Origin of the sequence: Cellulosimicrobium cellulans (genome assembly GCF_006539945.1) — a bacterium.
GTDB classification, from domain to species: domain Bacteria; phylum Actinomycetota; class Actinomycetes; order Actinomycetales; family Cellulomonadaceae; genus Cellulosimicrobium; species Cellulosimicrobium cellulans.
In genome coordinates this window covers 1-56,407 of sequence record NZ_BJNZ01000032.1, presented here as the reverse complement: position 1 = coordinate 56,407, position 56,407 = coordinate 1, and the positions used below count along the sequence as shown (strand labels likewise).

53 protein-coding genes are annotated in these 56,407 nt (G+C 73.7%); 34 read left to right on the top strand and 19 right to left on the bottom strand.

Annotated features, from left to right (window positions below):
- Positions 1-28 precede the first annotated feature (28 nt).
- Genes trxA through CCE02nite_RS18060 form a run of 4 tightly spaced genes read left to right on the top strand, consistent with a single transcriptional unit; the run spans position 29 to position 2,916 of the window.
- On the top strand, positions 29-352 hold the full coding sequence (trxA, locus tag CCE02nite_RS18075; RefSeq protein ID WP_141390999.1) for a thioredoxin: 324 nt from the start codon (positions 29-31) through the stop codon (positions 350-352).
- Positions 349-1,455 carry an ACR3 family arsenite efflux transporter gene (arsB, locus tag CCE02nite_RS18070; RefSeq protein ID WP_141390998.1) on the top strand — a complete coding sequence of 369 codons (1,107 nt, stop codon included), beginning with the start codon at positions 349-351 and terminating at the stop codon, positions 1,453-1,455. Before trxA ends, arsB begins: the two co-directional genes overlap by 4 nt.
- A complete protein-coding gene (locus CCE02nite_RS18065) occupies positions 1,452-2,468 on the top strand; it encodes a metalloregulator ArsR/SmtB family transcription factor (protein ID WP_141390997.1) in 1,017 nt (338 codons plus the stop codon). The genes arsB and CCE02nite_RS18065 overlap by 4 nt, the downstream gene beginning before the upstream one ends.
- A 16-nt stretch (positions 2,469-2,484) precedes the next feature.
- Positions 2,485-2,916, top strand: coding sequence for an arsenate reductase ArsC (locus CCE02nite_RS18060; protein ID WP_141390996.1), 432 nt, complete (start codon positions 2,485-2,487; stop codon positions 2,914-2,916).
- 92 nt (positions 2,917-3,008) lie between these two features.
- On the opposite strand, the gene CCE02nite_RS18055 is transcribed toward CCE02nite_RS18060, so the two are convergent.
- From CCE02nite_RS18055 to CCE02nite_RS18045, 3 genes are all read right to left on the bottom strand, one after another.
- Positions 3,009-3,269 (bottom strand): hypothetical protein, encoded by a 261-nt coding sequence (locus tag CCE02nite_RS18055; protein WP_141390995.1) that lies wholly within the window; start codon positions 3,267-3,269, stop codon positions 3,009-3,011.
- Between the two features lie 312 nt (positions 3,270-3,581).
- Complete coding sequence (locus CCE02nite_RS18050) at positions 3,582-4,142, bottom strand: hypothetical protein (protein WP_141390994.1); 561 nt, start codon at positions 4,140-4,142, stop codon at positions 3,582-3,584.
- Positions 4,143-4,382: 240 nt separating this feature from the next.
- Positions 4,383-11,987: a CLIPPER-2 domain-containing protein gene (locus CCE02nite_RS18045; protein ID WP_141390993.1), complete on the bottom strand. Its 7,605-nt coding sequence runs from the start codon at positions 11,985-11,987 to the stop codon at positions 4,383-4,385.
- Between the two features lie 354 nt (positions 11,988-12,341).
- On the opposite strand from CCE02nite_RS18045, the gene CCE02nite_RS18040 reads away from it, so the two are divergent.
- Positions 12,342-14,000: a helix-turn-helix domain-containing protein gene (locus CCE02nite_RS18040; RefSeq protein ID WP_141390992.1), complete on the top strand. Its 1,659-nt coding sequence runs from the start codon at positions 12,342-12,344 to the stop codon at positions 13,998-14,000.
- 89 nt (positions 14,001-14,089) lie between these two features.
- On the opposite strand, the gene CCE02nite_RS18035 is transcribed toward CCE02nite_RS18040, so the two are convergent.
- A complete protein-coding gene (locus CCE02nite_RS18035; RefSeq protein ID WP_141390991.1) occupies positions 14,090-14,956 on the bottom strand; it encodes an MBL fold metallo-hydrolase in 867 nt (288 codons plus the stop codon).
- Between the two features lie 69 nt (positions 14,957-15,025).
- On the opposite strand from CCE02nite_RS18035, the gene CCE02nite_RS18030 reads away from it, so the two are divergent.
- The 4 genes from CCE02nite_RS18030 to CCE02nite_RS18015 all read left to right on the top strand — a co-directional run bounded on the left by CCE02nite_RS18030 (position 15,026) and on the right by CCE02nite_RS18015 (position 19,514).
- A complete protein-coding gene (locus CCE02nite_RS18030) occupies positions 15,026-15,544 on the top strand; it encodes a VanZ family protein (protein WP_141390990.1) in 519 nt (172 codons plus the stop codon).
- Between the two features lie 136 nt (positions 15,545-15,680).
- Complete coding sequence (locus CCE02nite_RS18025) at positions 15,681-16,655, top strand: LacI family DNA-binding transcriptional regulator (RefSeq protein ID WP_141390989.1); 975 nt, start codon at positions 15,681-15,683, stop codon at positions 16,653-16,655.
- Between the two features lie 184 nt (positions 16,656-16,839).
- Positions 16,840-17,877, top strand: coding sequence for a glutaminase A (glsA, locus tag CCE02nite_RS18020; protein ID WP_141390988.1), 1,038 nt, complete (start codon positions 16,840-16,842; stop codon positions 17,875-17,877).
- Positions 17,874-19,514 (top strand): MFS transporter, encoded by a 1,641-nt coding sequence (locus CCE02nite_RS18015; RefSeq protein ID WP_255318950.1) that lies wholly within the window; start codon positions 17,874-17,876, stop codon positions 19,512-19,514. The genes glsA and CCE02nite_RS18015 overlap by 4 nt, the downstream gene beginning before the upstream one ends.
- 8 nt (positions 19,515-19,522) lie before the next feature.
- On the opposite strand, the gene CCE02nite_RS18010 is transcribed toward CCE02nite_RS18015, so the two are convergent.
- On the bottom strand, positions 19,523-20,698 hold the full coding sequence (locus CCE02nite_RS18010; RefSeq protein ID WP_141390987.1) for a YihY/virulence factor BrkB family protein: 1,176 nt from the start codon (positions 20,696-20,698) through the stop codon (positions 19,523-19,525).
- Between the two features lie 162 nt (positions 20,699-20,860).
- On the opposite strand from CCE02nite_RS18010, the gene CCE02nite_RS21110 reads away from it, so the two are divergent.
- From CCE02nite_RS21110 to CCE02nite_RS17980, 6 genes are all read left to right on the top strand, one after another.
- Entirely contained in the window at positions 20,861-22,111 is a 1,251-nt protein-coding gene (locus tag CCE02nite_RS21110; RefSeq protein WP_141390986.1) for an OmpA family protein, read from the top strand.
- 24 nt (positions 22,112-22,135) lie between these two features.
- Positions 22,136-22,741, top strand: a complete 606-nt coding sequence (locus CCE02nite_RS18000) for a DUF3060 domain-containing protein (RefSeq protein WP_141390985.1) — start codon at positions 22,136-22,138, stop codon at positions 22,739-22,741.
- A 41-nt stretch (positions 22,742-22,782) separates the two neighbouring features.
- Positions 22,783-23,058 carry a DUF4190 domain-containing protein gene (locus tag CCE02nite_RS17995; RefSeq protein WP_141390984.1) on the top strand — a complete coding sequence of 92 codons (276 nt, stop codon included), beginning with the start codon at positions 22,783-22,785 and terminating at the stop codon, positions 23,056-23,058.
- The gene (locus tag CCE02nite_RS17990) at positions 23,055-23,789 is read left to right on the top strand and encodes a response regulator transcription factor (protein WP_141390983.1); all 735 of its coding nucleotides are present in this window, start codon (positions 23,055-23,057) and stop codon (positions 23,787-23,789) included. Before CCE02nite_RS17995 ends, CCE02nite_RS17990 begins: the two co-directional genes overlap by 4 nt.
- On the top strand, positions 23,786-24,748 hold the full coding sequence (locus CCE02nite_RS17985; protein WP_255318949.1) for a sensor histidine kinase: 963 nt from the start codon (positions 23,786-23,788) through the stop codon (positions 24,746-24,748). The genes CCE02nite_RS17990 and CCE02nite_RS17985 overlap by 4 nt, the downstream gene beginning before the upstream one ends.
- A 621-nt stretch (positions 24,749-25,369) precedes the next feature.
- Positions 25,370-25,735: a hypothetical protein gene (locus CCE02nite_RS17980; RefSeq protein ID WP_141390982.1), complete on the top strand. Its 366-nt coding sequence runs from the start codon at positions 25,370-25,372 to the stop codon at positions 25,733-25,735.
- Between the two features lie 143 nt (positions 25,736-25,878).
- On the opposite strand, the gene CCE02nite_RS17975 is transcribed toward CCE02nite_RS17980, so the two are convergent.
- On the bottom strand, positions 25,879-27,375 hold the full coding sequence (locus tag CCE02nite_RS17975; protein WP_141390981.1) for an ATP-binding cassette domain-containing protein: 1,497 nt from the start codon (positions 27,373-27,375) through the stop codon (positions 25,879-25,881).
- Positions 27,376-27,566: 191 nt separating this feature from the next.
- Between CCE02nite_RS17975 and CCE02nite_RS17970 the strand changes: the two genes are divergently transcribed.
- Positions 27,567-27,995, top strand: a complete 429-nt coding sequence (locus CCE02nite_RS17970) for a hypothetical protein (RefSeq protein WP_141390980.1) — start codon at positions 27,567-27,569, stop codon at positions 27,993-27,995.
- A gap of 528 nt (positions 27,996-28,523) precedes the next feature.
- On the opposite strand, the gene CCE02nite_RS17965 is transcribed toward CCE02nite_RS17970, so the two are convergent.
- On the bottom strand, positions 28,524-29,207 hold the full coding sequence (locus CCE02nite_RS17965) for an AI-2E family transporter (RefSeq protein WP_170227374.1): 684 nt from the start codon (positions 29,205-29,207) through the stop codon (positions 28,524-28,526).
- Positions 29,208-29,408: 201 nt separating this feature from the next.
- On the opposite strand from CCE02nite_RS17965, the gene CCE02nite_RS17960 reads away from it, so the two are divergent.
- From CCE02nite_RS17960 to CCE02nite_RS17925, 8 genes are all read left to right on the top strand, one after another.
- Entirely contained in the window at positions 29,409-29,783 is a 375-nt protein-coding gene (locus CCE02nite_RS17960; RefSeq protein ID WP_141390978.1) for a carboxymuconolactone decarboxylase family protein, read from the top strand.
- 50 nt (positions 29,784-29,833) lie between these two features.
- Complete coding sequence (locus tag CCE02nite_RS17955) at positions 29,834-32,068, top strand: LuxR family transcriptional regulator (protein WP_141390977.1); 2,235 nt, start codon at positions 29,834-29,836, stop codon at positions 32,066-32,068.
- A 199-nt stretch (positions 32,069-32,267) separates the two neighbouring features.
- Entirely contained in the window at positions 32,268-34,634 is a 2,367-nt protein-coding gene (locus CCE02nite_RS17950) for a sulfatase family protein (protein ID WP_141390976.1), read from the top strand.
- Between the two features lie 123 nt (positions 34,635-34,757).
- On the top strand, positions 34,758-35,234 hold the full coding sequence (locus CCE02nite_RS17945; RefSeq protein WP_141390975.1) for a DUF6325 family protein: 477 nt from the start codon (positions 34,758-34,760) through the stop codon (positions 35,232-35,234).
- A 26-nt stretch (positions 35,235-35,260) separates the two neighbouring features.
- Complete coding sequence (locus tag CCE02nite_RS17940) at positions 35,261-35,578, top strand: SHOCT domain-containing protein (protein ID WP_141390974.1); 318 nt, start codon at positions 35,261-35,263, stop codon at positions 35,576-35,578.
- A gap of 44 nt (positions 35,579-35,622) precedes the next feature.
- Complete coding sequence (locus tag CCE02nite_RS17935) at positions 35,623-36,000, top strand: SHOCT domain-containing protein (RefSeq protein ID WP_141390973.1); 378 nt, start codon at positions 35,623-35,625, stop codon at positions 35,998-36,000.
- Positions 36,001-36,065: 65 nt separating this feature from the next.
- Positions 36,066-37,436: a glutamate decarboxylase gene (gene gad / locus CCE02nite_RS17930; protein WP_141390972.1), complete on the top strand. Its 1,371-nt coding sequence runs from the start codon at positions 36,066-36,068 to the stop codon at positions 37,434-37,436.
- A gap of 5 nt (positions 37,437-37,441) precedes the next feature.
- Complete coding sequence (locus tag CCE02nite_RS17925) at positions 37,442-38,095, top strand: YrhK family protein (RefSeq protein WP_141390971.1); 654 nt, start codon at positions 37,442-37,444, stop codon at positions 38,093-38,095.
- A 71-nt stretch (positions 38,096-38,166) separates the two neighbouring features.
- Here the strand turns inward: CCE02nite_RS17925 and CCE02nite_RS17920 are convergent, their stop codons facing one another.
- Positions 38,167-38,841, bottom strand: coding sequence for a peptidase (locus tag CCE02nite_RS17920; protein ID WP_141390970.1), 675 nt, complete (start codon positions 38,839-38,841; stop codon positions 38,167-38,169).
- A 261-nt stretch (positions 38,842-39,102) separates the two neighbouring features.
- On the opposite strand from CCE02nite_RS17920, the gene CCE02nite_RS20805 reads away from it, so the two are divergent.
- The 4 genes from CCE02nite_RS20805 (at position 39,103) to CCE02nite_RS17905 (ending at position 42,347) form a co-directional block, all read left to right on the top strand.
- Positions 39,103-39,426 (top strand): dihydrodipicolinate synthase family protein, encoded by a 324-nt coding sequence (locus CCE02nite_RS20805; protein WP_218027153.1) that lies wholly within the window; start codon positions 39,103-39,105, stop codon positions 39,424-39,426.
- Positions 39,419-40,477 carry an ROK family protein gene (locus tag CCE02nite_RS17915; RefSeq protein WP_218027152.1) on the top strand — a complete coding sequence of 353 codons (1,059 nt, stop codon included), beginning with the start codon at positions 39,419-39,421 and terminating at the stop codon, positions 40,475-40,477. Before CCE02nite_RS20805 ends, CCE02nite_RS17915 begins: the two co-directional genes overlap by 8 nt.
- Positions 40,474-41,190 carry an N-acetylmannosamine-6-phosphate 2-epimerase gene (locus CCE02nite_RS17910; protein WP_141390968.1) on the top strand — a complete coding sequence of 239 codons (717 nt, stop codon included), beginning with the start codon at positions 40,474-40,476 and terminating at the stop codon, positions 41,188-41,190. Before CCE02nite_RS17915 ends, CCE02nite_RS17910 begins: the two co-directional genes overlap by 4 nt.
- Before the next feature lie 98 nt (positions 41,191-41,288).
- Positions 41,289-42,347 carry a PDDEXK nuclease domain-containing protein gene (locus CCE02nite_RS17905; protein WP_141390967.1) on the top strand — a complete coding sequence of 353 codons (1,059 nt, stop codon included), beginning with the start codon at positions 41,289-41,291 and terminating at the stop codon, positions 42,345-42,347.
- A gap of 37 nt (positions 42,348-42,384) precedes the next feature.
- Here CCE02nite_RS17905 and CCE02nite_RS17900 read toward each other — a convergent pair whose 3' ends face one another.
- Positions 42,385-42,900, bottom strand: coding sequence for a mycothiol transferase (locus CCE02nite_RS17900; protein WP_141390966.1), 516 nt, complete (start codon positions 42,898-42,900; stop codon positions 42,385-42,387).
- A 222-nt stretch (positions 42,901-43,122) separates the two neighbouring features.
- Between CCE02nite_RS17900 and CCE02nite_RS17895 the strand changes: the two genes are divergently transcribed.
- From CCE02nite_RS17895 to CCE02nite_RS17885, 3 genes are all read left to right on the top strand, one after another.
- Positions 43,123-43,839 carry a DUF2306 domain-containing protein gene (locus CCE02nite_RS17895; protein WP_141390965.1) on the top strand — a complete coding sequence of 239 codons (717 nt, stop codon included), beginning with the start codon at positions 43,123-43,125 and terminating at the stop codon, positions 43,837-43,839.
- Between the two features lie 95 nt (positions 43,840-43,934).
- Positions 43,935-45,800 carry a cation:proton antiporter gene (locus tag CCE02nite_RS17890; protein ID WP_141390964.1) on the top strand — a complete coding sequence of 622 codons (1,866 nt, stop codon included), beginning with the start codon at positions 43,935-43,937 and terminating at the stop codon, positions 45,798-45,800.
- Between the two features lie 62 nt (positions 45,801-45,862).
- Complete coding sequence (locus tag CCE02nite_RS17885; protein WP_141390963.1) at positions 45,863-46,663, top strand: MerR family transcriptional regulator; 801 nt, start codon at positions 45,863-45,865, stop codon at positions 46,661-46,663.
- A gap of 13 nt (positions 46,664-46,676) precedes the next feature.
- Here the strand turns inward: CCE02nite_RS17885 and CCE02nite_RS17880 are convergent, their stop codons facing one another.
- From CCE02nite_RS17880 to CCE02nite_RS20795, 3 genes are read right to left on the bottom strand one after another with little or no spacing between them, the layout of a single operon-like run.
- Positions 46,677-47,408 (bottom strand): zf-HC2 domain-containing protein, encoded by a 732-nt coding sequence (locus CCE02nite_RS17880; RefSeq protein ID WP_141390962.1) that lies wholly within the window; start codon positions 47,406-47,408, stop codon positions 46,677-46,679.
- Complete coding sequence (locus tag CCE02nite_RS20800; RefSeq protein ID WP_218027151.1) at positions 47,405-47,911, bottom strand: sigma-70 family RNA polymerase sigma factor; 507 nt, start codon at positions 47,909-47,911, stop codon at positions 47,405-47,407. The genes CCE02nite_RS17880 and CCE02nite_RS20800 overlap by 4 nt, the downstream gene beginning before the upstream one ends.
- A gap of 20 nt (positions 47,912-47,931) precedes the next feature.
- Positions 47,932-48,618 (bottom strand): YceI family protein, encoded by a 687-nt coding sequence (locus tag CCE02nite_RS20795; protein WP_141390961.1) that lies wholly within the window; start codon positions 48,616-48,618, stop codon positions 47,932-47,934.
- Positions 48,619-48,790: 172 nt separating this feature from the next.
- On the opposite strand from CCE02nite_RS20795, the gene CCE02nite_RS17865 reads away from it, so the two are divergent.
- Positions 48,791-49,369 carry a COG4315 family predicted lipoprotein gene (locus CCE02nite_RS17865; protein WP_141390960.1) on the top strand — a complete coding sequence of 193 codons (579 nt, stop codon included), beginning with the start codon at positions 48,791-48,793 and terminating at the stop codon, positions 49,367-49,369.
- Positions 49,370-49,537: 168 nt separating this feature from the next.
- On the opposite strand, the gene CCE02nite_RS17860 is transcribed toward CCE02nite_RS17865, so the two are convergent.
- From CCE02nite_RS17860 to CCE02nite_RS17840, 5 genes are all read right to left on the bottom strand, one after another.
- On the bottom strand, positions 49,538-49,978 hold the full coding sequence (locus CCE02nite_RS17860) for a VOC family protein (protein ID WP_255318948.1): 441 nt from the start codon (positions 49,976-49,978) through the stop codon (positions 49,538-49,540).
- Positions 49,954-50,736, bottom strand: coding sequence for a deoxyribonuclease IV (locus CCE02nite_RS17855; RefSeq protein ID WP_141390959.1), 783 nt, complete (start codon positions 50,734-50,736; stop codon positions 49,954-49,956). Before CCE02nite_RS17855 ends, CCE02nite_RS17860 begins: the two co-directional genes overlap by 25 nt.
- Before the next feature lie 247 nt (positions 50,737-50,983).
- A complete protein-coding gene (locus CCE02nite_RS17850; protein WP_141390958.1) occupies positions 50,984-51,235 on the bottom strand; it encodes a hypothetical protein in 252 nt (83 codons plus the stop codon).
- Positions 51,236-51,486: 251 nt separating this feature from the next.
- Entirely contained in the window at positions 51,487-52,620 is a 1,134-nt protein-coding gene (locus CCE02nite_RS17845) for an RDD family protein (protein ID WP_141390957.1), read from the bottom strand.
- Between the two features lie 67 nt (positions 52,621-52,687).
- Complete coding sequence (locus CCE02nite_RS17840) at positions 52,688-53,926, bottom strand: MFS transporter (protein WP_141390956.1); 1,239 nt, start codon at positions 53,924-53,926, stop codon at positions 52,688-52,690.
- Positions 53,927-53,992: 66 nt separating this feature from the next.
- Here CCE02nite_RS17840 and CCE02nite_RS17835 point away from each other — a divergent pair, with 66 nt between their 5' ends.
- Positions 53,993-54,442: a MerR family transcriptional regulator gene (locus CCE02nite_RS17835; RefSeq protein WP_141390955.1), complete on the top strand. Its 450-nt coding sequence runs from the start codon at positions 53,993-53,995 to the stop codon at positions 54,440-54,442.
- Here the strand turns inward: CCE02nite_RS17835 and CCE02nite_RS17830 are convergent.
- Positions 54,421-54,846 (bottom strand): winged helix-turn-helix transcriptional regulator, encoded by a 426-nt coding sequence (locus CCE02nite_RS17830; protein ID WP_218027150.1) that lies wholly within the window; start codon positions 54,844-54,846, stop codon positions 54,421-54,423. The two genes, CCE02nite_RS17835 and CCE02nite_RS17830, sit on opposite strands and share 22 nt — an antisense overlap.
- A 137-nt stretch (positions 54,847-54,983) precedes the next feature.
- On the opposite strand from CCE02nite_RS17830, the gene CCE02nite_RS17825 reads away from it, so the two are divergent.
- Positions 54,984-55,856 carry an aldo/keto reductase family oxidoreductase gene (locus tag CCE02nite_RS17825; RefSeq protein WP_141390953.1) on the top strand — a complete coding sequence of 291 codons (873 nt, stop codon included), beginning with the start codon at positions 54,984-54,986 and terminating at the stop codon, positions 55,854-55,856.
- Here CCE02nite_RS17825 and CCE02nite_RS17820 read toward each other — a convergent pair.
- On the bottom strand, positions 55,853-56,407 hold a 555-nt coding region (locus tag CCE02nite_RS17820; protein ID WP_141390952.1), incomplete at its 5' end, for an integrase core domain-containing protein. The two genes, CCE02nite_RS17825 and CCE02nite_RS17820, sit on opposite strands and share 4 nt — an antisense overlap.

Below are 56,407 nucleotides of genomic sequence, written 5' to 3'. Positions count from 1 at the left end.
GGCTGCCGCTCGCACTGGAGGAGGTCCGATGAGCACCGTGACCGTCACCGACGACACCTTCGACGAGGTCGTCCTGGCCGCCGAGGTCCCCGTCCTGGTGGACATCTGGGCCACCTGGTGCGGCCCGTGCCGCCAGGTCGCGCCGATCCTCGACGAGCTCGCCGAGCAGTACGCGGGCAAGATCACGGTTGCGAAGCTCGACGCCGACGCCAACCCGAGGACCGTCGCTGCGGCCGGGGTCGTGTCGATCCCGACGCTGAACTTCTACTCCGGCGGGCGGCTGGTGAAGTCGGTCGTGGGCGCTCGCCCGAAGCAGGCGCTGGTCGCCGAGATCGAGGAGGTTCTGGCGTGAGCGACCCCACCACGGCCACGCGTGGGCGCCTGTCGACCCTGGACCGGTGGCTGCCGGTGTGGATCGGGCTGGCGATGGTCGCCGGCCTGGTGCTGGGCCGGTTCGTCCCGGCGCTGTCGGACGTGCTCACGGCGATGGAGGTCGGTGGGATCTCGGTCCCGATCGCGCTCGGCCTGCTGGTGATGATGTACCCGGTGCTCGCGAAGGTGCGCTACGACCGCGTCGGTGCCGTCACCGGCGACAAGCGGCTCCTGGTGTCCTCGCTGGTGCTGAACTGGCTGGTCGGGCCGGCGCTGATGTTCGCCCTGGCGTGGATCTTCCTGCCGGACCTGCCCGAGTACCGCACCGGGCTGATCGTCGTCGGCCTGGCCCGGTGCATCGCCATGGTCGTGATCTGGAACGACCTCGCGTGCGGAGACCGGGAGGCCGCGGCGGTGCTGGTCGCGATCAACTCCGTGTTCCAGGTCGTCGCGTTCTCCCTGCTCGGGTACTTCTACCTCACGGTGCTGCCCGGCTGGCTCGGCCTGGACACCCAGGGCCTGGACGTGTCGGTCGGGCAGATCGCGCTCAACGTCCTCGTCTTCCTCGGCGTGCCGCTGGCCGCCGGTCTCGCCTCACGACTGGTCGGGGAACGCGCCAAGGGCCGGGCCTGGTACGAGGACCGGTTCCTGCCCGCCGTCGGGCCGTGGGCGCTGTACGGGCTGCTGTTCACGATCGTGCTGCTGTTCGCCCTGCAGGGCGAGGCCGTCACGTCCAACCCCCTCGACGTCGTACGGATCGCGCTGCCGCTGCTGGTCTACTTCGCCGCCATGTGGGGCATCGGCATCGTCGTGGGCAAGATGCTCGCGCTCGGCTACGCACGATCCACGACGCTCGCGTTCACCGCCGCGGGCAACAACTTCGAGCTCGCGATCGCCGTCGCGATCGCCACGTTCGGCGCGACCTCGGGCCAGGCCCTGGCCGGCGTCGTGGGCCCGCTCATCGAGGTCCCCGTCCTGGTGGGCCTGGTCTACGTCTCGCTGTGGGTCGCACGCCGCTGGTTCGCCGTCGACCCCTACGCCCCCGCAACCCCCGCACGAGAGCTGGAAGAGGTGAGGTCATGACCACCCAGAGCCTTCCGCTGACCGTCCGTGACCCCGACTGCACGCCGCAGATCGAGGCCCACGCGATCGGGACCGAGGCCGCCGGCGCGGTCGCAGTCACGCTCAAGGCCCTCGCCGAGCCGCTGCGGTTGCGGATGCTGTCGTTCATCGCGACCTCTCCCGCCGGGGAGGCGTGCGTGTGCGACCTCGCGGCGCTCACCGACGTGTCCCAGCCCACCGTGTCCCACCACCTGAAGGTGCTGCGCGACGTCGGGGTGCTCACCTCCGAGCGGCGCGGCACCTGGGTCTGGTACCGCATCACCCCCGGGTACAAGGCCGCGGTGTCCACCCTGCTGGAGTCGTTCGCCCCGGCCGCGATCGAGGCGCTGGTCGGCTCGCACGAGCTCACCGGCCTGGAGGACGTCGACGCCGCGCTCGACCACCTCGCGACCGACCTCGCCGCCCGCCACCCCGAGCTCGGGGCCGACGTGGTGCTGGGCACCGTGCGCGAGTCCTACACCGCGCTGGCCCGCTCGGCCACGGTGTCCGCGCACCTGCTCACCCTCACCGAACGGTTCGCCCGCCAGCGCCTGGCCGACCTCACCCGCGAGGCCGGGGCGCGCCCGCAGGTGCTCTTCGTGTGCGTCGCCAACGCGGGCCGTTCCCAGCTCGCCGCCGCGCTGGTGCGTCGCTACGCCGGCGACCAGGTCGTGGTGCGCTCGGCCGGGTCCACCCCGGCCGCGGACGTGCACCCCGCGGTGCGACCCGAGCTCGCCGCGCTCGGCACCACCGAGGGTGAGGCCTACCCCAAGCCGCTGACCGACGACGCGGTCCGCGCCGCCGACGTCGTGGTCACCATGGGCTGCGGCGACGTGTGCCCGGTCCTGCCCGGTACCCGGTACGAGGACTGGCTCGTGGGCGACCCCGCCCTCGCCTCCGCTGCCGGGGTCGCCGCGATCCGCGCCGAGCTCGACACCCGCGTGCGCGCCCTGCTCACCGACCTCCTGCCCGACCTCGACCTGCCCACCCCCTGAACCATCGGAGACCACCATGACCGAGACCGTGAAGCCTTCCGCCCTGTTCGTCTGCGTCCACAACGCCGGCCGCTCCCAGATGGCCGCCGGGTACCTGCGCGCGCTGTCCGGCGGGGCCGTCGAGGTCCGGTCGGCCGGGTCCGCCCCGGCCGACCAGATCAACCCCGTCGCGGTCGAGGCCATGCTCGAGGAGGGCATCGACATCCGTGCCGAGCAGCCCAAGGTCCTCACGACCGACGCCGTGCAGGCGTCCGACGTCGTGATCACCATGGGCTGCGGCGACGCGTGCCCGATCTTCCCCGGCAAGCGGTACGAGGACTGGGCCCTGGAAGACCCGGCCGGGCAGGGTATCGAGTCGGTCCGCCCGATCCGCGACGAGATCCGCACCCACGTGCTCACCCTGCTCGACGAGCTCGGCGTCACGCCCGTCCAGGCCGCGACCGCCTGACCCACCTCGCAACGACGCCGGCACGGGCGTCGCCTCCATCGTGATGCCCACAGCAGACGGCTCGCGGGCTGCGACGACGCCGCACAGGATCGTCAGCTCGTGGGGCCGGGGCCATCGCCGTGGTGCTTGTGGCGCAGGGTGTCGATGAGGTGCCAGGTGTCCTCGTCGTCGAAGGTGGCGACGTCGCCGACGAGGACGAGGGTGGTCAGGTAGAGGGCTGCGTCGCGGAGGAACGCGGTGCTGCCGCCTTGTCGGGCGACCAAGGTCATCGCGTCGTCGACGACGGCCCGTTGTTCGGCCGTCATGGGGCCGAGCGAGTCGATGTACGCGCTGAGGTCGAACTGTTCGCCCACGTGCCCCGTCCCCCAAAGATCGCCATCGTAGCGACAACGGATCCTGCCCGTTCCCCGGTCGTGCGCGCCTGGCTACGCCCGCACGACGACCGCTCGCCACACCTGCAGGCAAGGCGATGCCGGTGGGTGGGGCGCGGTGTCTGGCCCACCGTGCTCCGAGCCGTAGGCAGTCGGACGAGTGTCCAGGGGTGTCCTGGTGGACGGGTCGATGAGTCGTCGCAGGTCGAGAGAGGGATCGGTGCGGTGCTGTGATACGAGGCACGGCACGACGTCACCGACCCGGTGCCCCTGGCGGGTCCGTCAGCTCGGTGGTCAGGCCTGGTCGAGGGCGTCGGTCGTGCTGGCGCGCTGGTCGAGGATCAGGTGGTGGAGGGCCGTCGCGGCGTGGAGAACCTGGGCCAGGTGGTGGTCGCGTGCGGCGTAGATCGCGCACCACACGAGCTGGCGGGCGAGGGCTTCCTTCTCCTTCGTGAGGTGGGCGTCGTCGGCGCGGCGCATGGAGCGCACCAGTGCAGCGAACACGACGTCGCGCGGCGCGGGTGCCGGGCACAGCCGGTGCACCGCCAGGGCCGCAGTGGTACGCACGTCGACGGCGTGGTTCAGCATCCGGCAGCGGCCGACGGCGACCGCCGCGGTCCGGGGTCGGCGTCGGTGGGCCGGGCATAGCAGGAGCCGGGCGTGGAAGTCCAGAAGCTCGTCGGTGGTGATGTCCGGGGGCAGGACCGTATCGATGCGTTGCGTGGTCCCACCGAGCAGGTGGGCACCGTCGTCGGGGGTCCCGCCGAGACCCAGGGGGCGGATGTCTCCGGCGCGGACGAGGGTGGCGTAGCCGAACAGGGTGGGGACGATGATGCGGTGGACGTCACGGTGCATGGTGACCTCGCAGGCAGGAGGTGCGTGTCGACGGTGCCTGTGGTGGCGGCCGGCGCCCGTTCTGCTCAGGTGCCGGGCCGCCACCATCTGGGGAGTCCGGTTCGTGATCGAGGGGGGGCGATCACGGTTCGGGAATCGGATGAGGGCCACCCGCTGTCGTGGTGAGGTCTCGTGGTGGGTCGCACGACGTCAGCCGGTGAGCGGCCGGTCGCCCCCGTGCCGGGGGCGACCGGCCGCACCTCAGCCGAGGGTGGTGCGGCGGTGGCGGGCGAGGAGCAGGGCGAGCGTGCCGATCAGCATCAGCAGCGCTGCCCCGCCCGCGACCCACGCCAGAGTCGCGCCGGTCGTGGCCAGCGACCCACCAGGCTTGCCGGGCTTTCCGGGATCACCGGGCTCGTCCGGGGTGTCGCACGCCTCGGCGGTGTCGGTCAGGTCGTTGTGACCGATACCCGCGGTGTTCGCGAACCCGCCGGGCTCGCCCGAACCCGGGTCGGGGCAGACGAACGTCGACTCGTCGGCCGCGTCCTGGTCGAGGTTCGCGAGGACCTGCACCCGGTAGGTGTGGGTACCGCCCGCGACCAGGCCCACGCCGGTGGCCACGACGTTCGCCGGGTCGCCCTCGACGCCCTGACCGGTCCACGTGCCCGACGCCGTCACGCCCTCGGGCGTGGCCGTCACCGTGGCCGACTCGACCTCGATGCCGGCGCCGTAGCGCAGGCGGTCGGTGAGGTCGTAGACCCCGGCAGCGGCACCGTCGTTGGCGACGGTGATCGCGTAGGACACCGTCCAGGTGCCGTCCTCTCCGCGGACCGGGTCGCCGTCCATGACCTTGGTGATGTCGATGGAGGGCACCGGGGCGCAGTCCGTGTCGGTCTGCGTCCCGCCCGTCTCGTCCGTGAGCGTGGCCGCGTTGTTCAGGCCCTGCTCCAGGGTGTTCGACCCGGCGGGCACGGTGCAGGCCGGCGCACCGGTCCCGTCCTGGCCCACCTCGGCGGAGGCGAGGTGCAGCGGCACGTTCGCGACGACGGTGACCCGGTAGACGTGCGGGGCGTACCCGTCGTCGTCCAGGCCCGCGATCGCCACGTCGGTCGCGATCCGCTGGTCGGTGGCGCCGTCGAACCCGTCGTTGACGGTGACGCCCTCGGGCCCGGTGACCGTGACGGAGTCGACCGTGATGACCGGGGCGAACAGCAGCTCGTCGTCCAGGTCGTAGGTCGTGACCTCCCCGCCGACGTTGCCCACGGTCAGGTCGTAGACGACCTCCCACTTCCCCTCGCCCACCGGGCTGGCGGAGACCAGGGCCTTGTCGAGGGTCGGCTTCCCGGGGCGCACGCACTCCTCGTCCTGCCCGGGGACGGCATTCCAGTCCACGGCCGCGACGTTGTTCAGCCCGCCGGGCACCGTGCCGCCGTCCGTGGAGCACACGTCCGTGTCAGGGATCTCGACGTCGGACAGGTCCGCCGCGTACCGCACGGTGACCGTGTAGGTGTGCACGACCGGGCTCGTGTCGGCGCCCGCGATGGGCTGACCGGTCACGATCCGGACGTCCTCGAGGCCGTCGAAGCCCTCGTTGACGCCCACGGACTCGGGCGCGTCGGTGACGACGCCCTGGATCCCGACGACCGTCACGCCCGCACCGGGGGCGAGGGTGTCGTCCAGGTCGTACTCCCCGACACCCGGACCACGGTTGGTGACCGTGACCTCGTACACCGCGTCGTACACGCCGTCCTCGCCCTCGACCGGCGTCACCGCACCCGAGAGGGACTTGGTGATGTCGATGAGCGGCAGGGTCGCGCACACGTCGTCGTCCTGCGTCTCGCCGTTGTGCGTCAGCGTGCCGGCGTTGGCCAGGCCACCGGTCTCGCCGGAGCCGGGTGCCGGGCACGCGAGCGTGTCCGGCGTGACCACGGCCTGGTCGAGGGAGACGACGACCTGCACCTGGTAGGTGTGGGTCGCGCCGGCTTCGAGCGTGACGCCCGTGGCGACCACGTTCTCCTCCGAGCCCGGCGCGCCCTGACCGGTCCAGCCGGCGTTGGGCTCCACACCGTCCGGCGCCGAGGCGACCTCGGCGGACTCCACGACGATGCCCTCGCCGTAGAGCAGCTGGTCGACCAGGTCGTAGTCGCCAGCAGCCTCACCGGCGTTGGTGGCGGTCAGGTCGTAGGTGATGGTCCACGTCCCGTCGCCGTTGCCCGTCGGGCCTGCCGAGATCGACTTGTCGAACTCGATCAGCGGCAGCGAGGCGCACACCTCGTCCTCCGTCACGATGCCGTTGTGGTCCAGGCTGGTGGAGTTGGCCAGGCCACCGTTCTCGCCCGATCCGGGCGGCGGGCACTGCAGGTTCACCGGGTCGATCGTGGCCTCGTCCATCTGGACGGTGACCTCGACCTGGTAGGTGTGCGCCGCGCCCGCGGCCAGCTCGACGCCGGACGCGACGAGGTTCTCCGGGGCGGAGGTCTCGTCCCCGAGCCCGGTCCAGTCGGCGTTGGTCTCCACGCCGTCGGGGGCCGTGGTGATCGCGGCGTCGAGGATCTCGATGCCCTCGCCGTAGTGCAGGCGGTCGAACACGTCGTACTCGCCCGTCGCACCGCCGACGTTCTCCGCGACGATGTCGTAGACGATCGTCCACGTGCCGTCGCCGTTCGGCGTCGGCCCGGCCGAGATGGTCTTGTCGACCGTGATCGCCGAGATCGTCACGCACGCCTCGTCCGAGTCGGGGATCCCGTTGTGGTCGATCCCCGCGGAGTTGGACAGACCGCCGTCCTCTCCCGTGCCGGGCGCGGCGCAGTCGGTGACTGCCGGTGCGCCCTCGCTGCCCTCGGCGAGCGAGATGACGACCTGCACCTGGTACGTGTGGGACTCGCCGGCGGGCAGGTTCACGCCCGTGGCGATGACGTTCTCCGGCGCGCCGACGGCGCCGAGCCCGGTCCACGAAGCGTTCGTCTCGACACCCTCCGGCGTCGAGACGACCGACCCGGAGACGACGGTGATGTCGCCGTCGGCCGTCATGCGGTCGGTGACGTCGTAGACGCCGTCGGCCTGACCGGAGTTCGTCGCGACGACGTCGTACGTCACCGTCCACGTCCCGTCACCGTTCGGCGTCGGGCCCGCGGAGACCGTCTTGGTGACGTCGATCAGCGGCAGGGTGGCGCACACGTCGTCGCCCTGGGTCTCACCGTTGTGCGTGAGCTCGGTCGAGTTCGCCAGCCCGCCGCTCTCGCCCGAGCCGGGCTCCGGGCACTGCAGCGTCTCCGGCGTCACGACCTCGCGGTCGAGCGAGACGACGACCTGCACCTGGTAGGTGTGGGTCGCGCCGGCCTCGATCGTGACGTCCGAGGCGACCAGGTTGTCGGCTGAACCGGCCGCTCCTTGACCGGTCCAGCCCGCCTCGGGCTCGACACCGTCGGGTGCCGAGGTGATGGCGGCCGACTCCACGACGATGCCCTCGCCGTAGTGCAGCCGGTCGACCACGTCGTAGTCGCCCGCGGCCTGGCCCGTGTTGGTGGCGACCAGGTCGTAGGTGATGGTCCACGTCCCGTCACCGTTCGGGGTGGGGCCGGCGGAGATCGACTTGTCGACCTCGATCAGCGGCAGGGAGGCGCACACCTCGTCCTCGGCCACGATGCCGTTGTGGTCCAGGCTCGTGGAGTTGGCCAGGCCACCGTTCTCGCCCGAGCCGGGCGGCGGGCACTGCAGGTTCACCGGGTCGATCGTGGCCTCGTCCATCTGGACGGTGACCTCGACCTGGTAGGTGTGCGTCCCACCCGCGGCCAGCTCGACGCCGGACGCCACGAGGTTCTCCGGGGCGGAGTCCTCGGCACCCAGGCCCGTCCAGCCCGCGTTCGTCTCGACGCCGTCCGGAGCCGTGGTGATCGCGGCGTCGAGGATCTCGATGCCCTCGCCGTAGTGCAGGCGGTCGAACACGTCGTACTCGCCCGACTCGCCGCCGACGTTCTCGGCCACGACGTCGTAGACGATCGTCCACGTGCCGTCACCGTTCGGCGTCGGGCCCGCGCTGATCGACTTGTCGACGACGATGTACGCGATGGTCACGCACGCCTCGTCGGAGTCGGTGAGATCGTTGTGCTCGATCCCGGCCGCGTTCGACAGGCCGCCGGGCGAGGCGCCCGGCTCGGCCGAGCACGGGGTGATCACCGGCGCACCCTCGACGCCCTCGGCGATCCCCAGCACGACCTCGACCTGGTAGGTGTGCGTCCCGCCCGCGGGCAGGACGACGCCGGAGGCGATGACGTTCTCCGGGGCGCCCTCGGCGCCCAGACCCGTCCACGCCGCGTTCGGCGTCACACCGTCCGGGGCCGTGACGACGGCGCCCGAGCGGACCTCGAGGTCACCGTCGGCCGTCATCCGGTCCGTCACCTCGTAGGTGCCGTCGGCAGCGCCCGCGTTCGTCGCGACGACGTCGTAGGTCACCGTCCACGTCCCGTCACCGTTCGGCGTCGGGCTGGCGGAGACCGTCTTCGCGATGTCGATCGACGGGATCGGCGCGCACGCCTGGTCCTCCTCCGTCTCCCCCTCGGGGCCGGTCAGCCCGGAGGTGTTGTTGAACCCCTGGTCCGCGTCCGACCCCTCGGCGGGGCACGCGGTCGGGGCGTCGGCGCCGGAGCCGGCGTCGTCGAGCTGCAGCGGCACGTCGGCGAGGACGGTGACGCGGTAGACGTGCGGGGCGTAGCCCTCGTCGTCGTTCCCGGCCAGCGGCACGTCGGACGCGATCAGGGTGTTGCCCTGCCCGTCCCACGCCGGGTCGGCGAGGACGACGCCGTCGGGCGCCTGCGTCACCGTCGCGGAGACGATCGTCGCCTGGTCGGTGAAGTGGAGCGCGTCCGTCAGGGAGTACGTCGTCGAGGGGGTCTGCGTGTTCGACACGACGACCTCGTACACGACCTCCCACTGCCCCTCACCCACAGGGGTGGCGGAGACGATCTCCTTGGTGTGGGTCGGCGTGCCCACGACGACGAACCCGGCCGGGTCGCAGTTGATCGTGGGCTCGACACCGGAGTCCGCGGGCACGTCAGCGTCCGCGCACGCCGTGTTGACGACCGAGTCCGCGACCGGCTCGGTCAGGACGATCTCGAACTCGTGGCTCTCGGTCGCGCCCGGGGCGAGCGACTCGATCGTGAACGACCCGAGCTCGGGCTGCAGGTCGTCGGAGACCGCGACGTTCGTCAGCGTCCCCTGACCCGTGTTCTCCACCACGATCCGGTAGCGGACCGTGTCACCGACCCGGTACCGCGGGTAGTCCAGCGGGTCGTTCGCGTCGCGCCACTCGCCGTCGGCGTCCTGCACGTACTTCTTCAGCGACGCCGAGTAGTAGTTCGCGATCGAGGTCGACGCCGATGTCCGCATGACCAGCCGCGTGTTCTCGGCCCGCCCCTGGGAGCGGTTCACGAGCGTGTCGCCCCCGACCATGCCGTCCGTGACCACAGGGACCGAGATCGTGAGCTCGCCCCGCGGCGCGAGCGTGCCGGTGATGACGCGCACCGCCGTGGCGTCCGGGGTGTACTCCGTCGTCCAGCCCACCGTGTTGCCCGCGACGCTTCCCGCCGAGCCGTTCGCGGCGTCGGCCGGGTCGTCGGTCAGCGTCGCCGGGTCCGCCGTCGTGTAGTAGACCGTCCCGCCGATCGAGGAGGTCACGGGCCCGTCCAGCAGGTAGGAGCCGGAGAACGCCGTCCCCCGCCCGTCACCCACGTACGGGAGGATGTCGATCACGTCGACGAAGGACTGCGCGATCGGGTCCTGCGAACGCACGAGGACGGTCCACGACCCGGTGCCCACGCCGTCGCCGGCGAGGTTGGGGATGAACGCCTGGTCCGCGGTCTTGATGATCTTCGTCAGGCCCGAGTCGCTCACGACGACGGACGCGGTCGCGTCGTCCGAGGTGACGCCCTCGACGGCCGCGTTGACCGTGTTGACGAGCCGGTCGCCGCCCTGGAGGTCGTCGGGGAAGCGGACGACGTAGGAGAGCGAGTGCTCGGCGTTGGTCGCCACGCCGTCCAGCGTCCAGGTGAGCACCTGCTGCCCGCTGCCGTTCGTGGTGACCGCCGGTTCGGGGCTCGCGGAACCGCCCACGTACGTCGCGCCGGCAGGCAGGGTGTCGACGAGCACGTAGTCGTCGACGGTCGGCGCGACCGCGCCGGTGCCGTTCGCCGAGTAGGTCAGGGTGTACGTCGCCTCACCGCTCGGGTCCACCGTGATCGGCAGGACGGACTTCGTGACGTCCGGGGTCACGCCGATCACGCGCAGCACGTCACGGCCGCCCGCGGCGTACGCGTAGCGCGAGCCAGGAGTGGCGGTGCCGTTGAGGGGCATGTCCGCCGTGTCCGAGGACCGGTTCGGGTGGACCCACACGTTCGACGCGTTCACGGCGTTGATGTACGCGCCCCACGTCCAGACGTCGCGGCCGACCGGCGTCGTCTCCTTGACCCGCTGCGTGACCTGCAGCGCCACGAGGCGCTCCTTGATCGCGTTCGTCGGGGTGAAGACGGTTCGCACGGCCTTGATCGTCGACAGGTCCGCGGGCCGCGTGGTGGTCCAGCCCGTCGTGCCGTTGCACGTGAAGTCGTTGGGCTGGTACGACCCGCTGTCGGGGTTCAGCAGGGCCGACGTGCCCGTGTAGTACGCGAGGGGCAGTCCCGCCTCCGGACCGGTCCGGTTGTTGTCGAACCGGGTGGTGGCCCCCGTGAACTCGACGTTCTGCGTGTCCAGCACGACGCACAGGCCGCCCTGGGTCGCGTTGGGGGTCGAGACGTTGGGGTAGTTCACCGACGCGAACGAGCTCACCTCGGTGCCCGCGGCGACCCGGTACGTGTCCGACCACGAGCTGCCGCTCTGCCCCGTGTAGGCCGGGGTCCAGGCGTGCGACCAGTAGCCCGCCGTCCACGTCCGGTTCACGGAGTTGTTGGACGCGTCGTCCGTGTACGTCTGCCCGTCCACGGCGGTGTACGTCGGGGCGTTCGAGGTCAGGGTGATCCCGCCGGAGGTCGAGGCCGTCATGACGCGGATCTGCACCTGGCCGGAGGCGACCGCGACGCGGTCCGTGGGGAGGTTGGCTCCCGTGGAGTCCTTGGTGGGCGCCTGGGTGTGGCTGTAGTCGATGCCCGAGAGCGTCAGCGAGTACGACGTGCTGCTGTTGCGCGTCAGCGTGCACGTGCCGACGAACGGTGCCGTCTGGCTGGGGTCGTTCGAGCCGCCGGACCACGGGTGCCCGCTCGCCGACCCGCTGGTGAAGGCGCGGCACCCGTCGGGACCGAGCTGCATCGTCGCCCCGAGGGTGTTGCTCAGCGTGAGCGCGTACGTGACCTCCGAGGGGCCCGCGGGGCTGTGGGTACCGTGGAACAGGGTCCAGTTGAACACCATGTCCCGGTACGTCGCGGTGTTGCTGGACTGCGTCGTCGCCTGGACCCAGCGGATGTCCTGGAAGAAGGCGTTCTGCACGACGAGGTCCGGGACCGTGGCCTCCTGGTCCGCGACCGTCGCGCCGGCGCTCACCGGCTCGCCCGTCTGGGCCGTGACGCGCATCGGGGTCGTCAGCGCGAACGCGGTGCCCTCGTCCTGCGTCCCGACGTTGCACACGAGCGTCGCACCGTCGTCGGAGATGCTCGAGGCGGGGTCCACGCCGTCGGTGAGGCACACCGGCGGGATCGAGTCGAAGACGGCTCCCTGGCCGGTGACCGTGATCGTCACGTCGTCGACGGGCGCGTTGCCGGGCGCCGCCGCGTCGTCGTTGAGGTTGAACCACCAGGACGCCGACACGGCGTCGCCCGTCGCGACCGTCGTGGGCGTGCCGACGGACCAGGCGCCCTCCAGCTCGTAGACCGTCGCCGCCACAGCCGGAAGTGCCGTGGAAGCCGCGACACCGGTGCCGGCGGTCACGAGCGCGACGGCACCGGCAACGGCGCGCTTCCATGTGCTCCTTCGGTGTCGCGGCCTGGCGTGGCGCGCCGTCATCGTCCCGGCACGAGACCCGCGCCAACGGACGCCGCTAGCGCCTGTCGCACCCCGTGAGTGTGGTCGCATGAGTTCCCCATCAGTTCCGTGGCGCACGCCCCTCGCGCGCTCGTCAACACCCCATGTGACCCAGGTGGCAGCAATCGGTGACGGGAAAGTGATGGAACTTCATCAACAACTTCATCAATCCGGGAGTCTTTTCACCCGTATGGCTGGGCATTCACCCTCGAGCCTGTGCGCGCTCACACGCGTCGCTGGGCGAAGATCGATCAGGTGAACCCACCGCCCGACGAGACGTCGTCAGTGAGCGATGAGGCGATCCGCGAGACGATCGCCACCGGCACGCTCGACGACATCGAGGACCTGTCCGACCTGCTCTGGTACGACCTGCCCGGACGCTTCGCACTCCCGATCATGAGAAGGGTCCGCGGCCTGGACGCCACGGAGTTCGAGAACAGACCGCGCCTGCTGTACGCGGCGTTGCTCGCCCACCACCGCGCCGAGATCGGTGAGCGGGACAGCGAACTGAGGAAGATCCTGAACATGTTCGCCGCCCAGGGCCGCTCCTACGCCACCCGACTGACGTCCTTCACCCGCCCGAGCGACCTCATCACCGCCGGCACGATCGCCGTCGTCTCGGCACGCCTGCGCGGGGCATACGAGGAGTCCGAACGTCTGGGCACGTGGGTCGACAAACAGCTCGTGCTCACAGGAAGCGGACACACCCTGCCCTGGACCACCGCTCACGTCGCGACCAAACCCGGCTGGCTGTCAGCCGAGCGCGGAACCACCGCGATGCTCGCCGGGCGGCTCGACCACGCCGCAAAGCTCTACACCCGGGCTCATCTCGAGGCAGGACCACCCCCACACGCGCACCACGCCGGCGCGAACGCGTTGGCCAACCTCGCTCTCGTCGCCGCCTACCGAGGGCACCTCGACCTTGCCCGCACCTGGCTCACTGCACTCGACGACAGTGCCGCTGGACCGCAGTGGATCGAACACCTGACGACCGTCGGGGCCACCGTCGCCCGCGCCCTGGTCGCGATCGAGGAAGCCGACCCCGACGAGGCTCGGCAGCACCTGGACGCCGTCGGACCGGCGACCCAGAGCCTGGAGCTGTGGCCGTTCATCGCCTACGCCCATTCCAGCCATGCGGCGCTGTTCGACGACCCGCACGCCGCCCTGGCCCATCTCGACGAGGCCCGCACGCGCCACGGCGCGCTCGAACCCGACCCCACCACCCTGGCCGGTCAGCTCGTGCTGCGCTCAGAGGCCAAGCTCCTGCTCAAGGCGGCCGAAGGAAACCGGCTGCTCCAGCTGGTCGACACCTACCCCGACGTCGCGTTCTTGCGCCAGCACGCCGCCTGGGCGCACCTGCTCGCCGGCCACCCGCACGAGGCCATCCGCGCCACCGCCCAAGCCCTGCACCAGCTCCACATCCCCGTGCCGGACATGATGGGCATGCACCTGGTCCTGGCCGTGGCCCACCTGCGCACCGGCAACAAGCACCACGCCGCCACCGCATTCCGCAAGGCCGTCAGGCTGCGCACCAGCGACAACCACGTCAAACCGTTCCTCGCCGCCGACCCGGACGACCTCAACCACCTCGCTGAGCTCGCCAAGGTTCCCAACCCTCTGCTCAACCGGCAGCTGCGACGCGTGAACGTTCCCCGAGGAGTCGAGGTCGTCCGCCTGACGCCGAGAGAGACGGCAGTCCTCACCGCCCTGGCCGCCGGCGATACGGCGGAGCGAGCTGCCACACAGTTCGGCGTCTCACCGGCCACCGTGCGCACCCAGATCCGCAGCATCTACCGAAAGCTCGGCGTCTCACGCCGCGCAGCCGCCCTCGCTCGCGCCGAAGAGCTCGGCCTCCTCCACGACACCACCGACTGAGTCCGGTCTGCTCGGACAGCGGGTGGGGCGAAGGTGCCTGCTGCGGTTCCGGGGTCGAGGGTCGGTGCCCGGTCGGGGCGACGGGCCGGTCAGGTGAGGTGGTCGAAGTCGCCGCGGACCCAGGCCGCGTGCCGCTGCGCGGAGCGGAGCACGACGTCCCGCGCGTCGGCGGGGACGATGCCCTCGAAGTTGTTGTAGAGCCGATCGAACGGTCGCTGCGCGACGTGCTCGGCGACGCGCAGCACGACGGCGGCGGACAGCGGGATGCGGTTGGGGTAGGACCGCATGAAGCTCACGGACGTGCGGTCGGGGTTCGCGAAGATCGTGTCGCCGGACAGGAGCACGCCCCGACCCTCGGCGCCGGCCGCCCAGTGCACGACGGCGCTCCCGGGGAAGTGCCCGCCCGGCTGCGACAGGACGACGCCCGGCAGCACCTCGCGCTCGCCGGTCCAGGTCTCGATGACCGGGTCGGGCCGTGCGACCCAGTGCGCGTCCGCCTCGGCGACGAGCACGGGGACGCCGCCGAGGGCGTGGCTCCACGCGACCTGGACGCCGAACATGTGGGGGTGGCTCGCGGCGATCGCGACGACCGGCCCGAGCGCGCGCACCCGCTCGACGGCGTCGTCGTCCACGTAGCCGGGCGGGTCCCACAGGAGGTTGCCCGCCGGGGTGCGCACGATCTTGGCCTGCTGCCCGATGCCCACGCTCGGCTCGCTCGACAGGCCGAACAGGTCGGGTTCGAGCTCCTCCAGGACGAGGCGCTCGCCGGCCGCGGCGAGCTCGGCGAGCGTGGTCCACGCCTGCCCGCTCGCGGGGACCCACTGGCGCTCGTCGGCGCAGATGGCGCACACGTCGGGGCGCTCGGCGTGCTCGACCGCGCACGTGCGGCAGATCCACCACGCCTCGGGGGCGGCGGCGTCGGGCGCGAGGGACTCGGGGGACGGCGTCGTCGTCATGGGCACAGGTCTACCGTGACCCGCCGACACGCGTCACCCGCGCCCCTCGACCTGCGAGACTGGCGCCCCATGATCTCCACGCTCCTCGTCGCGCACCCCTGGATGTCGCCGCTCGCCCTTCTCGTCCTCGTCGTCGGGGGTCCCCTCGTGGGCGCGTGGCTGGCGGGCCGCCGTCCGCTCGCGTGGGTGCTGTTCGGCGTCTCGCTGGTCCCCGTGCTGCTGCTGACCCTCGTGCCGGTCGACCGCGAGCTCTTCGCCGTCTGCACCGTGAGCTGGTCGCTGCCGACACCGGGACGCGTCGAGCTCCTGGCGAACGTCGTGCTGTTCGTGCCGCCGGTCCTGCTCGCCGCGGTCGCGCTGGGCAGGCCGCTCGTCGCGCTCCTCGGCGGCGTCGTCGCTTCCGCACTCATCGAGGTGTTCCAGGCGCTGGTCCCAGCGCTGGGACGGTCGTGCGACACGAACGACTGGCTCTCCAACTCGATCGGCGCGCTGCTCGGCGCCGGCCTCGCGGTGGTGGCGCTGCGGCTCGCGGCCCGCCGGGACCGCACGTCGAGCCCTGGCGCGGTCGCCACCGCTCGCCGGTCCTGAGGAGCGACCCGGGCTCGATGTCCACCCGGGCCTCGACACGACCGTGGGAACGCTTCCACCGACGGCCTTCCTCGGGATAGCGTGGTGCTCCGGGCGCCGCCCGTCACCGCCGACAGGACTCGTCCAGGAGATCGCCATGCCGCCCACCACGCTCGACGACGTCGCCGCGGCGGCCCGCGTCTCGCGGTCCACGGCCTCGCGCGTCGTGCGGGGCACGGGTCCCGTGTCCGACGCGGCGCGCCGCGCCGTCCTCGCCGCCGTCGAGGAGCTCGGGTACGTGCCGCACCCCGGTGCGCGGTCGCTCGCGAGCGGGCGCGGCGAGCGGATCGTGGTCGCGGTGGGGTCGCCGTCGGCCGACCTGCTGGGCGACCCCTACGTCGCGCGCGTGGTCGCGGCGGCCAGCCGCGCGGCCGACACCCAGGGCGTCGGCGTGGCGCTGCGCTGGCTCGGGCGCGACCCGCGCGACGAGCTGGCCCGGCTCGCGCGCGACCCGGGCGTGGGCGGCGTGCTCCTCGTCGACTACTCGGCCGAGGTGCTCGCGAGCGTGCCGCGCACGCTGCTCTCGCGCGTGGCGGCGATCGGTCCCGCCGACGGCCGCGTGCCCTCCTACGACGTCGACGCCGCGGCCGGGATCGCCGCCCTCGTCGAGCACGTGCTCGCCGACGGGCGGCGGGACGTCGTCATGCTCACCGGGCCGGGCTGGCTCCCCGGCGCGCGACGGGCCGTCGAGGCGTACGACGCGGTCGTGCGCGCCGCCGGAGTCCCGCACCGCGTCGTGGCCGCCGACCTCACGGCCCTCGCGGGCGCGGAGGCGGCCCGCGAGGCGCGCCGGCGCTGGCCCGGCGTGGACGCGCTCGTCGCGATGAGCGACACGCTCGCCGTCGGGGCGATGCGCGCGCTCGCGGAGGACGGCGTCCGCGTGCCGGACGACGTCGCCGTCACCGGGTTCGACGACCAGCCCTTCGCGGAGCAGGCCGGACCGGGCCTGACGACCGCGACCCACCCCGTGGAGCGGATCGCGGCCGCCGCGACGGCCGCTCTGCTGGACCGCCGTCGGCGTGACGACGAACGCACGTTCCCGTCCGTCGTCGTCCGCCGCACGAGCGCCTGAGGCGCGGGCGGGCCTGCGCGACCGGCCGCCACCCGCTCGCCGGGCCGTGGCCCCGGGGACGGTCGGACCCGCGCCTGCTCCACGCGGACACGGTCCGCCCGCGTCCGCCTCGCGCTGCGCCCCGCGGTGGGACGTGGCAGCATCGCGCGTGGTCGTCTCGGACGATCCGGACGGAGGGGACGGGATGGGACTCGGCGTCGACGGGGTCGAGCAGGAGGTCGCGACCGGGGCGCTCCCGGGCTGGGACCGTGTCGAGGAGCACGTCCGCGCGGCGCACGAGCGCCACCGCGGGAACGACGACGGCGCGGTCGCCGACTACATCCCCGTCCTCGCGGAGGCCGACCGGTCGCTGTTCGGCGTGTGCGTCGCCGAGGCGGGCGGAGCGGTCCACGCCGTGGGCGACGCCGACGTCGAGTTCTCCGTCCAGTCGATCTCCAAGGCTTTCGTCTACGCGCTCGTGTGCGAGGCCTACGGGCACGAGGGCGTGCTCCAACGGGTCGGGGTGGACAACACGGGCCTCGCCTTCAACTCCGTGATGGCGGTCGAGCTGCACGACGGCCACCCGCGCAACCCCATGGTCAACGCCGGGGCGCTCGCGACGACCGCGCTCGTGCCCGGCTCGTCCTCCGCCGAGCAGTGGGAGAACGTGCGCACCGGGCTCTCCCGGTTCGCCGGTCGGTCGCTCGAGCTCGACGGAGTCGTGTACCGGTCGGAGTCGGCGACGAACATGCGCAACAAGGCCATCGCCCGACTCCTGGAGAGCTACGGGCGGATCGAGCTGGACCCGCTCGAGGTCGTCGACGTCTACACCAAGCAGTGCGCGCTGCGCGTGAGCGCGCGTGACGTCGCCGTCATGGGGGCGACCCTCGCGGACGGCGGGGTCAACCCGGTCACGGGCGAGCGCGTGGTCTCGGCGCAGGTGTGCCGCGACACGCTCGCCGTGCTCGCCTCGACCGGGATGTACGAACGATCGGGGGAGTGGCTGTTCGAGATCGGCCTTCCTGCCAAGTCCGGCGTGGCCGGAGGGATCGTCGCCGTCGCCCCCGGGAAAGGGGCGATCGGCACGTACTCCCCGCTCCTCGACCCGGCCGGGAACAGCGTGCGCGGGCAGCGTGCGACCGCGTACCTCTCGCGGACCCTCGGCCTCAACCTGTTCGCGTCGTCCGCGCAGGTCCCCGTGTCGCCCACCCGCCCGACCGCGAGAAGGGACCCGGCCTCGTGAGCACCCGAGACGTCGTCGACAGCAGCACCGCACCCGCGACGGAGGACCGCCGGTCGTGGGTGCCGATGGTCGGCCTGTTCCTCGCGCAGGTCCTCATGTCGTTCAACGTCGCCGCCCTGCCGGTGTCGCTGGGCGGCATGGTCGAGGACTTCGGCGTCCCGCCGACCGTCGCGAGCACGACGATCGTCGTCTACGGCCTCGCGGTCGCCGCGCTCGTCATGACCGGGGCGAAGCTCGGGCAGCGGATCGGGTGGGTCGCGATCTTCCGCGTCGTCGTCGCGACGTTCGCCGGGTCGGCGCTGCTCATGATCCTCTCGCCGACCGTGGGGTGGGCGATCACGGGCCAGGCCGTGGCCGGCGCGTCGGCCGCGATCATCGTGCCCGCGCTCGTCGCGCTCATCGCGGAGAACTACCGCGGGGCCCAGCAGGCGACCGCGATCGGCTCGCTCGGCTCGGCGCGAGCGGTGTCCGGCATGAGCGCGTTCTTCATCGGCGGCGCGCTCGGGACGCTCATCGGCTGGCGGCCCACGTTCGCGATCGTCCTGGCGCTCGCCGTCGCCGTCTTCGTCCTCAGCTTCCGGCTGCGCTCCGACGACGGCGACCCCGGCATCCGGATCGACCTCGTGGCCGCGGTCCTCATCGGCGCGGCCGTCGTCGCGCTCACCCTCGGCTTCAACAACCTCAACGCCTGGGGGCTGTTCTTCGCCTCGCCGGGGGCGCCGTTCGACCTGGTCGGGGTCTCGCCCGCGCCCCTGCTCGTGCTGCTCGGCGTCGTGCTCGGGCAGACGTTCTTCTGGTGGACGCGGCGCCGGACCGCCGCCGGCAAGGTGCCGCTCGTCGACCTGTCCGTCCTCGCGCGCCCGAGCGAGCGGGCGGCGGTGTACGCGATGTTCGTCGTGGTCGCTCTCGAGGCCGCGCTGAACTTCACCGTCCCGCTGTACATCCAGATCGTGCAGGGCCGCACCCCGTTCGACACGGCGCTCGCGATGATGCCGTTCAACCTCACGGTGTTCGTCACCGCGACGCTCGTCGTGCGCTTCTACCGGCGCTACCCGCCGCGCACGATCGGCGTCTTCGGCTTCACGCTGACCACCGTCGCCCTGGTCTGGCTGTCGCTCGTCGTCACGAACAACTGGGAGACGCTGCCCACGATCCTCGGCCTCGTCGTCTTCGGGATCGGTCAGGGCGCCCTGGTGACGCTCGTGTTCAACGTGCTCGTCACCGCAGCGCCCAAGACCCTCGCGGGCGACGTCGGCTCGATCCGCGGCACGACGCAGAACCTCGCCTCGGCGGTCGGCACCGCGCTCGCGGGGGCGCTGCTGGTGACGATCCTGTCGTTCAGCGTCGGGCGCGCCGTCGTCGAGCACCCCCAGCTGCCGCCGTCGCTCGTCGCCCAGGTCGACCTGGACACGGTCAACTTCGTGAGCAACGACGACCTGCGCACGGTCCTCGCGGGCACCGACGCCACGCCCGCCCAGGTGGACGCCGCCGTCGCGCTCAACGAGGAGGCGCGCCTGGGCACGCTGCGGATCGGACTGCTCATCCTGGCCGGGGTCAGCGCGACGGCGATCCTCCCCGCGAGCCGGCTGCCGCGCTACCGGCCCGACGAGATCCCGGACCCCGCCCCGACCCGGTAGGCCGCGCGCTACGCGCCGCCCCGCCCCGTGCCCCCGTCGGCCCCGCCGTCGGAGGGCCGCGCGGACCCGCGACCGGTGTCGTGATCGGTGCTGTGGTCGCCGCCGTCGGCGCCCGACGTACGCCCGCCGCTCTCGCGCAGGGCGCGCGCCTGCTCGACGGCCTCCTCGCGCTTGGCCGCCTTCTTGTCGCTCGCGCGCGTGTCGCGCGGCGGGAGCTGGAGCCGCTCCTCGGCCGGCATGCCGCCCTGGAGCTCCCGGCTGCGCTCGACCTCGGCGTCGAGCTCCGCCCCGAGCAGGAGCGCGAGGTTGGTGAGCCAGAGCCACAGCAGGAAGATGATGACGCCGCCGAGCGCACCGTACGTCGCCCCGTAGCTGCTGAGGCCGCTGCCCAGGTAGAGCCCGAACCCGGCGGAGGCCACCACCCACACCAGGATCGCGAGGATCGCGCCCGGGCTGATCCAGCGGAACCTCGGCTGCTTGACGTTGGGCGTGAGGTGGTAGAGCAGCGCCACGAGGATCACCACGAGCAGGAGCGCGACCGGCCACTTCGCGACCTGCCACACGGCGATCGCGGTGTCGCCGAGGCCCACGAGCTCGCCCACCTGGCGCGCGATCGGGCCGGAGAGCACGAGGCTCGCGACGACCAGACCCGCGAGGATCACGGTGATGACGGTGACGCCGAGCATCACGGGGCGCAGCTTCCAGATGGGGCGACCCTCCTCGACCTCGTAGATGCGGTTCATCGACCGGGCGAACGCGCCGACGTACCCGGACGCGGACCACAGCGCCAGCACGACACCGATGACGAGCGCGAACCCGGCCTTGTCGGTGTTCGCGGCCTGCTCGACGAGCGGCTTGATCATGTCCAGCGTCGTGGACGGGACGACGCCCTCGACGCTCGTCAGCACCGAGTCGACGGCCTTCTCCCCGTCGCCCACGAGGCCCAGGAGCGAGACCAGTGCCAGGAGCGCGGGAGCGGAGGCGAGCACCGCGTAGTACGTGAGCGCGGCGGCGAGGTCGGTGCACTGGTCGTCCATGAACTCGCGCACCGCGCTCTTGAGCGCGAACCCCCACGACGGTCCGTGCAGGTCGGTGGGGGAGCCCGGCTTGCGCGCCGAGTCGGGCGCCGGACGCGTGTCGGGCGTGGGGTCCCCGTCGGGTGCGGGGTGGGCGCTGGCGGTCATGCGGCCTCCTTGGTCGGACCGCTTCCAGGCTCCGCGGACCGCGGGCCGCTCGCAACCAGCGCGCCACCGGTCGTGGCGTGTCGCAGCACGTGTCGCAGCACTGCGACAGGACCGCGACAGCCCTGCGGCCACACCGCGACGCACGCTCCCTAGGTTGGCCGCATGCCGACGACACCTCGACGTCCCTCCCGTCCGACCACCGTCCCGTCCGCCTCTGCCTGGGCCGCGCTGCCGCTGCTCGCGCTCCTCGCGGCCTGTGGGCAGGGCGGCGACGCGGGACAGACCACCACCGTCCCGTCCGCCGCCCCGACCGCCGCGGCGGACGCCGAGCAGGAGTCCACGTCCGAGCCGGCCGAGGAGACCGCCGCGGCGGTGCCCACGGTCCCGGGCTACGCACCGGGCGACGTCCCCCCGGTGCCGCTGTTCCAGCTCCCCGACCTGTCCCTCCTCGACGAGTCGGCCGACGCGTTCACGGTCGACGTCGCCCGCGACGTCGAACCCGTCGCCGGCGTCACCGTGACGCCCGCGCACTGCGGCGAGGACGGCGCGGTGGTCGCGTCCGACGGCGCCGTGCTCGCCTACGGCGGCGGCGGCGTGGCGAGCGTGGACGGGTCGTCGAGCGTCACGAACGACGGCGACGGGTCCGGCACGTACGTGGACGGGTCGACGAGCATCACGAACGACGGCGACGGGTCCGGCACGTACGTGGACGGCACGACGAGCATCACGAACGACGGCGACGGCTCGGGCACGTTCGTCTCCGGCGACCTGTCGATCACGGTCGAGGCCGACGGCTCAGGCACGTACGTGGACGGGACGCGGAGCATCACGATCGAGGCCGACGGCTCGGGCACGTACGTGGACGACACGGCGAGCATCACCAACGAGGGCGACGGCTCGGGCACCTATGTCGACGAGACCGTGAACATCGTGAACGACGGCCAGGGCACCGCGCTGGTCAACGGCGTCGACGTGCCCGCGGACCCGTTGCCGCCGGTCCCTCGTCTCGGCGCGTTCCCCCCGGTGGAGGCGCTGGCGCCCGTGGAGTCGTGCGGGACCACGATCAGCCTCGACAGCGGCGTCCTGTTCGACTTCGACCGTGCCGAGGTCCGCCCTGACGCGTCCGCCGTCCTCGACGGCCTCGCACGCATCCTCACCGACGCAGCGGTACCGACGGCCGAGATCTCCGGCCACACCGACTCCGTCGCCTCCGACGACTACAACCAGGACCTCTCCGAGCGCAGGGCGGCCGCCGTGGTCGCTGCGCTGGCCGACCGCGCCGTGCCGACCGGGCTCGAGGCCGTGGGGTACGGCGAGTCCCGACCGGTCGCGCCGAACGAGGTCGACGGGCAGGACAACCCGGCCGGACGGCAGCTCAACCGCCGTGTCGAGGTCTTCGTCCCCGCCTTCTGACCCCCGCTCTGAGAGGCTTCCACCGTGATCACACGAGCTCGTCACCGTGCCGCCGCACTCGTCCTGTCCGGGGGCGTCGCGCTCGGCATCGCCGGGTGCAGCGCCGAGATCGTCGACGACGCAGCCTCCTCGCCGGGGACGGGTGCCGCGGAGAAGGCGGCCCCGGGCGCCGAGGGCACGCCGTCGGCGCCCCGACCGGCGGACCCGGCCGGCGCGACGGACGACGACTCCCGGGACGACGGGGCGGACGACGTGGCGGACGACGCCGCGGACGATCCCGAGACCGGACCGGCGGCCGGGGGAACGGCCGTGCTCGACCGCGCCGAGATCGAGGCCGCCGCGACCACGCACCTCCCCTGCGGCGGTGGCGAGCTCGAGCTCGCCACCGCCGGCGAGGTCGTCGTCGTCACGGACGACTGCGGCGTCCTGCGGGTCACCGCGGCCTCCGTCGTGGTCGCCGCGCAGGACGTCGACGACCTCGTCGTCGAGGCGGCCGCGACGCAGGTGCTGGTCCACGAGGCCGGCACGCTCACGCTGGTCGGTGCCGACAACCTCGTCGCCTACGAGGCAGGGAGCCCTGCCGTCTCGCAAGAGGGCGCACGGAACCAGATCGGCCCCACCCGCTCCTGACCACCGGTCCGCAGCCGAGCCCGTACGACGAGGAGACCCGCATGCACCAGCCGGCGTACCCGAACCACCCCCCGTCCGGCGCCGTGCCGGCCCGTACCAACGGCCTGGCCGTCGCGTCCTTCGTCCTCGGTCTGTGCGGGCTCGCGATCCTCCCGGTCGTCCTGGGCCACGTCGCCCTGCGCCAGATCCGCACCCGTGGCGACGGGGGCACCGGCTTCGCCGTCGCGGGTCTCGTGCTCGGGTACCTCGTGCTCGTCGCGTCCGTGCTCCTCGTGGCGGTCGTCGTCGGGCTCGGCGTCTGGGGGGTCACCCGGTGACGGGAGCCGACCGCGAGCCGGCCGGCGTGCTCCTCGTCGACGACGAGGAGGCGATCCTCGTGGGCCTCGCGCCGTTCCTCGAGCGGTCGGGCTTCCGGGTCCGTACCGCGTCGGACGGGGAGGAGGCCCTGGCCGCGGTCGCGGCGGACCGCCCGGACATCGTCGTGTGCGACGTCATGATGCCGCGCCTGGACGGACGCGCCGTCGTGCGCAGGCTGCGTGCCGCGGACGACTGGACGCCCGTCGTCCTGCTCACCCAGGTGGGTGAGTCGAACGAGCGCAGCGCGGCCCTCGAGGAGGGAGCCGACGACTACCTCAACAAGCCCTTCGACCCGCAGGAGCTCGTCGCCCGTGTGCGCGCGGTGCTGCGGCGCGCGGTCCCCGGGCAGGCCCCGCTCTCGGCGGCGGAACGCCTCGTGGCGGGCACCCTGGTCCTCGACCGCACCGCGCGCCGCACCTGGCTCGACGGGCGGGAGGTCTACCTCACGCCCAAGGCGTCGCTCCTGCTCGACTACCTCATGTCCCACCCGGGGGAGCTCCACACGCGTGAGCGGTTGCTCTCCGCGCTGTGGGGCTACGACCTGCCCGTGAGCAGCCGCGCCGTCGACCACCGTGTCGCCGAGGTGCGCCGGGTCCTGGCCGACGACGCCGCGGCACCGACGTACGTGGAGACCGTCCAGTCGCTCGGGTACCGCTTCTGCGCGCCCGTCTCGCGCGGGACGGCGCCGTGACCGGGCCGACGACGCGCGGGATCGTCCTGGCCGTCGTGGCGCCTGTGGTGCTGGGCGTGCTCGGCGCCGGGGCGCTCCTCGCCTCCGGGCGCTCGCTCCGGCTCGTCGTCGGCATCCCGCTGCCGCTCCTCGCGGCCGTGGTCGGTGTCCTCGTGGGAGGGGTCGTGCTGACGGCGTGGCTCACGTCGCGCGCCGTCGCGCGGGCCCGGGCAGCGGGGTACGACGCCGGTCGCGCGGTGGAGCGGGCCGCGCACCGCCGGTTCGTGGCCCGGCTCGACCACGAGCTGAAGAACCCGGTCACCGCGGTCCGCGCGGCCGTCGCCGGGCTCGCGTACGAGGACGCCTCGACGCGGGGCTCGACGGGGTCCGTGGCGGTCGACAGGACCGCGCTGGTCGCGACCGCCGACGCGCAGTCGGCGCGCCTCGCGACGCTCGTCGCGGACCTGCGCAAGCTCGCCGAGCTCGAGACCGGACCCATCGAGGACGAGGAGGTCGACATGGCCGACGTCGTCCGCGAGGCGGTCGCGGACATCGAGGCGCAGACGACGTCGCGCGGGGTCGGGGCGGTCGTCCGTGTCGTCCTGCCCGAGGTGCCGTGGCCGCTCCCGCACGTGCGCGGCGATCTGGACCTGCTGTATCTCGCGGTGCACAACCTGCTGTCCAACGCCGTGAAGTTCTCACCGGCGGGCGCGTTGATCGAGGTGCGCGGGGCGGACGAGGACGGGACGGTCGTCGTCGAGGTCGCGGACTCCGGGATGGGGATCCCGCCTGACGAGGTCGACTCGGTGTTCGACGAGCTGGCACGCGGCTCGCAGGCCCGGGGGCTGCCCGGGTCCGGCCTCGGCCTCGCGCTCGTGCGCGTCGTCGCGGAGCGGCACGGCGGGTCGGCGACGTTGCGGTCGCGGCCGGGTCAGGGCACCAGCGTGCGGCTGAGGATCCCGGCGGCGGCCAGGGCCTGACGTCGCGGCCTGCGGACGCGCACGCGCCGCGTCGAGCGCCCGACGGTGCTCCGCGGACGGATCCGCGACCGCGCGTCATGCCCCTGCCGTCGCGGTGTCCTGACTTCGTGGAAGGTGGCTGCTCGGCCACGCGCAGGACGGGAGGAGCGTGTCGTCGATGGGGAGTCCGCGGCGCTTCGCAGGTGATCGAGGCCGTGGCGAGGGCGGCTGGTCGCCGGCGCCCGGCTCGAACGTGTCCAGGTCGCGTCGTCACGCCGCGCGGTCTCTCGTCCCGCGGGAACGGTGAGGGGAGACATGGGAAAGCGCCGCGCCTGGCCGCGCCGGCCGCGGGCCGCGGCGCCCGGACGCCAGGGATCGTCGAGCGCGTCGCCGGCCGTCGCAGACTTCCCGTGGGAGCACGGGAGCGACGCGGGCGATCCCGGTGACGCGTCGGACGAGGGGTACCGCTACGTGCCCGAGGTGTTCGCGTTCACCCCCGTCACGATGCGTCAGCACCCGCACGAGGGCCCTGGCCGGCGAACACCCGAACAACCTGGCCGCGCCGACGCGAACGTCGCCGGCGCTGCACCTCGACCGGAGCCGAACCGGCCGTCCGGTCACGACACTCACGAAGGGCACGACATGACGTTGGACAACACGATCACCCAGCTCTTGGCCATCGAGGGCGCCAGCGGCGCCGCGATCGTCGACGGGGCCTCGGGCATGGCGCTCGCGCAGGGCGGGCACCCCGGGTTCGACCTCTCGGTCGCGGCGGCGGGGAACTCGAACGTGGTGCGCGCGAAGATCAAGACGATGACCGACCTGGGGCTCGACAGCCGCATCGAGGACATCCTCATCACGCTGGACGGCCAGTACCACCTGATCAACGTGCTGTCCGGCCGCGGTGCCGACGGTCTGTTCGTCTACCTCGTCCTCGACCGTACGAGCGGCAACCTCGCCCTCGCACGCCACAAGCTCGCGAACATCGCGAAGGACATCGCGGTGTAGCGAGGCACCGTTCCGCACCGCGCTCAGGCGTCCCGTACCCCGGAGCCGGGGATCGTGGACGACCTGAGCGCGGTGCGTCGTGTTCGTCCGCCGTCGGCGCGGCGGTGGAGGTCGCCCCGCCCGCTCCGTCCGTGCCAGGCGGGCTACGGGGTGGCAGGTGCGAGCGGCGAGCTCCCGTGCCGGCCAGGTCGTGCGCCGTCGCCTCCCAGGTCGGGTGCGGCGAGACGCATGATGGCGTCCTCGTCGGCATCGGCGGTGCGGAGTGCCGCGACGACCTGACCGGAACGCAGGACGAGGACGCGGTGCGTGATCGCGAGGAGCTCACCGAGGTCGTGCGAGTGGAGGACGATCCCGCAGCCGCGGTCGAGGGCCTCACGCAGGGCACGGTGCACGACCTCCCGCCCGCCGACGTCCACCCCGCGCGTGGGGTGGGACAGGACCAGGACGTCGGCTTCCTCCCTCCGCGTCGCGGCGGCGACCGAGAGACGCTGGCGGTCCCCTCCGGACAGCGACGACGCCGGCCCGGTGACGTCCGAGGTCGACAGCCGCAGCCGGTGCACCGCACCTCCCGCCTCGCGCCGGTGGGCGAGCTCGGACCGGCCCGGCCGAGGCGGGACGACGACGTCGATGATGCGTTCGTCGTCGGTCGCCTGCGAGGGATCCCCCACGGGACAGATACCCGGGTCGCCGGCAAGTGCGGTGACGTGCCGGTCACGGACCTGCACGCCGTCGAAGGTCGCGGGGACGTGCCCCGAGAGAGCGGAGACCAGCTCCTCGGCGCCCGACCCGCGGAGCCCGACGACTCCCAGGACCTCACCCTCCGCGACGGAGAACGTCGCGTCGCGCAGCCGGTCTCCGACGCTCAGGCGCTCGACGACGAGCGCGGGACGAGGGGGCTCCGCGAGCTCGGGACGAGGGTCGGGCCGCGGCACGGACCTGCCGAGCATCGCGAGCACCAGGTCGTCGACCGTGGTCTCCTGCGCGCCGACGGAGGCGACGACCCGACCGCCGCGCACGACCGCGATCGTGTCGCACAGCGCGCGCACCTCGTCGAGACGGTGGGCGACGTACATCACGGAGCACCCTCGCCCCCGCAACGCGCGGACGGCCGCGTGCAGCCGAGCGACGTCGGCGTCGTCGAGCGTCGCTGCCACCTCGTCGAAGATGGCGAGCTGCGCCTCCTCGGCCATCGTGCGCAGCACCTCGACCATCGCCTGCTGCGCGCCGTCGAGGTCGTCGACCAGGGCCTCGAGGGGCACGTCGATCCCCGTCTGGGCGGCGAGCCGGCGAGCGAGCCCGAGGATCGCGTCGTCACGCTCGGCGAGGAACGTGTTGCGGTAGACGGCCTGCGGGACCGTGAGCCCGCGCGGTAGGGCGAAGTTCTGCTCGATCACGCTCACACCCGCAGCCCGGGCTGCGTCCGCCGAGTCCGGGCGGTACGGCTCGCCGCTCAGGTGCAGCTGCCCGGAGTCGGGGCGCAGCCGTCCGCCGAGGATGCCGATGAGGGTCGACTTCCCCACTCCGTTGGCGCCGACGAGCCCGAGGATCGACCCGCGAGGCAGGCTGAGGTCCAGCCCGTCCAGCACCGTGCGTTGACCGTGGAGCTTGCGCAGTGCGGAGACGCGGAGAAGTTCTGCCATCGTCGACTCTCGTGAGTAGGTGGTAGATCGCTGGCTGACCGGCGTGACGACGGTCCCGTCCGTCCGGACACCGGCTCCGCCGGGGGATGACGGCTGCGGTGGGCCCGGTCCGTCTGCGCGTCGTGCGTGGACCGGGGTGAGCTCTCGTCGCGAGGCGTCATGATCCGTCGAGGCCGCGTGTCCTGTCGGGTATGAGCACGCTCCACCCTGGCCACCCGCTGCAGCTCGTCACGCGGCGCTCCGGTCGCCCTCTGCGGGACGCGACGACCGGATACGTGGCCCGGGCGAGCCGCTGCCATGGCGGCGATCCCTCGCCGTTCGCGCGCGGTGTGATGAGCGTGGTCCGGCAGATGTCCCTCGCGCTGGCGTGCAGCGCCACGCCGCGCGAGCTCCGCGACGCGCTCCTGTGGGTGTTCGTGCAGGGACTCGCGGAGTCGGAGGGCCGCAGCGGACTGCGGTGGGCGGGAGTGAGCGCGGTCGTCGGTGACCTCGAGCTCGCCCTGCTCGGATGGGGAGAGGAGCACGTCGTCGACCGGTGGGCCGCCCAGGTGTTCCTGACGGCAGCGGAGTCGCACTCGGAGTGCGTGCTCGTCGAGGCCTTCGTCCCGTGCGACCGGTGACCGTGCCCCGCGAGCAGCGTGGTGGAAGCACGGTGGATGGTGCGTGCGAGCCGCCCGGCTCGGGGAGGTGGGGACCGGGCGGCCCGCACGCGGCTCGGAGAAGGGCTCCGAGCCGGCCACGCGTCCGGTGGGGGCGAGACGCGTGGCCGGTCCGTGTGCGGGTGCCGGTGGGGTGAAGCCGCAAGCCACGGGCCTGCAGGGGCCGGCCCGCACACCCGTCAGGACCCGAGGCGCGGGCTGCGATGACGGAGCCGTCGGCGAGGCGTTCTCGCCGTCCGGGCAGGGCGCCCCCGCCTCGCCTTCGCGCGCCGATCGAGCACGTCCCCGCTACCGTCACGACCACGAGGTCTGCCCACCCGGGCGTCACGACCGGTCGTGTGCCAGGAGGCTGAGATGAGCGAGGCCGTGCTCGAGAAGAGGTCCGGGCTCCAGCGGGTGCTGGACGCCGTCGAGCGAGCAGGGAACAAGGTCCCGAGACCGTCTGCCACGAGACGGCGCGGTACGCCTGCGGGACGGACACGACCCCGGTCAGCACCATCGCCGTCGCACCGAGCAGGCCCGCCACCGCGGGCGGCACCAGGCCCGAGGCGAGCGGCGCGACCGTCGCGCCGAGGACGACGAGCGCGCGGGGAGCTGCGCGACCGACCAGGACCACATGCCCTCCCCGCCGATGAGGAAGCACACCGCGCAGAACACCCCGAGCGCGACGACCATGAGCGTCACCAGCAGCGTCCCCAGCCGGGTCGCGGCTGCGCCGGCGAGCGTCGTGCCGTGGGCGCGCAGCCAGTCGACGACGCCGGCGCTCCACCGGTCGAGATCCGCGTCCGTGACCGTGACCGGCAGCCCGCCCGACCGTGCGGCGTCGAGGAGCTCACCGACGCCGTCGCCCACCCGTGCGACGACGTCGGGCCACTGCTGCGCCACGCCCGTCACGGCGAGCCCGACCACCGCGACCACGACCGCCACCCCCGTGAGCAGCGCGAGCACCGCCGCGACCGCGGGGTGGGAGAACCGGCGGTAGCGCAGCGTCACGGGTCGTAGCACGGCGGTGAGGACGAGGCCCAGGAACAGCGCCACGACGACGAGGCGGAGCTGGGAGAGCACCCACAGCACGACGCCCAGCACCGCGGCGGCGAACAGCAGCCGCCAGGACCAGGCGCCGACGCGGCGGAGCCAGAGCGGGGCGAGCGCCGTGGCGTCGAGGTCGGTCACGCGCCGATGCTCCCACGCGGCGCGCAGGGTCGAGGCCCGACCCGCGGGGCGTCCGGCCGGGCACCGGCCTGCAGCACCGGGCCGAGCCCGTCATGCGTTCTGCGTGACGACCGCACGCCGTGGCGTCGGCATGCTGGCAGGAGGGGCGAGGCGACCGCGTCGGCCCCGTCGACCCGGTGTCGGAAGGGGTGGGTGGTCGTCGTGGACCACGCGGAGGTGCTCCGGCGGCTCACGGTCAACGACGAGCGCGTCCGCGACGGCCAGGGGCTCGAGGACGCGCCGCTCTCGAGCCGGGACCGGGCGCTGGTCCGGATCGCGGCCGCCGTCGCGGTCGGGGCGTCCGTCCCGACGTACGGCGCGGAGATCGACGGTGCCGTCGAGGCCGGGGTCGACCCCGCCGAGGTGGTGGGCGTGCTCGCGGCGGTCGTGCCGGTCGTCGGCCTGCCCACCGTCGTGGCGGCGGCCCCGCGGGTCGCGCTGGCCCTGGGCCTCGAGCCCGTGGAGGGCTGGGAGGACGACCCCGACGGCGGGCTGGACGACGTCTCGCCGGGCGCGCCCTCCGCGTCCCGTGGGTGATTTCCCTCGCTCCTGTTGAGGGGTCCGGGGGGCGCTCCTAGGCTGCTTGCGTGTCCGACGGGAGCCGTCAGGCGGTCACCGCGCGACCGGATCTCAGCACGGCGCTGCTGGCGGGCAAGGTCGAGCCACCGGCGCCACGCCGCGGTGCGGTGTCCCGGCGCGGGCTCGTGGACCGCGCACGGGGCGACGGCGCCCGCGTCGTCGTGGTGACGGCCCCTCCGGGCTACGGCAAGACGACGATGCTCGCCGAGTGGGCGAGCCTCGAGGACCGCGCGGTCGCGTGGGCCAGCCTCGACCGCCTCGACGACGACCCCGGGGCCCTGCTCACGCTCCTGGCGCTGGCCTGCGCGCGGGTCTCGCCCGAGGTCGCCGCGGTGTCTGCCGAGATGCGCGGCACGGGCGCGGCGATGCTCGGGAGGTCCGCCCCGCTGCTCGCGGCGGCGCTGACGCGGACCGCGACGCCGTTCGTGCTGTTCGTCGACGACCTGCACGAGGCGGGCTCGGTGGCGTGCCGGGACGCGCTCGAGATCGTGCTCGACGGCGTCCCGCCGGGGTCGCAGGTCGTCGTCGCGAGCCGTCGCACGCCCGGGCACGGGGCGCGACGGCGCGTGGAGGGCGATCTCGTCGAGATCGGTCCCGACGACCTGCGGGTCGACGTCGACGGCGCGCGCGAGATCTTCCGCGCGGCGGGGGCCGTGCCGGACGCCGGGATCGACGCCGTGGTGGAGCGGTGCGAGGGCTGGCCCACGGGCGTGTTCCTCTGCGCGCTGCTCGTGCGCGACGGGGAGGACCCCGCGTCGCTCACCGGGACCGACCGGTTCGTCGCCGACTACCTCTACCGCGAGTGCATGACCACGCTGCCCGCGCAGACGCAGCACTTCCTGCGCGCCACGGCCGTGCTCGACCAGCTCTCGGCGCCGACGTGCGACGCCGTGCTCGGCACGACGGACGCCGCGGCGCGCCTGCGCGAGCTCGAGGACGCGAGCCTGTTCCTCGTCCCGCTCGACCACCACCGCGGCTGGTTCCGCTACCACCCGCTCTTCCGCGAGTTCCTGCTCGCGGAGCTCGGGCGCGTGGAGCCCGACGCCGTCGCGCCGCTCCACCGGCGCGCCGCCGCGTGGCACGTCGAGGAGGGGATCGAGGCGCGAGCCGTCGAGCACCTCCTCGCGGCGGGCGACGTCGAGGAGGCGGCCGTCCTCGTCGGGCGCCTCGCGCTGTCGACCTACCAGGACGGCGGGGTCGCCGTCGTGACGCGCTGGCTCGGCACGCTGGGTGACGCCGTCGTCGAGGCGTTCCCCGAGCTGACGGTCGTCGCCGCGTGGCGTGCGCTGCTGCTCGGCGAGTCCGCGACGGCCGAGCGGTGGGCCGCCGTCCTGGAGGGCTTCGACGCGGACCTCCTCCCCGACGAGGACCGCGTCGCGCTCGAGTCCGCGCGGTGCCAGGTGCGGGCCGCCATGTGCGTCGACGGCCCGGAGGCGTCGCTCGCGTGCGCGCGCTACGCCGTCGAGCACGAGCCGGCCTGGAGCCCGTGGCGGGACCAGGCGCTCCATCTGCTGGGCTCGGCCCTCCTGCTCGTGGGCGACCAGGAGGCGGCGCGAGACGCGTTCACGGAGGCCGTGGTCTGCGGCACGGAGGCGGGGAACCCGGACTCGGTGCTCCTCAGCGAGGCCGAGCTGGGGATCCTCGCGCTCGACGAGGGGCGGTGGGACGACGCCGAGCGGCACGCGCGCACCGCCGTCCGTACGGTCGACGACCACCACATGGAGGGCTACTCCACCACGGCGATCGCTCTGGCCGTGCGGGCCCGCGTCGCCGCGCACCGGGGCGAACGCACCGCGGCCGAGCGGTTCGTCGCGCGCGGGATGCGCGCCCGGGTGCCGTGCACGTACGTCATGCCGTACCTCGCGCTGCGCGTCCGGCTCCAGCTCGGGTACGCGTGCCTCGCCCTCGGCGACCGCACGACGGCGTCGCACCTCGCCGCCGAGGCCGCCGAGCTGCTGCGCCGCCGCCCGTGCGTCGGGCTCCTGGCGGGCGAGGTCGCGGCCTTCCGGGACCGGCTCGAGACCGTCGCCGCGACGCGCGGCGCCCCGCCGCTCACCCCGGCCGAGCTGCGCCTGCTTCCCTACCTGCAGACGCACCTCACCATGGCGGAGATCGGGCGCCGGCTCTTCGTCTCCCGCAACACGGTGAGCACCCAGGTCGGCGCGATCTACCGCAAGCTCGGCGCGACGACCCGCGGCGCCGCCGTCGAGCGCGCCGTGACCCTGGGCCTCCTCGGGAGCTGAGCGGCGCCGCCGCCGCGGGGGCCACGGTGCCCGTCGTTCGCGCGATCTGCGTGATGCCCTCCCGGTCGCGACGGACCTACGGTCGACGAGTCGTCGGTCCGCCGGGCGCTCCCCACCTGCACGACGGTCCGGCGACCTGCGCCGGGCCGGGGTCGCGCCCGCGCCGTCCGTGAGGTCGTGGCCAGACAGGAGAGACACGATGAGTGACGAGCCCCGCCGGACGGTCGTCGGACCGCCGCTGCCCGCCGAGCGGTCCCTGCCGTTCCCGCCCCGCCGGTCCGGGAGCGTCGCCGGGCGGACGATCCAGGAGTCCACGTACTCCCCCCGTCCACCGGAGCGGCACCTGCCCCCGGACGCGCCGAACGTCGTCGTGATCCTCATCGACGACGCCGGCCCCGCGCTCCCGACGACGCTCGGCGGCGCCGTGCGGACGCCGACGCTCGACCGGGTCCGCGCGGGCGGCATCGGGTACAACCGCTTCCACACGACCGCGATGTGCTCCCCGACGCGCGCGTCGCTGCTCACCGGGCGCAACCACCACCGGGTCGGCAACGGGCAGATCGCGGAGCTCGCGAACGACTGGGACGGGTACTCGGGGCACATCCCCAAGAGCAGCGCGACGATCGCGGAGGTGCTGCGCCAGTACGGGTACGCGACCGGTGCGTGGGGCAAGTGGCACAACACGCCGGCGGAGGAGACGACGGCGTCCGGGCCGTTCGACCGCTGGCCCACCGGGTACGGGTTCGAGTACTTCTACGGGTTCCTCGCGGGCGAGGCGTCGCAGTACGAGCCGCACCTGGTGCGCAACACCACCCCGACGCTCCCGCCGAAGACCCCGGAAGAGGGGTACCACCTCAGCGAGGACATCGCCGACGACGCGATGCGCTGGCTGCGCGACCACAAGGCGAACGCGCCGGACAAGCCGTTCTTCGTCTACTGGGCCACCGGCGCCCTGCACGGACCGCACCACATCATGAAGGAGTGGGCGGACAGGTACGCCGGGGCGTTCGACGACGGCTGGGACGCCTACCGCGAGCGGGCGCTCGCGGGCGCGAAGGCCGCGGGCTGGGTGCCGGAGGATGCCGAGCTCACGCCCCGGCCCGAGAGCCTCGCCGGGTGGGACGAGATCCCCGACGACCAGAAGGCGTTCCAGGCGCGGCTCATGGAGGTCGCCGCGGGGTTCGGCGAGCACGCCGACGTGCAGGCCGGGCGCCTGCTCGACGAGGTCGAGCGGCTCGGCTTCGCCGACAACACGATCGTCGTCTACATCTGGGGTGACAACGGCTCGTCGGGCGAGGGGCAGAACGGGACGATCAGCGAGCTGCTCGCGCAGAACGGCATCCCGTCGACGGTCGAGCAGCACCTCGCGGCCCTGGAGGAGCTCGGCGGGCTCGACGCCCTCGGCACCCCCGCGACGGACAACCAGTACCACGCCGCGTGGGCGTGGGCCGGCTCGTCGCCGTACCAGGGCATGAAGCTCCTCGCGTCCCACCTCGGCGGCACGCGGAACCCGATGTTCGTCAGCTGGCCCGGGCGCATCGAGCCCGACCGCGTGCCGCGCACGCAGTTCCACCACGTCGTCGACCTCGTGCCGACGATCTACGAGATCATCGGCATCTCCCACCCCGAGACCGTGAACGGCATCCCGCAGGACCCGATCGACGGGACGAGCTTCGCCTACTCGATCGACGACGCCGGGGCCGAGGGCCGCCGTCGGACGCAGTACTTCGAGATCATGGGCAGCCGCTCCATCTACTCCGACGGCTGGATGGCCTCGGCGACCGGCCCACGGCTCCCGTGGGTGCAGGGGATGCCGCCGGGGATCCAGGCCTGGACCCCTGACCACGACCCGTGGGAGCTGTACCACCTCGACGAGGACTGGAGCCAGGCGCACGACCTCGCCGCCGAGCACCCCGAGAAGCTCGCCGAGCTCAGGGAGCTGTTCGCGATCGAGGCGGCCCGCAACGACGTCCTGCCCGTGGGTGGTGGTCTCTGGGTGGTCGCCATGCACCCCGAGGACCGGATCAGCCCGCCGTACACGGCGTGGGACCTCTCGGGCGACACGGTGCGCGTCCCGGAGTTCTGCGCCCCGGCGCTCGGCAACCGCCCCAACCGGGTCGAGATCCGGCTCTCCGTGCCCGACGCCGCGGACGGCGTGCTCTACAAGCTCGGCGGAGCGGGCGGCGGGCTGACCTGCTTCCTGCTCGACGGCGTCCTCACGTACGAGTACAACCTGTTCCTCATCCAGCGGACCGTGGTGCGGTCGGCCGCGCCGCTCGCGGCCGGCGACCACACGGTGGAGGTCGTGACGACGTACGTCGAGCCCCGGCCCGGCGGCCCGCTCGAGGTGGTCCTGCGGGTCGACGGCGACGACGTCGGCTCGGGCACGGTCCCCGTGAGCGCGCCGCTGCTCTTCTCCGCGAACGACTGCCTCGACGTCGGGCGCGCGTACGGCGGCGCCGTGTCGCGCGCGTACGCGGACCGCATGCCGTTCGCGCTCGACGGTCGCATCGACGCCGTGCACGTGGAGTACCTCCTGCCCGCGACGGACGGCGCGGGCCGGTAGCGGGCCGAACGGGCCGCCGGTCGTGAGATCACTCGTTCTGGGTGAGGACTCGGCCGGTGGCCAGGACGAGCCTGAGGGCAGGCCCGCGCGCGTGGCGCGGGCGGACGCGGAGAGGACGCGACGATGACGCAAGAACTCAACGACGGGGTCGAGGGCGCGCTCGGCGACCTCGCGGAGAGCGGGCCGATCGACTTCCTGGTGATCGAGCTCCCCACCGACCGTGCGACGGGCGACGCCGCGTTCCCGCACCTCGTCGACCTCGTGGACCGCGGGATCATCCGCGTGCTCGACCTCGTGGTCGTCCGCCGGGAGGAGGACGGCAGCGTCGTCGGCCTCGGGCTCGAGGAGCTCGACGACGGGTCGACCGAGCTCGCGGTGTTCGAGGGGTCGCGGTCGGGCCTGCTCGGCGACGACGACCTCGACGAGGCCGCGAGCGCCGTCGAGCCCGGCATGACGGCGGTCGTGCTGGTCTACGAGAACGTGTGGGCGGCGCCCTTCGCGACCGCCCTGCGCCGCAACGGCGCCCAGCTCGTCGCGAGCGGGCGCATCCCGGTCCAGGCGCTCATCGCGTCGCTGGACGCCACCGAGCCGGACGCCTGAGCCGGCGCTCGCAGAAGGAGACCCCCGTGCCAGGACTGCTCCGCGGTGTCGCGCGCACCGCCGTCGTCGCCGGGACCGCCACCGCGGTCTCGAACCGTGTCTCCCGCCGCCAGGCGGGCCGTTGGGCCGCGCAGGAGGCCCCGCAGGAGCCGGCCCCGCAGTACGCGCCGCCGCCCCAGCAGTACGCCCCTCCGCAGCCCGCGTACGCGCCGCCCCCGCCGGCGGCGCCGTCGGGCATGGACACCCGCATCGAACAGCTCACCCAGCTCGGCGCGCTCCGCGACCAGGGCGTGCTCAGCGCCGAGGAGTTCGAGGCGCAGAAGGCGCGCATCCTCGCCGACTGACCACGGCAGGCCCCCCACGACGAGACACGACGAAAGGCAGCGACATGGACACCTTCTGGGACTGGTTCTGGCTCATGGTGTGGTGGTTCTTCTTCGTCATGTACCTGGTGATCCTCTTCCAGATCATCGCGGACCTGTTCCGCGACCGGCACCTGAGCGGGTGGTGGAAGGCGGTGTGGCTGCTCGCGCTCGTCGTCGCCCCGTTCCTCTCGGCGCTGGTCTACCTCGTCGCGCGCGGCAAGGGCATGGGCGAGCGGCACGCGCAGAGCGTCGCGAACGCCCAGGCGGCGACCGACTCGTACATCCGCAGCGTCTCCGGCACGTCGCCGAGCTCGCAGATCGCCGACGCGAAGGCGTTGCTCGACGCCGGGACGATCGACCAGCAGGAGTTCGCGGCGCTCAAGGCCAAGGCGCTCGCCTGACGAGACCGGCGCGGCGCGACGTCCCACACCCGAGCCGGGTCCCCGGCGTCTCGGAAGGAACCAGCATGACCGACGAGCAGCACGTCCTGCGCCCGACCTACACGCGAGCCGGCGTGCGGGCGGTCGCGCCACGCTTCACCATGCCGGACGCGGAGATGGAGCCGACGTCCGCCTACCAGGTCGTCCACGACGAGGTGATGCTCGACGGCAACTCGCGCCTCAACCTCGCGACGTTCGTGGCGACGTGGATGGGCGACGAGGCGGACCGCCTCTACGCCGAGGTCTACGACAAGAACATGGTCGACAAGGACGAGTACCCGCGCACCGCGGCGGTCGAGGAGAACTGCTGGCGCATCCTCGCGTCGTTGTGGAACGTGCCGGACGTGCAGGACTGCATCGGCACGTCGACCATCGGGTCGTCCGAGGCGTGCATGCTCGGGGGTCTCGCGCTGAAGCGGCGGTGGCAGCTCGCGCGCCGGGCGGCGGGCAGGCCGGCGGACCGGCCGAACCTCGTCATGAGCTCGGCCGTGCAGGTGTGCTGGGAGAAGTTCTGCAACTACTTCGAGGTCGAGGCCCGGTACGTGCCCATCTCGGAGGAGCACCCGTGCCTGGACGGCAGCGACCTCGAGAAGCACGTCGACGAGAACACGATCGGCGTCGTCGCGATCATGGGCGTGACGTACACGGGCATGTACGAGCCCGTGAAGGAGATCGCGGCGGCGCTCGACGCGCTCCAGGAGCGCACCGGCCTCGACGTCCCGATCCACGTCGACGGCGCGTCCGGCGCCATGATCGCGCCGTTCCTCCAGCCGGAGATCGAGTGGGACTTCCGGCTGGAGCGCGTGCACTCGATCAGCACGTCGGGTCACAAGTACGGCCTCGTGTACCCCGGGGTCGGGTGGGTCGTGTGGCGCACGCTCGACGCCCTGCCCGAGGAGCTGGTCTTCCGCGTGAGCTACCTCGGCGGTGACATGCCGACGCTCGCCCTCAACTTCTCGCGCCCGGGCGCCCAGGTGCTGCTCCAGTACTTCCAGTTCCTGCGGCTCGGTCGGGAGGGCTACACCGCGATCCAGCAGGAGTGCCAGGACGTCGCCAAGTACCTCGCGCACGGGATCGAGGCGCTCGGCGCGTTCGAGCTGTGGAACGACGGGTCGGACATCCCCGTGTTCGCGTGGCGGCTCACGCCGGGCCACACGGAGAACTGGGACCTCTACCACCTCTCGGACCGGCTGCGCATGAAGGGCTGGCTGGTCCCCGCGTACCCGATGCCCGACGACCTCGCGGACCTCACGGTGCAGCGGATCGTCGTGCGCAACGGCGTGAGCCGCGACCTCGCGGACGACCTCCTGGAGGACATCCGGGTCGAGACGGAGTGGCTCGACGGGCTCACGTCGCCCATGCCCGCCGAGGGCCGGCGCTCGGGCTTCCACCACTGACGGTCGTGGACCGGCGGGAGCGTCGCCTGCGGCGCGAGGCGTGGGGGTTCGCGGTCGGGTCGCTGTGCTTCCTCGTCGGGGCGCTCCCGCCCTACGCCGACGCCGTCGGCGCGGTCGCCACGAACGTCACGTTCGTCGTCGGCGCGGTGTTCTTCACCGCCGCCGCGTTCGTGCAGCTCGGCCTCAGCGGGCGGCGCCCGCCGCGCGCCGGGACGCACCCGGCCGACCGCTGGGACTGGTGGGCCGCGGCCGTCCAGCTCGTCGGGACGCTGTGCTTCAACGTCAGCACGACGGCTGCCCTCGTCGCCGCGGTGGACGACCCGACGGCGCTCGGCGCGGGCTGGAAGCCGGACGCCTACGGCTCCGTCGCGTTCCTCGTGTCGTCCGCGTTCGCCGTCGTCGCGACGCGCGACCGCGGGCACCTGTGGGACGTCGACGCGCGCACGTGGCACGGGACCTGGCTCAACCTGCTCGGCTCCGTCGCGTTCGGCGTCTCGGCGGTCGGGGCGTACGTCTCGCCCACCACCGGCACGTACGTGAGCGAGTGGTGGGACGACGCCGGCACGCTCGTCGGGGCGGTCTGCTTCCTCGTCGCGGCGCTGCTGTCGCGCCGGACCGTCGACGCTCCGGCGCGGGACGCTGCCCTCCCGGCCGGATGAGGCACCTCGAGGCGTCTCACCCCCGCGGGTCGGCGGCCGACGGGCGTCGAGGAGGGCGGCGTGGGGACGGATCAGCCCCGGCGCGCGCGGCGGGACAGGAGCACGACCGCGGTGCCCACGGCGGCAAGACCGGCGGCGAGTGCCGCGTACAGACCGACCGTCGCACCGGTCTCCGCCAGGCTCGGGTTCGGCGCGGACGCGCTGGCCTCGTGCGACACGGGGACGGCGCCGGCCGGGTCGTCCTCGCCGGGCGGGTTCGTCGCGCAGTCGGGCGACGACGGCGGGTAGACCGTGGTCACGAGGACGTGCGGGTTCACCTCGAAGCGCACGTCGACGGCCGGCCGCACCCAGTCGTACTCGTCTCCCTCGACCCACTCGCCGTCCTCGAGGCGCCACCCCGGCCAGTCGACGCCCTTCCCCTGCTCGTCGACGACGGCTCCCGGCCACAGCAGCCGACCGTGCAGCGGCAGCCCGGACCGTACGACGCTCTCGCCGTCGGGGTTGATCCAGGTGACCGTCACGGTGTCGTGGTCGGTGCCCTCGACCTCGATCGCGTAGTCGAGGTAGGCGGCGTCCTGCTCGCAGGCCGAGACGAGCGTCGTGAGGCGCATCGACGGCTGGGACGGCACGTACGTGTCGCCCTCGGCGGCGTGGGCTGCCGGGCCGGCGAGGAGCGCGGCGGAGGCGGCGAGGGCGGCGGCGGTGGCGGCCCGCACGAGGGTGCGGCGTCCGGTCGAGGTGCTCATGGTCGTTCCCGTCGGGTCGTGGTCGGTCGGGCACGACGGGTGGCCCCCTCAGGGCGCACCCGTGCCGCCGCCGGACAGGCGGTTCGGGGCAGCAGGGGCGCGGGCGTGTCGGACGCGTAAGGCGGCACCGCCGTGATCGCCGGTGCCCGCACTGGCAGGGGGCTGAGCGTGCGGGCACCGGCTGGCCCCCACGCTAGACAGTCAACTGGACGGGCGTCCAGTTCGGTGCCGGGTGAATGTTGCCGACGAGCCGGCCTGCTCGTGCGCCTCGGCGCCGACGGCGTGGTCCCGGGCCTCGCGAACGTCGACGCGGGCGGCGACGGGCGCCCGTGGGACCTCGCGCGGGCGGGCAGGTGGGACGATGCCCGGGTGGAGCAGGACCGGATCGCCGCACTCTTCGAGATCGTCTTCCAGGCGCACGGCCGCTCGGGCGACGCCGCAGGCGTCGGCGCGTTCAAGGTCGCCGCGCAGCGCCAGGGCCTCATCGACACCGCGACCAGGGCGTTCCCCGTCGCGGCGCTCGACGGCGACGTCGCCGCCCGCGTCGAGGAGATCACGCGCGCCGCGAGGCTCCTGCGTGCGTGACGTCGTCGTCGGGGTCGACCTCGGCGGGACCAAGACCGCGGCGGCGACCGTCGCGCCGGACGGCTCGCTGGGCGCCGTGCGCTCCGTGCCGACCCCGGCGGCGGCCGGCCCGGAGGCGGTGCTCGACGCCGTCGCCGGGCTCGTGCACGAGGTCGTGGACGCCGCCGGGTCGCCCGACGGGGGTCCCGCACGGCTGGGCGCGCTCGGCGTCGGCACGGCCGGGGTGGTGGACGTCGGCCGCGGCGTGATCGTCTCGGCCACCGACACCCTGCCCGGCTGGCCCGGGACCGACGTCGCGAGCGGGCTGCGCCGTCGGCTCGCCGACCTCGCCGTGCTCGCGCCCGAGGGACCGCCCGAGGACCGGACCGCGCTGCCCGTGTTCGTCGAGAACGACGTCGACGCGCACGCCGCCGGCGAGGTCTGGCTCGGTGCGGCAGCAGGAGCGCGCAGCGCGCTGCTCGTCGCGGTCGGCACCGGGGTGGGAGCCGCCGTCGTGCTCGACGGGCGTCCCCTGCGCGGGGCCCACCACGTCGCCGGGGAGCTGGGCCACATGCCGGTCCCCGGGGCAGAGCTGCTGCGCTGCCCGTGCGGCCGGACGGGCCATCTCGAGGCGATCGGTGCGGGACCGGCGATCCACCGCCGCTACGTCGCTCTCGGCGGCGACGCGGCGAGCCCGGACACGCGCGACGTCGTCGCGCGGGCGGGTGCGGGCGACGAGCTCGCGGCGGCGGTCGTTCGGGACGCGGCACAGGCGGTGGGCCGTGCGATCGCGGGGGTCGTGACCGTGCTCGACCCGGAGGTCGTCGTGGTCGGCGGCGGTCTGGCGGGCGCGGGCGACCTGTGGTGGTCGGCGCTGGAGGGCGCGCTGCGCGCGGAGGTCGTCGACGTGCTCGTCGACCTGCCGCTGCGCCGTGCGGCGCTCGGCAACGAGGCGGCGATCGTCGGTGCGGCGCGCGGAGCGTGGAGCCTCGTCGGCCCGCCCGGCGACGAGCACGGGGCGAGACCTGGCGGCCTGGGCGAGGAGACCCACCGAGAGAGGGCGACGGCATGACCGGACCGCAGGAGACGCGGACGACCTGGACGCGCGAGCGCGTGCTCGACGCGATGCGCGGTCGGCTCACCGTGTCGTGCCAGGCCTACCCGGGCGAGCCGCTGCGCGACCCGCGCACGACCGCCCAGATGGCGCGCGCCGTCGTCGCCGGGGGAGCGGCCGCGGTACGCGCGCAGGGCCTGGACGACGTCGCGGCGGTCGTCGCCGCGGTGGACGTGCCCGTCGTCGGGCTGTGGAAGGACGGCGAGGGCGGGGTCTTCATCACGCCGACGCTGCGGCACGCGCGCGCCGTCGCCGACGCGGGCGCGCACGTCGTCGCGCTCGACGGCACGCGCCGTCCCCGACCCGACGGGCTCACGCTCGCCGAGACCGTGGCGCGCCTGCGCGAGACGACGGACGCGCTCGTCATGGCGGACTGCGGGTCGCTCGCCGACGCGCTCGCCGCGCAGGACGCGGGCGTCGACCTGCTCGGCACGACGCTCGCCGGCTACACCGGCGAGCGGCCGAAGACGTCCGGACCGGACCTCGACCTCGTCGACGAGGTGGTCGCGGCGTGCGCGCTGCCCGTCGTCGTCGAGGGGCGCGTGCACACGCCCGCGCAGGCGGCCGAGGCGATGGCGCGCGGTGCGTTCAGCGTGTGCGTCGGCACGGCCATCACCCACCCCACGACCCTCACGTCCTGGTTCGTGGACGCGTTCCCGACGCACGGCTGAGTCGTCCGCACGACCCCTTGACAGCGCAAAGTCGCGATGCCCTACGTTCGGCGCAGCGTGCCGGGACGCGGCGCGCACGACAGTCAGGGGGACGTGCCGTGCCGTCATCGAACGAGGGCCTCGAGCCGGCGGGATACGCCGAGCTGCTGACCGACCTCAAGGCGCGCGTGCGCGCGACGCAGCTCCGCGCCGCGCGCGCGGCGAACACCGAGGTGCTGCGGCTGTACTGGTCGATCGGCCACGAGCTCGTGGAGCGGCGTGCCCGGGACGGATGGGGGGCGAAGACCCTCGAGCGTCTGAGCGCTGACCTGCAGCGGGAGTTCCCGGACCAGCGGGGGTGGTCGACTCGAAACCTCAAGTACATGCGTGCGATGGCCGAGGCCTGGCCCGATTCCCCGTCATTTGGGCAACAGGCTGTTGCCCAACTTCCATGGGGCCACGTCACGGTGCTCCTGAGCCGTCTGAAGTCGGTCGACGACCGCGACTGGTACGCCGAGCGATCCGCGGTCGAGGGCTGGTCGCGCGGGATGCTCGAGTACCACATCAAGCTGGACCTGCGCCGCGCACTCGGCGCCGCGCCCACGAACTTCGCGGGTGTGCTCGACGCGGCGGACTCGGAGCTGGCACAGGCGATGGTCAAGGACCCCTACGTCTTCGAGCACCTCGGACTCGTCGAGAAGCGCGCCGAGCGAGACGTCGAGCAGGCGCTCATGGACCGACTCCAGGACACGATGCTCGAGCTCGGGCGCGGGATGGCGTTCGTCGGGCGGCAGGTGCGTCTGACCGTCCCCGACGACGAGAGCGACGCCGTCGACGAGTTCTACGTCGACCTGCTGTTCTTCCACGTCGAGCAGCTGCGCTACGTCGTCGTCGAGCTGAAGGTCGGGAAGTTCGAGCCTGCCCACCTCGGTCAGCTCGGGACCTACGTCGCGATCGTCGACGACCAGTACCGCCGGCACGAGATCCACGCCCCGACCGTCGGGATCCTGCTCTGCACGGGCCGGAGCGGCGCCGTCGTGCGCTACTCGCTGGCCAGCACGAACGCGCCCGTCGCGGTCGCGGACCTGCAGGGACTGCCCGACGAGGCGCGCGGGGCGCTGCCCAGCGTGGCGGAGCTCCAGGCGGTGGTCGCGGACGAGCTCGAGCAGCGCTCGTGAACGGGACCCCCGGGCGCGTACCCGTCCGGACGCGTCGTCAGGCGCGACCGGTGCGCTCGAGGACGCCGCGCACGTAGGCGGCCTGGCCCGCGTGCTGGAGGCTGTCCACCGCGACGCTCACGAGCCGGACCCCCAGAGTGACCGGCGGGTCCCACGTCTCGTCGACGACGCGGTCGAGGTCCTCGTCGGTCAGCGCGGCGAGCACGTCCTGGGACTCGACCTGGACCGCGTGCACGTAGCCGAGCAGGAGGTCGTCGCTCGCCCGGACGCGGGCGACGTCCTGGGCCGACTGCCCGTAGCCCGTCGCCCGGTCGTCGAACGGCAGGTCGAACCGGCGCGCCCAGCCGTCGCGCGACCACACCTGCTCCCGCCCGACGGCGGCGGTGACCTGCGCGTCCTGGCCCCGGGCGAGGTGCCACGCGAGCCAGGCGATCGTGTTGGCGCCGCGGTCGAGCCGCGCGGCGAGGGCGTCCTCCCCGAGCCCGTCGACGGCGCGCGTCGCGGTCGGTCCGATCCGGCCGAACAGGTCCTCCAGCACCGTGCGCGCGTCCACGTCTCTCCCTCTCGTCGTCGGCCACCGTCCCCAGCAGCCTCCGACGACCCGCGCGCGGTCGCGACCCGAGCGGCACCCGGCCGAGGGCGCCGCCGCCCGCCCACGCCGCGAGTCCGTGCTCGCCGTGCCCGTGCGCGCGACCTCCGCTCAGGGAGCGGTCAGGGCCACGAACCCGGGCGTTCCCGGATCCGTCGGGACGAGCCGACGTGGTTCGGTGCCGTCGTGACCGCCACCCGGCCCGTCCGCCCCGCGCACGTCGCCCGTCGCACCCGCGGCGCGCGCACCGCCGTCGCGGCGCTGACGCTCACGTCGCTCGCCGTCGCCGCGTTCGCCGTCCTGCCGTACCTCACCGCGTCCCTCCCCGCGCTGGCCCGCGACGACGTCGGGCTCGCCGCCGCGTACGCCGGGGCGCCCGGGTTCGTGCTCGGCGCGTTCTACGCCCACGTCGTCGCGGGCGGGGTCGCGCTCGTGTGCGCCCCGTTCCAGCTCTGGGCCGGGCTGCGCCGCCGGCATCCGGGCGCGCACCGCTGGACGGGCCGCGTCTACGTCGCGGCCGTCGCGGTCGGCGGCGCTGCCGGGCTCGTCCTCGTCCCGGTCAACCAGGCCGGTCTCGTCGGGACGCTCGGCTTCGGGACGCTCGCCGTCCTGTGGCTGTGGACGACGTGGCGCGGCTACCGCGCGGTCCGCGGCGGCGACGTGGCCGCGCACCAGGACTGGATGACGCGCAGCTTCGCGCTCACCTACGCCGGCGTGACGCTGCGGCTGTGGACGACCGCGCTCGTCGTCGCCCAGGCGCTCGCCCTCGGCGACACGGTCGGCCCCGACGTCGCCTTCGAGCGCGCGTACGCACTCGCGCCGTTCCTCTCCTGGGTGCCCAACCTCGTCGTCGCGGAGCTGCTCGTCCGGCGGAGGCGAGATCGGAGGACCCGTGCGGCCTGACGACGCTCACCGCGGTCCGACGGTGGTCCGGGCGGTTAGCGTTGTCCCGTCCCCGCGCGCCGAGCCGCGCGCTGCCGCGGCCGCCGGAGGAGCCGATGGAGTTCCCGTTCAGCCTCACCGAGGAGCAGATCCTCTCCCTCATCGTCGTGGGCACCCTCGCGGTCGTCGCGATCGTCGGCGTGAACATCCTCGCGCCCAAGGCGGGCGTCGCCGCGCCGCTCGTCCTCGTCGCGGTCGGCGTCGCGGTGAGCTTCGTCCCCGCCGTGCCGGAGATCGAGTTCGAGCCCGAGTGGATCCTCGCGGGCATCCTGCCGCCGCTCCTCTACTCGGCCGCGGTGGGCCTGCCGACGATGGACTTCCGGCGCGACTTCACCGCGATCAGCGGGCTCTCGGTCGTGCTCGTCCTGCTCAGCACGGTGCTGCTCGGGTACCTCTTCACGTGGCTGATCCCCGGCATCCCGCTCGCGGCCGGCTTCGCGCTCGGCGCGATCGTCAGCCCGACGGACGCCGTCGCGACGTCGATCGTCAAACGGCTCGGGGCGTCGCCCCGCGTCGTCACCCTGCTCGAGGGCGAGAGCCTGCTCAACGACGCCTCGGCGCTCGTGCTCCTGCGGTCGGCGATCGCCGCCATCGCGCTCACGGTGGCCAGCGACGGAGCGGCCCCCGCGTTCTCGCTGTGGGCGGTCGCGGGCGACTTCGTCTTCGCCGTGGTCGTCGCGGTGCTCGTGGGGTCCCTCGTCGGGTTCCTCGGCCTCACGGTCCGGCGCCGGCTCGCCAACCCGGCGCTGAGCACCGCCGTCTCGTTCGTCGTCCCCTTCATCGCGTACCTCCCCACGGAGGAGCTCGGCGCGTCGGGCCTCGTCGCGGTCGTGACGGCCGGGCTCGTCACCGGCAACGGTGCCGCCAAGTACCTGCGGCCGCAGCACCGCCTCGCCGAGGAGTCGAACTGGCGCACCGTCGAGCTCCTTCTCGAGGGCACGGTCTTCCTCCTCATGGGCCTCGAGCTGTTCGCCCTCGTCACGGACGTGCAGGAGGCGCACGGAAGCCTGTGGCGGGCCGTCGGCATCGCGGCGCTCGCCGCGGTCGTCATCCTGGTCGTGCGGTCGGCCTACGTGGCCACGCTCCTGCGCTCGCTCGCGCGGCGGGCCCGCCGGGGCGAGTCGATGCGCGGCGTCATCGCGGGCATGCAGGAGAAGCTCGACGCGCGCTTCGCGGCCGACGGGACGCCCGTCGCGTCCGCCGTGGGAGAGAAGCCGGCGCTCGGGACCCCGGAGCGTCGTGGCGCCGAGATGGTCGCCAAGGCGCCCCCGGAGCGGGTAGGCCGCCTGCGGACGTCGCTGCGCCGCCGCGCGGCCGACATCGACTACCTCACGGCGGAGCCGCTGGGGTGGCGCGAGGGCACGCTCCTCGTCTGGGCCGGGATGCGCGGCGTCGTGACGCTGGCCGCGGCACAGACCCTGCCGACCGACACGCCGCAGCGGTCGTTCCTCGTGCTCGTCGCGTTCGGCGTCGCCGCGGGCACGCTCGTCGTCCAGGGCGGCACGCTGCCGTGGGTCGTCCGCCGCCTGGGGCTGGCCGGCGGGTCGTCCCGGGCCGACGAGGACCGCGGCGCGGTCCGCGTCGAGCTCGACGCCGCCGCCGTGGCCGTCATCGACGCGCCCGACCTGCGCCGGTCCGACGGGAGCACGTACGACGGCGACGTCGTCGCCCGCGTGCGCCGCGACGTCGTGCGCGAGCTGGAGAACCGCGACACCGACGCCGCGACGTCGGCCGAGCTGTTCGCCCAGTACAAGGAGCTGCGCCTGCGCGCGATCGCCGCGCAGCGCGTCGCGCTGCTCGCCGCGCGGACCTCCGGCGCGTACAGCTCCCAGGCGTTGCGGCACGCGCTCGACCTGCTGGACGCCGAGCAGATCGACCTCGAGCTGCGCCGCGGCCCCTACGTCCCGGGCGACGAGGACTGACCGGCCGGGCCGCGCGCCTGGCGCTTGCGCCTTCCCCAGGGGAAGGACCTAGCGTCGCGAGCATGGACGAGCACACGACGGGACAGGTGGCCCGAGCGACGGGGCTGAGCGAGAAGGCGGTCCGCCTGTACGCGGACCGGGGGCTGCTCGCCGCCCGGCGGGACACGGACGACGGGCCGCGCCTGTTCGACGACGGCCAGCTGGCGCGGGCCCGCCTGGTGCGGCTCCTGCGGGGCGTCGACCTGTCCCTCGCCGAGGTCGGGGAGGTGCTCGGCGCACCGGACGCCGTCGCGGCCTTCGACACGGTGTGGGGCGCGCGGCGGTCCTCCGTCCCGGGGTCGCTCGCGGCCGGGGAGTACGTCCGGTCCGTGCTCGCCGGGGCGCCGCGCCTCGACGTCGAGGTACGCCGACGGCGGGTCGCGGAACGGCTCGTGCTCGGCACGGTGCGCCGCGCGACCCTCGAGGATCTCCCGCGCGTGCTCCCGGAGGCGACCGCGACCGTGTTCGACGTCCTGCGCACGGCCGACGTGCCCCTCGCCGGGCACCCGTACGTCGAGTACCACGAGCGCGCCACCGAGGGGTTCGCCGCGCGCGTCACCGTGCAGGTCCCCGTGGCCGAGGCCGTACGGCCACCCCAGGGGTTCGTCCTCACCACCGACGGCCCGCACGACGAGGCGTACGTCGCGCTGACCGCCGCGGAGGCGGACGACCAGGCCCGGCTCGTCCTGATCCACGACCACCTGTCGTCGGGGCACGCGCTCGCCGAGGGCGCGCCCGCAGGGGACAACCGGGAGATCTACCTCCCCACGTGGGCGGCGCGCGGCCCCGGCCCGGTCGTCGAGGTCGCGGTGCCGGTGGCCTGACCCGGCCTCGGGTTCAGACGTCGGCTGCGGCCAGCGCGCCGTCGACCCCCACGACGCCGAGCTCGAGGCGCGCGATCCCGTCGACCGGGACGGCGGACGACGCGCCGAGCCCGTCGGAGCTCCCCGCCTTCGTGGACGACCACGTGGCGACGACCTCGCGGGCGCCGGCATCGTCCACGAGGACGAGCTGGTACGTCGCGCCGTCCTCCCACTCCCCGACGGGGTACGAGCACGACCAGTCGAGGCGCGTGCCCCACGCGGCCGAGGTGAGCGTGAGGTCGGCGCGCACGTCCGCAGCCCCGACCGGCTCCAGCGCGACCTCCGTCGTCCCGGCCGCGACCGGCGGCGGTGCGTCGTCCGGACGCGTGACGGCCACGCCGCCCGCGACGCCCGCCATGACCAGCCCGACGGCGGCCGCCCCGAGCAGCGCCCGGCGTCGGGCCTGACGGCGCCGCGCCCCGGCCGCGACGACCGCGAGCGGGACGACGACGCCGTCGTCGGAGGCGTCCCGGGCGTCGTCCCGGACGTTCGCGTCCGTCGTGCCGTCGACGAGCGCGTCGGCGTGCTCCGCGGTGAGCATGCCGAGGATCCCGGGCATGCCCGCGAGCTCGCCGACGGCCTCGCGGCACGCGGGGCACGTGGCCAGGTGCTGCTCGAACGCGCGGCGGTCGCGCGGGCTCAGCGCACCCAGGACGTACGCCGCGTCCCACTCGCGGTACGGGTCCGGGGGAGGGGTGGCGGTCATGACGAGACTCCCTTCTCCTGCAGCGCGAGCCTCAGCGCGCGGAGCGCGTAGTGCATGCGGGACTTGACCGTCCCGGGCGGGACGCCGTGCGCCGACGCCATCTCGGCCACGGAACGCCCGTGGTAGTACGCGTCGACGACGACCGCCCGGTGCTCGGGCGAGAGCGACACGAGCGCGTCCGCGACGAGCCACGCGTCGAGCACGGCCTGGGTCGCGTCCGCCTCGCCGTGGTCGGGCACGTCGGCGCTCGCGAGCTCGCGCCGGTGGTGCGCGCTGCGCAGCTCGTCGACGACGAGGTTGCGCGCGACCGTGAAGAGCCACGCGCGCACCGAGCCCTCCGGGCGCTCGAGCACCTCCGGGTGGCGCCACGCGCGCAGCAGCGTCTCCTGGACCACGTCCTGCGCCTGCGCCGGGTCGTCGGTGAGGCGCGCGACGTAGCGCTCCAGCGCGGGACCGTGCGCGGCGTGGACCGCCCGCAGCAGGTCGTCGGCGTCGGAGCGCACGCGCGGCACCTCCCCGTCCGTCACGACCCGGACGCCGGCACGAGGTCGAGGCCGAACTCGACGCTGCCCGCGTCGTCGACCGTGACGAACCCGAGGCTCGGCGCCTCGACGTCGAAGTCGGAGAACGTGATCGGCACGCTGCCGACCACCTGGACGCCGTCGGCGGTCGGCCCGACCTGCGCCTCGACCGTGACGGCCTGCGTCACGCCGTGGATCGTCATGTCGCCCGCGAGCTCGACGTCCGCCGAGCCGGCGGGCAGCTCGACGGGGGACGTGAGCGCGAACGTCGCGGTCGGGTACGTCCCGACCTCGAGCGCGTCGCCCCGGAAGTACGCGTCGCGCGGCGGCTCGTCGGTCGCGACGCTCGCCATGTCGACCTCGATCGTCGCCTCCGTGAGCGTGCCGTCGGCGACGGTGAACGACCCGGTGACCTCGTCGGTCCGGCCGGTCACCGTGACGTCCTCGCCCTGGAGCACCTCGTGGACGCGATACCCGGCGTACGAGCCGTCGGCCACCGTCCAGTCGCCCGCGAGGCTCGCCGGGTCGAGCGCGCCCGCGTCGCCCGACGACGCGTCGAGCGTCGGCTCCTCGGCCGCCGCGCGGTTGTTCCAGTCCGCGTACAGGCCGGGGCCGAACGCGACCACCGCACCGCCCAGCACCACGACGCCGACCCCGACCCCCACCAGCACCTTCGTCCTCCTGCGCACGTCCGCTCCTCCCGATCATCCTCCGTCGACCCCGTCACCCAGGGAGACGAGACAGCCTCCCGATCGGTTCAGCCGGGTTTGCCCAGCCGCCCGATGAACCGCACGGCCAGCCGCGCCGTCGTGAGAGTAGGGGCCGTGCTCGCGACCCCGACCGTCCTCTCGAGGAGCCGACATGCGACGCACCCTGACCATCACCGCCCCGGCCCGGACCGTCCGGGCCGCCCCCGCCGTCGTGCTCGTCGCCGCGCTGGTCGGCGTGCTCGGCGGGTGCTCCGGCGGCGGAGGCGGCCTCTACGGCGGAGGCGGGAGCAACCCGTCCACGGACTCCGGCACGGCGAGCGACGACGCGACCGGCGACGGCACGGGATCCGCGCCGGCCCTCGGGACGGCAGACTCCTCGCTCGGCACCATCGTGGTCGACGGGCAGGAGATGACCGTCTACTACTACGACAAGGACACGAAGGGCTCCGGGACGAGCGCGTGCGAGGGCGAGTGCGCCGCGGCCTGGCCCGCCGTCCACGCGGCGAGCGCGGAGCCCGACGTCGAGGGCGTCACGGCCGAGGTCGGCACGATCACCGGGGTCGACGGCGAGCTCCAGGTCACCGTCGACGGCCGTCCGGTCTACACGTACGCGGCCGACACCGGCCCCGGCGACGTCACGGGCCAAGGGGTGAACGGCGTCTGGCACGTCGTCGCGCCGGACGGCACCGAGGTCATGGACGCGGCTCCCGCAGCCGGGTCGGGCTACTGACCGCCCGGCCCGGGTCCCGGCGCGACGAGCGTGCCGCGGACCCACGGGTCCTCGACGGGGTTGAGGTCGATGCGCCGTGCGGGCCACCGAGGACGGGCGCATGGCTCCCGGGTCGGCGGGGCTTGGGCGCCGGCTCGTCCAGACTCGGTCAGCGGAACCGGCGTCGTCTCACGGGTGGTCGAGCGGCGGGGCGCACAGGCAGAAGGGATGACCCTCGGGGTCGGCGTAGACGCGGAACGGGTCCTCGGGATGACCCTCTTCCTCGGGCGTGCCGGTCAGCGGTCGTGCGCCGCACGCGAGCGCGTGCTCGTGGGCGGCATCGAGGTCCGGCACCCAGAGGTCCACGTGCACGCGTGCGCCGCCGGGCCACGGTGTGACGAGCGCGTCGGACCGCTGGAACGCCAGTCGTGACGTGCTTCCGGGGACCTCGAGCATGAGCCAGCGGTCGCCCTCGGGGTCGGGCACCTCGTGTCCCGGCCAGTAGGTCCACCCGGTGAGCCGCCGGTAGAACTCCGCGAGCGCGCGGGGGTCGCCCGTGTCGATCGTCGTGTTGTGCAGCCGCATCGGCCGCGGGTCCGCCACGGTCAGCCGAGCTGCTCGCGCAGCCACGCGACGTCGGTGGGGACGTCCGCGTGCGTCTCGCAGACGACCGACGTCCCGGCCGCCCGGACGACGCCGAGCAGGAGCTCGGGGTCGATCGTGCCCGCCGTGAGGCCGGCGTGACGGTCGGCGCCCGACCCCGCGGTGTCACGGCTGTTGTTGAGGTGCACGAGGTCGATGCGGCCGGTGATCGCGCGGACCTGCTCGACCGCCGTCGTGAGGTCGATGCCGCCCGCCCATGCGTGGCACGTGTCGAGGCAGAAGCCGACGTCGTCCGCGCCGTCGGCCTGCTGGATCGCCGCCCACAGCCCCTCGATGCGCTCGAGGCGCCGGGCCATGGAGAAGTCACCACCTGCGGTGTTCTCGACGAAGACGGTGACGTCGGTCTGGAGCGCGTCGATCGCCTTGCGCCAGTTGTCGAACCCCTTCTCCGGGTCCTCCTTGGCCGTGACGTGGCCGCCGTGCACCACGACGCCCGTCGCGCCGACCGCTGCCGCGCCGTCGACGATCTGCTGGAGCAGCTTGCGGCTCGGGATGCGGATGCGGTTGTTGGGGCTCGCGACGTTGATGACGTACGGCGCGTGCACGACGAGCTCGAGGTCCGCCTCCGCGGCCGCGGCCTTCAGCGCCTCTGCCCCGCCGGGGAAGGTGAACTCAGGTCCCTTCCAGGACTGGGGGTCGCCGAGGAAGATCTGGGCGACGTCCGCGCCGATGCTCGCTGCCTGCGCGACGACGTCCGACTGGTCGAGGTGGGCTCCGATCCGCATGGGGACCAACCTACGCGTCGCCGCCCACGACGAGGGCGTCGACGTCGGCGAGCCTGGGCACGCGAGAGGTGGATCCGCGCTGCACGGGGACGTCCGGGCCGACCGGCACGACGAGCGCGGTGGTGGCGGCGTCCAGGTTCGCCGAGGGTTCGTCGGCGAGGAGGAGCTCCTTGCCCGACGGAGGGCGCGCGCGAGACCGAGGGTCGTGCGGACAACCCGGTGGAGCGTCACCGCGACGACGCGTTCCTCACCACCCGTTGGCGCTGCGGCGGATGACGTCGCGGCGCAGGTCCAGCAGCGCGGCGCGGGCGCGACGGCGACGGTCGGCCGGGTCCACGGTCAGCTCGTCGCCGGGGTTCGCCCGACGCTGCGGCTCGTCGCGCGAGTCGAGGTCCAGGGCCACGCCGTGGTCGACCGGGCGGCGCGTCGCCGTCGTGGTGGACCTCGCGTCGGAGGTCGTGGCCGACGGGGCGGAGAAGAGCGGGCGGTTGTCCGGCACGGTGGCCTCCTCGGACGCGGCCGCACGGGCGGTCGCGGATCGGGACGGATGCTGGTGCGCCGGGCTCGGGGCCCGGCGCACCCCCATCGTGCGACCGCGACGTTTCCCCCGGTCGTCCGAGGCGTTTCGGCAGTGTTGCAGCCGGTCCGCCGCTCCATGAGACGCCCGCCCCGGCGTCGAACACGACATGAGGGTCGCTATCCGGCGGATAACGACCCTCATGTCGTGCTCGACGCGGGGTGGGGGCGTGGTCAGGACGCGCCACGACCTCCGCACGAGGCGACCGTCTCGCCCTCGACCTCGACCGAGGCCTCCCAGCTCCACGCCGCCGGGAGCGCGGCGACGGTCGCCGCGGGGACGTGGATCCCGTCGAGGCCCGAGCCGGCGGGCGTCGGCGGGACGACCTCCCATTCGCTGCCGCCGTCCGCGTGCTGCTCGACCCGGAACGGCGACTCGAACGTGGCGACGTCGTCGCCCTGCCACGTCTCGAGGCGCAGGACGAGCGTGGCGTCGAGAGGCTGGTCGAGCGTGGCGTCCAGGTCGAGGTCGACCGCGAACGACGCGTCGAGGCCCGTCTCGTCCCCGGCCTCGTCGGGGAGCGGGATCGTCCGGGTCACGCCCCACCGGCTCTCGGTCCCCGGCGTCGACCAGCCGACGACCTGCACGTCGCCGACGGTCAGCGGGGACTCGTCCGACACCTCCGGTGTGCACGTCGCCGTCCACACGTCCCCGCCGGTGTACGAGGCCGGGCCGAGGACGAAGACGGCGCTCCCCACGGACAGGACCGTCGCCGCGGCGGTGACGGTGCGCGACGGCGTCGGGCCGCCCAGGCCGGTGCCTGGGCCGAGGAACGGCACGGGCGGGCGGACCTGGCGCAGCACGACCGTGCTGCACACCGAGTCGGCGAACGTCCGGCGCTGCGCGTGCCACAGCGGACGGAGGAAGCCGATGTACAGGATCGCGTCGAGGAGGTGGGCCACGTGGCGCAGGACGGTGCGGATCAGCCCGGCGGGTCGCCCGGTCGTGGCGTGCACGACGACGATCCCGACCGTCCGCTTGCCGGGTGTCGCTCCGGTCCAGCCCTGGAGGGCGAAGAGCGCGGCCGCGGTGCCGAGCGCCCACCACGTGCCGCCGGGGACCACGGTGCTCGTGGTCACGCCGAAGCTGATCCCTGGGAGCCAGGCCACCTCGTAGGCGGGCCCGACCGCGAGGAACAGCACCGTCGCGACGATCGCCGTGTCGAGCAGCGACGCGACGACGCGGCGGGACCAGCTCGCGTACTCCTCGCGCGTCGGCTCCGGTCCGAGTCCGGGAAGGGTGGGCTCGAGGTCTCCGGCTCCGACGGCGTGCGTCGGCCCCCTGCCGGTCGGGGCGTCGATGGCCACGCGCCGATCCTGGCAGAGACCCCGCCCGGCGGGAAGCCCGCCCGGTCCCGCCGAGCGGCGGAGCGGGTCAGCGGAAGGAGTGCCGCCGGCCCATGACGACGGTCGCCAGGACCGGGACCATGAGCGCGAGCGAGACCCACGGCAGGCTTGCCGGGCCGGCGACGGCGAGCGCCGCCCCGCCGACGGCGCCGCCGAGCGCGACGGACGTGTTCCACACGGTGACGAGCGCGGACTGCGCGACGTCGGCGCCGTCGCCCGCGGCCCGGGCTGCGGCGGTCGTGTAGAGGGTGCCGGCCCCGCCGAACGCGAAGCCCCAGGCGGCGACGGCGACCACGACGACGACCGTCGACGTCGGCGCGAGGCCGAGCACCAGCATCGCGAGGGCGAAGACGACGACCGACCCCAGGGTGAGGGCGCGCAGGCGGTGGTCGATGAGCGCCCCGACGAGCACGAGCGCCCCGGCGGAGGCCGCGCCGAGGACGAGGAGCAGCGTGCTGGTCCGCGAGCCCTGGTCGAGGTGCGCGAGCTGGACCGCGACGTAGGTGTAGAGCGACGTGTTGGCGAGCACGTTGAGGCCGGTGACCAGCAGCACGGGCCGCAGCCCGGGGCGGGGGAGCACCGCGCGGATCGCGAGCTGGGCGCCGCGCGGGGTGCCCGCGGCGGTGGGGACACCGAGCCGGACCCCCGCGAGCAGGCCGAGCCCGACGAGCGAGAGGACGCCGAACGTCCAGCGCCAGCCGACCGCCGCGCCGAGCACCGCGCCCGCGGGCACGCCGAGCGTGAGGGCGAGCGGGCCGCCGGCCATGGCGATCGTCATGGCCCGCCCGACCCGGTCGGCGGGCACGATCCGGCGCACGTACCCGGGCAGGAGCGCCCACGTGAGGCCCGCGACGAGCCCCGCGGCGAACCGGGCGACGAGCGTCAGCGCGAACGACGACGACACCGCGGTGACGGTGTTCGCGACCACGAACCCCGCGACCGTCACGAGGAGCAGCGTGCGACGGTCCCACCGCGCCGTGGCACGCGTGAGCGGGATCGCGGCGACGATCGCACCGACCGCGAACGCCGTGACGGTCTGCCCGGCGGCGCCGGCTCCGACGCCGAGGTCGGCGGCCATGGCGGGCAGCACGCCCGCGGGGAGGATCTCGGTGAGGAGCGTGAGGAACCCCGACGCCGCGAGCGCGAGGAGCGCGCCGACCGGCAGCGCGCCCGGGCTGCGGGCGCCGGATGCGGTGAGAGGGGCGCCGCCCGCCGCGGTGCCGGGGTCCGGGACGGTGACGGTGGTGGGTGTGCTCGTCGTGGACATGGGGTTAGCATCGATGTCTGACATTGATGTGAAGGTCAAGCGACGCGACCAGGTGAGGTGTATCACGTGCGGATCGGCGAGCTGTCCCGGCGCACCGGGACCCCGACACGACTCCTGCGGTACTACGAGGAGCAGGGGCTGTTCACGCCCGGACGGGCCGAGAACGGCTACCGCGAGTACGGCGAGCACCTGGTCGACCGCGTGCTCCAGATCCGCGGCCTGCTCGAGGTCGGCTTCACGACGAAGATCATCAAGGAGTTCCTGCCCTGCCTCGGCAACGCCCCCGAGATCCACCTGCACAACGCGTACCCGGACAAGATCGAGCTCCTCGAGACAGAGCTCGGACGTCTGGAGGACCGCATCCGCATCCTCGAGAAGAACCGCGACGCCATCGCCGACTACCTGGAGCGCATCCGCCCGTTCGCCCAGCGCCCTGAGGACCGCCACCCGGCACGGTCCGCCACGACCGCACCGGCCGCCTCGGGGAGCCCGCGTCACGCCATGCGGTTGTCGTAGTCCTCGCGGCTGGCGGACACGTCGTCCATGTGGTCCTGCGCCCAGGACTTGAGGGCACGCATCGTGTGCTGGAGGGAGACCCCGAGCTCGGTCAGCTCGTAGGAGACGGTGACCGGCACGGTCGCGATCACGGTACGGGTCACCAGGCCGTCGCGCTCCAGCGAACGCAACGTCTGGGTGAGCATCTTCTGGCTGACTCCGGCCAGTCGGCGGGAGAGCTCCGAGAAGCGCATCGACCGGGCTTCGGCGTCAGGCCCGGAGCAGGCGTCGCCCAACGCCGCGAGGACCAGGGTGACCCACTTGTTGGAGAGCCGGTCGAGCAGCTGGCGGCTCGGGCATGCCGCCAAGAAGGCGTCGTACTCGGCCTTCGCGTGGACGCGTTGCTGAGCAGCGGTCATCGTCATGATCGTTCCTCCTCGCGACGCCGAGGTGCCTTACGCACTTTCGGGTGCCTACTTCCGTCTAGAAACCACTCCTTGCATCCTGGCATGCCGAGCGCTCGCACGACGAGCACTCCGACCTCGAACCGAAAGGAAGCACCTTGAGCACCGTCTCGACCACGCTCCCCGGCGGCACGTGGACCCTGGGCGACCTGCCCGTCACCCGCTTCGGATACGGCGCGATGCAGCTCGCCGGCCCTTGGGTGATGGGTCCCCCCGCCGACCACGACGGCGCGCTGGCAGTCCTGCGTGAGGCTGCCGACCTCGGAATCACTCACATCGACACGAGCGACGCCTACGGTCCGCGGGTCACCAACGAGCTGATCCGCGAGGCGCTGCACCCCTACGCCGAATCGCTGAACATCGTCACCAAGGTCGGCGCCGACCGCGACGCCCAGGGCGGCTGGCCCACTGCCCGACGGCCCGAGGACCTGCGGAGGCAGGTCCAGGAGAACCTCGCGTCCCTCGGGCTGGACGCGCTCGGCGTGGTCAACCTGCGACTGGGCGACGCCCGAGGCACCGTTCAGGAGCCGATCGCCGAGGCCTTCGCGTCCCTCGTCGACATGCAGCAGCAGGGCCTGATCCGCCACCTCGGGGTCAGCAACGCCACCCCGGAGCAGGTCCGCGAGGCGCGGTCGATCGCCCCGATCGTGTGCGTGCAGAACATGTACAACCTCGCCGTGCGGCACGACGACGACCTGATCGACGAGCTGGCGCGCGACGGCATCGCCTACGTGCCGTTCTTCCCCCTCGGGGGATTCACGCCCCTGCAGTCCTCAGCCCTCTCCGCGGTGGCGGAACGGCTGCACTCCACCCCGATGGCCGTGGCGCTGAGCTGGCTGCTCCAGCGTTCGCCCAACATCCTGCTCATCCCGGGCACCAAGTCGGTCGCACACCTGCGCGAGAACATCGCCGGCGCCGCCCTCACCCTCTCCGCGGCGGACCTCGCCGAGCTCGACCAGATCGGACGCTAGGTGTACTGACCGGACAGGTTGGTCAATCGGGTGATCGGTGGCTTGTTCCCGCAGGCGGTGTGGGGGCGGTGGTGGTTGTACTCGTGGATCCATGCTGCCAGGGCAGCGCGTCGTTCGGTCTCTGAGGTGTAGGCGCGGGCGTAGCCCCAGCCGTCGGCGAGGGTGCGGTGGAAGCGTTCGATCTTGCCGTTCGTCTGGGGCCGGTAGGGGCGGGTCCGGGTGTGCGTGATCTCGAGTTCGGCGCAGGTCTCGCGCCACAGGTGTGAGCGGTAGGGCGAGCCGTTGTCCGACAAGACTCGTTGGGTGGTGATGCCGCGGGCGGCGAACCAGGTCGCGGCCCGGCGCAGGACGGCGGTCGCAGTGACGGCGGTCTCGTCGTCGTGGACCTCGGCATAGGCGACCCTGGAGTGGTCGTCGATCACGGTGTGTACGAACGCGTGCCCCATCTTCGGATGGCTGTAGGCATTCTTGGGGTTGCCGGGCGTTGCCGCTCGGTGGCGTCTGCCCTGGGGGCGGCCTACAAACCGCCACCCGCCGCCGTCGGGGATGTT

What these genes read in the sequence shown, in the direction of transcription:
- trxA (WP_141390999.1), top strand. Translation starts at nt 29, where the DNA reads ATGAGCACCGTGACCGTCACCGACGACACCTTCGACGAGGTCGTCCTG.
- CCE02nite_RS18065 (WP_141390997.1), top strand. Translation starts at nt 1,452, where the DNA reads ATGACCACCCAGAGCCTTCCGCTGACCGTCCGTGACCCCGACTGCACG.
- CCE02nite_RS18060 (WP_141390996.1), top strand. Translation starts at nt 2,485, where the DNA reads ATGACCGAGACCGTGAAGCCTTCCGCCCTGTTCGTCTGCGTCCACAAC.
- CCE02nite_RS18050 (WP_141390994.1), bottom strand. Translation starts at nt 4,142, where the DNA reads ATGCACCGTGACGTCCACCGCATCATCGTCCCCACCCTGTTCGGCTAC.
- CCE02nite_RS18035 (WP_141390991.1), bottom strand. Translation starts at nt 14,956, where the DNA reads ATGACGACGACGCCGTCCCCCGAGTCCCTCGCGCCCGACGCCGCCGCC.
- CCE02nite_RS18030 (WP_141390990.1), top strand. Translation starts at nt 15,026, where the DNA reads ATGATCTCCACGCTCCTCGTCGCGCACCCCTGGATGTCGCCGCTCGCC.
- CCE02nite_RS18025 (WP_141390989.1), top strand. Translation starts at nt 15,681, where the DNA reads ATGCCGCCCACCACGCTCGACGACGTCGCCGCGGCGGCCCGCGTCTCG.
- glsA (WP_141390988.1), top strand. Translation starts at nt 16,840, where the DNA reads ATGGGACTCGGCGTCGACGGGGTCGAGCAGGAGGTCGCGACCGGGGCG.
- CCE02nite_RS18010 (WP_141390987.1), bottom strand. Translation starts at nt 20,698, where the DNA reads ATGACCGCCAGCGCCCACCCCGCACCCGACGGGGACCCCACGCCCGAC.
- CCE02nite_RS21110 (WP_141390986.1), top strand. Translation starts at nt 20,861, where the DNA reads ATGCCGACGACACCTCGACGTCCCTCCCGTCCGACCACCGTCCCGTCC.
- CCE02nite_RS17995 (WP_141390984.1), top strand. Translation starts at nt 22,783, where the DNA reads ATGCACCAGCCGGCGTACCCGAACCACCCCCCGTCCGGCGCCGTGCCG.
- CCE02nite_RS17980 (WP_141390982.1), top strand. Translation starts at nt 25,370, where the DNA reads ATGACGTTGGACAACACGATCACCCAGCTCTTGGCCATCGAGGGCGCC.
- CCE02nite_RS17975 (WP_141390981.1), bottom strand. Translation starts at nt 27,375, where the DNA reads ATGGCAGAACTTCTCCGCGTCTCCGCACTGCGCAAGCTCCACGGTCAA.
- CCE02nite_RS17970 (WP_141390980.1), top strand. Translation starts at nt 27,567, where the DNA reads ATGAGCACGCTCCACCCTGGCCACCCGCTGCAGCTCGTCACGCGGCGC.
- CCE02nite_RS17950 (WP_141390976.1), top strand. Translation starts at nt 32,268, where the DNA reads ATGAGTGACGAGCCCCGCCGGACGGTCGTCGGACCGCCGCTGCCCGCC.
- CCE02nite_RS17945 (WP_141390975.1), top strand. Translation starts at nt 34,758, where the DNA reads ATGACGCAAGAACTCAACGACGGGGTCGAGGGCGCGCTCGGCGACCTC.
- CCE02nite_RS17935 (WP_141390973.1), top strand. Translation starts at nt 35,623, where the DNA reads ATGGACACCTTCTGGGACTGGTTCTGGCTCATGGTGTGGTGGTTCTTC.
- gad (WP_141390972.1), top strand. Translation starts at nt 36,066, where the DNA reads ATGACCGACGAGCAGCACGTCCTGCGCCCGACCTACACGCGAGCCGGC.
- CCE02nite_RS17920 (WP_141390970.1), bottom strand. Translation starts at nt 38,841, where the DNA reads ATGAGCACCTCGACCGGACGCCGCACCCTCGTGCGGGCCGCCACCGCC.
- CCE02nite_RS17910 (WP_141390968.1), top strand. Translation starts at nt 40,474, where the DNA reads ATGACCGGACCGCAGGAGACGCGGACGACCTGGACGCGCGAGCGCGTG.
- CCE02nite_RS17890 (WP_141390964.1), top strand. Translation starts at nt 43,935, where the DNA reads ATGGAGTTCCCGTTCAGCCTCACCGAGGAGCAGATCCTCTCCCTCATC.
- CCE02nite_RS17885 (WP_141390963.1), top strand. Translation starts at nt 45,863, where the DNA reads ATGGACGAGCACACGACGGGACAGGTGGCCCGAGCGACGGGGCTGAGC.
- CCE02nite_RS17880 (WP_141390962.1), bottom strand. Translation starts at nt 47,408, where the DNA reads ATGACCGCCACCCCTCCCCCGGACCCGTACCGCGAGTGGGACGCGGCG.
- CCE02nite_RS17865 (WP_141390960.1), top strand. Translation starts at nt 48,791, where the DNA reads ATGCGACGCACCCTGACCATCACCGCCCCGGCCCGGACCGTCCGGGCC.
- CCE02nite_RS17855 (WP_141390959.1), bottom strand. Translation starts at nt 50,736, where the DNA reads ATGCGGATCGGAGCCCACCTCGACCAGTCGGACGTCGTCGCGCAGGCA.
- CCE02nite_RS17840 (WP_141390956.1), bottom strand. Translation starts at nt 53,926, where the DNA reads ATGTCCACGACGAGCACACCCACCACCGTCACCGTCCCGGACCCCGGC.
- CCE02nite_RS17830 (WP_218027150.1), bottom strand. Translation starts at nt 54,846, where the DNA reads ATGACGATGACCGCTGCTCAGCAACGCGTCCACGCGAAGGCCGAGTAC.